The 57,671-nt window shown below is 35.7% G+C and carries 63 protein-coding genes and 2 pseudogenes (2 of these 65 only partly in view); 35 read left to right on the forward strand and 30 right to left on the reverse strand.

The window, feature by feature from the left end:
- Positions 1-318, forward strand: the end of a protein-coding gene (locus UZ34_01645) for a hypothetical protein (protein ID AKO64167.1). Its footprint begins 411 nt before the window's first position; 318 of the gene's 729 nt are visible here — the last part of the coding sequence; its start codon lies beyond the left edge, outside the window; its stop codon occupies positions 316-318.
- Here the strand turns inward: UZ34_01645 and UZ34_01650 are convergent.
- From UZ34_01650 to sucC, 5 genes are read right to left on the reverse strand one after another with little or no spacing between them, the layout of a single operon-like run.
- Positions 315-653 (reverse strand): nitrogen regulatory protein P-II 1, encoded by a 339-nt coding sequence (locus UZ34_01650; protein ID AKO64168.1) that lies wholly within the window; start codon positions 651-653, stop codon positions 315-317. The genes UZ34_01645 and UZ34_01650 overlap by 4 nt on opposite strands.
- Before the next feature lie 4 nt (positions 654-657).
- Entirely contained in the window at positions 658-2,232 is a 1,575-nt protein-coding gene (locus UZ34_01655; GenBank protein ID AKO64169.1) for a hypothetical protein, read from the reverse strand.
- Positions 2,232-3,167 carry an ankyrin gene (locus UZ34_01660; GenBank protein AKO64170.1) on the reverse strand — a complete coding sequence of 312 codons (936 nt, stop codon included), beginning with the start codon at positions 3,165-3,167 and terminating at the stop codon, positions 2,232-2,234. Before UZ34_01660 ends, UZ34_01655 begins: the two co-directional genes overlap by 1 nt.
- A complete protein-coding gene (locus UZ34_01665) occupies positions 3,160-4,035 on the reverse strand; it encodes a succinyl-CoA synthetase subunit alpha (GenBank protein AKO64171.1) in 876 nt (291 codons plus the stop codon). The genes UZ34_01660 and UZ34_01665 overlap by 8 nt, the downstream gene beginning before the upstream one ends.
- Positions 4,035-5,201, reverse strand: coding sequence for a succinyl-CoA synthetase subunit beta (gene sucC, locus UZ34_01670; GenBank protein ID AKO64172.1), 1,167 nt, complete (start codon positions 5,199-5,201; stop codon positions 4,035-4,037). Before sucC ends, UZ34_01665 begins: the two co-directional genes overlap by 1 nt.
- A gap of 254 nt (positions 5,202-5,455) precedes the next feature.
- Between sucC and UZ34_01675 the strand changes: the two are divergent.
- Positions 5,456-6,106: pseudogene (locus tag UZ34_01675) on the forward strand (hypothetical protein).
- Between the two features lie 49 nt (positions 6,107-6,155).
- Here the strand turns inward: UZ34_01675 and UZ34_01680 are convergent.
- The 4 genes from UZ34_01680 to UZ34_01695 all read right to left on the reverse strand — a co-directional run bounded on the left by UZ34_01680 (position 6,156) and on the right by UZ34_01695 (position 12,524).
- Complete coding sequence (locus tag UZ34_01680) at positions 6,156-6,632, reverse strand: ankyrin (GenBank protein ID AKO64173.1); 477 nt, start codon at positions 6,630-6,632, stop codon at positions 6,156-6,158.
- Between the two features lie 7 nt (positions 6,633-6,639).
- A complete protein-coding gene (locus UZ34_01685) occupies positions 6,640-10,488 on the reverse strand; it encodes a phosphoribosylformylglycinamidine synthase (GenBank protein AKO64174.1) in 3,849 nt (1,282 codons plus the stop codon).
- A gap of 75 nt (positions 10,489-10,563) precedes the next feature.
- Complete coding sequence (locus UZ34_01690; protein AKO64175.1) at positions 10,564-12,288, reverse strand: iron transporter FeoB; 1,725 nt, start codon at positions 12,286-12,288, stop codon at positions 10,564-10,566.
- Positions 12,285-12,524 (reverse strand): hypothetical protein, encoded by a 240-nt coding sequence (locus UZ34_01695; GenBank protein ID AKO64176.1) that lies wholly within the window; start codon positions 12,522-12,524, stop codon positions 12,285-12,287. Before UZ34_01695 ends, UZ34_01690 begins: the two co-directional genes overlap by 4 nt.
- A 176-nt stretch (positions 12,525-12,700) precedes the next feature.
- Between UZ34_01695 and UZ34_01700 the strand changes: the two genes are divergently transcribed.
- Positions 12,701-12,928 (forward strand): hypothetical protein, encoded by a 228-nt coding sequence (locus UZ34_01700; GenBank protein AKO64177.1) that lies wholly within the window; start codon positions 12,701-12,703, stop codon positions 12,926-12,928.
- Between the two features lie 346 nt (positions 12,929-13,274).
- Here the strand turns inward: UZ34_01700 and UZ34_01705 are convergent, their stop codons facing one another.
- Genes UZ34_01705 through UZ34_01715 form a run of 3 tightly spaced genes read right to left on the reverse strand, consistent with a single transcriptional unit; the run spans position 13,275 to position 14,343 of the window.
- The gene (locus UZ34_01705) at positions 13,275-13,517 is read right to left on the reverse strand and encodes a BolA (protein AKO64178.1); all 243 of its coding nucleotides are present in this window, start codon (positions 13,515-13,517) and stop codon (positions 13,275-13,277) included.
- Positions 13,518-13,519: 2 nt separating this feature from the next.
- Entirely contained in the window at positions 13,520-13,819 is a 300-nt protein-coding gene (locus tag UZ34_01710) for a BolA family transcriptional regulator (GenBank protein AKO64179.1), read from the reverse strand.
- The gene (locus UZ34_01715; GenBank protein AKO64180.1) at positions 13,819-14,343 is read right to left on the reverse strand and encodes a septation protein A; all 525 of its coding nucleotides are present in this window, start codon (positions 14,341-14,343) and stop codon (positions 13,819-13,821) included. Before UZ34_01715 ends, UZ34_01710 begins: the two co-directional genes overlap by 1 nt.
- A 46-nt stretch (positions 14,344-14,389) precedes the next feature.
- Between UZ34_01715 and UZ34_01720 the strand changes: the two genes are divergently transcribed.
- The 6 genes and pseudogenes from UZ34_01720 to UZ34_01745 all read left to right on the forward strand — a co-directional run bounded on the left by UZ34_01720 (position 14,390) and on the right by UZ34_01745 (position 19,258).
- On the forward strand, positions 14,390-15,229 hold the full coding sequence (locus tag UZ34_01720) for a phosphoesterase (GenBank protein AKO64181.1): 840 nt from the start codon (positions 14,390-14,392) through the stop codon (positions 15,227-15,229).
- A 14-nt stretch (positions 15,230-15,243) separates the two neighbouring features.
- The gene (locus tag UZ34_01725) at positions 15,244-15,885 is read left to right on the forward strand and encodes a peptidase M50 (protein ID AKO64182.1); all 642 of its coding nucleotides are present in this window, start codon (positions 15,244-15,246) and stop codon (positions 15,883-15,885) included.
- A gap of 24 nt (positions 15,886-15,909) precedes the next feature.
- Positions 15,910-17,109, forward strand: a complete 1,200-nt coding sequence (locus UZ34_01730) for a tryptophan--tRNA ligase (protein AKO64183.1) — start codon at positions 15,910-15,912, stop codon at positions 17,107-17,109.
- Positions 17,109-17,903 (forward strand): segregation and condensation protein A, encoded by a 795-nt coding sequence (locus tag UZ34_01735; protein AKO64184.1) that lies wholly within the window; start codon positions 17,109-17,111, stop codon positions 17,901-17,903. The genes UZ34_01730 and UZ34_01735 overlap by 1 nt, the downstream gene beginning before the upstream one ends.
- Position 17,904: 1 nt before the next feature.
- Positions 17,905-18,516: a chromosome segregation protein ScpB gene (locus UZ34_01740; GenBank protein ID AKO64185.1), complete on the forward strand. Its 612-nt coding sequence runs from the start codon at positions 17,905-17,907 to the stop codon at positions 18,514-18,516.
- A 55-nt stretch (positions 18,517-18,571) separates the two neighbouring features.
- Positions 18,572-19,258, forward strand: a pseudogene (locus tag UZ34_01745) (pseudouridine synthase).
- Positions 19,259-19,295: 37 nt separating this feature from the next.
- Here UZ34_01745 and UZ34_01750 read toward each other — a convergent pair.
- From UZ34_01750 to UZ34_01775, 6 genes are all read right to left on the reverse strand, one after another.
- On the reverse strand, positions 19,296-20,426 hold the full coding sequence (locus tag UZ34_01750) for a succinyl-diaminopimelate desuccinylase (protein AKO64186.1): 1,131 nt from the start codon (positions 20,424-20,426) through the stop codon (positions 19,296-19,298).
- On the reverse strand, positions 20,423-20,779 hold the full coding sequence (locus tag UZ34_01755; GenBank protein ID AKO65131.1) for a hypothetical protein: 357 nt from the start codon (positions 20,777-20,779) through the stop codon (positions 20,423-20,425). Before UZ34_01755 ends, UZ34_01750 begins: the two co-directional genes overlap by 4 nt.
- A gap of 5 nt (positions 20,780-20,784) precedes the next feature.
- A complete protein-coding gene (locus UZ34_01760) occupies positions 20,785-21,612 on the reverse strand; it encodes a 2,3,4,5-tetrahydropyridine-2,6-carboxylate N-succinyltransferase (protein ID AKO64187.1) in 828 nt (275 codons plus the stop codon).
- A gap of 67 nt (positions 21,613-21,679) precedes the next feature.
- On the reverse strand, positions 21,680-22,501 hold the full coding sequence (locus tag UZ34_01765; protein ID AKO64188.1) for a peptidase M48: 822 nt from the start codon (positions 22,499-22,501) through the stop codon (positions 21,680-21,682).
- Between the two features lies 1 nt (position 22,502).
- The gene (trkD, locus tag UZ34_01770; GenBank protein ID AKO64189.1) at positions 22,503-24,380 is read right to left on the reverse strand and encodes a potassium transport protein Kup; all 1,878 of its coding nucleotides are present in this window, start codon (positions 24,378-24,380) and stop codon (positions 22,503-22,505) included.
- Positions 24,377-25,702, reverse strand: coding sequence for a hypothetical protein (locus UZ34_01775; GenBank protein ID AKO65132.1), 1,326 nt, complete (start codon positions 25,700-25,702; stop codon positions 24,377-24,379). The genes trkD and UZ34_01775 overlap by 4 nt, the downstream gene beginning before the upstream one ends.
- 90 nt (positions 25,703-25,792) lie before the next feature.
- On the opposite strand from UZ34_01775, the gene UZ34_01780 reads away from it, so the two are divergent.
- The 11 genes from UZ34_01780 (at position 25,793) to UZ34_01830 (ending at position 35,306) form a co-directional block, all read left to right on the forward strand.
- Entirely contained in the window at positions 25,793-26,269 is a 477-nt protein-coding gene (locus UZ34_01780) for a disulfide bond formation protein DsbB (GenBank protein ID AKO64190.1), read from the forward strand.
- 16 nt (positions 26,270-26,285) lie between these two features.
- Complete coding sequence (locus tag UZ34_01785; GenBank protein AKO65133.1) at positions 26,286-27,170, forward strand: cysteine synthase; 885 nt, start codon at positions 26,286-26,288, stop codon at positions 27,168-27,170.
- Positions 27,167-27,958 carry a 3'-5' exonuclease gene (locus UZ34_01790; GenBank protein AKO64191.1) on the forward strand — a complete coding sequence of 264 codons (792 nt, stop codon included), beginning with the start codon at positions 27,167-27,169 and terminating at the stop codon, positions 27,956-27,958. Before UZ34_01785 ends, UZ34_01790 begins: the two co-directional genes overlap by 4 nt.
- Positions 27,948-29,261, forward strand: a complete 1,314-nt coding sequence (locus UZ34_01795) for a 23S rRNA methyltransferase (protein ID AKO64192.1) — start codon at positions 27,948-27,950, stop codon at positions 29,259-29,261. Before UZ34_01790 ends, UZ34_01795 begins: the two co-directional genes overlap by 11 nt.
- A gap of 40 nt (positions 29,262-29,301) precedes the next feature.
- Positions 29,302-30,684: a hypothetical protein gene (locus UZ34_01800; protein AKO65134.1), complete on the forward strand. Its 1,383-nt coding sequence runs from the start codon at positions 29,302-29,304 to the stop codon at positions 30,682-30,684.
- Positions 30,677-31,144 (forward strand): peptidase, encoded by a 468-nt coding sequence (locus UZ34_01805; GenBank protein AKO64193.1) that lies wholly within the window; start codon positions 30,677-30,679, stop codon positions 31,142-31,144. Before UZ34_01800 ends, UZ34_01805 begins: the two co-directional genes overlap by 8 nt.
- A 7-nt stretch (positions 31,145-31,151) precedes the next feature.
- Complete coding sequence (locus tag UZ34_01810; GenBank protein ID AKO65135.1) at positions 31,152-32,051, forward strand: hypothetical protein; 900 nt, start codon at positions 31,152-31,154, stop codon at positions 32,049-32,051.
- Between the two features lie 5 nt (positions 32,052-32,056).
- Positions 32,057-32,836, forward strand: a complete 780-nt coding sequence (locus UZ34_01815) for a hypothetical protein (protein ID AKO65136.1) — start codon at positions 32,057-32,059, stop codon at positions 32,834-32,836.
- A complete protein-coding gene (locus tag UZ34_01820) occupies positions 32,823-33,536 on the forward strand; it encodes a membrane protein (protein AKO64194.1) in 714 nt (237 codons plus the stop codon). The genes UZ34_01815 and UZ34_01820 overlap by 14 nt, the downstream gene beginning before the upstream one ends.
- Positions 33,537-34,556 (forward strand): hypothetical protein, encoded by a 1,020-nt coding sequence (locus tag UZ34_01825; protein AKO64195.1) that lies wholly within the window; start codon positions 33,537-33,539, stop codon positions 34,554-34,556. It abuts the gene before it with no gap.
- A gap of 66 nt (positions 34,557-34,622) precedes the next feature.
- On the forward strand, positions 34,623-35,306 hold the full coding sequence (locus tag UZ34_01830) for a membrane protein (GenBank protein ID AKO64196.1): 684 nt from the start codon (positions 34,623-34,625) through the stop codon (positions 35,304-35,306).
- A gap of 49 nt (positions 35,307-35,355) precedes the next feature.
- Here the strand turns inward: UZ34_01830 and UZ34_01835 are convergent, their stop codons facing one another.
- The 10 genes from UZ34_01835 to UZ34_01880 form a co-directional block, all read right to left on the reverse strand.
- Complete coding sequence (locus tag UZ34_01835) at positions 35,356-35,688, reverse strand: 2Fe-2S ferredoxin (GenBank protein AKO64197.1); 333 nt, start codon at positions 35,686-35,688, stop codon at positions 35,356-35,358.
- Positions 35,689-35,693: 5 nt separating this feature from the next.
- Positions 35,694-37,526, reverse strand: coding sequence for a hypothetical protein (locus UZ34_01840; GenBank protein AKO64198.1), 1,833 nt, complete (start codon positions 37,524-37,526; stop codon positions 35,694-35,696).
- Entirely contained in the window at positions 37,526-38,017 is a 492-nt protein-coding gene (locus UZ34_01845; GenBank protein AKO64199.1) for a hypothetical protein, read from the reverse strand. The genes UZ34_01840 and UZ34_01845 overlap by 1 nt, the downstream gene beginning before the upstream one ends.
- A complete protein-coding gene (iscA, locus tag UZ34_01850) occupies positions 38,017-38,340 on the reverse strand; it encodes an iron-sulfur cluster assembly protein (protein ID AKO64200.1) in 324 nt (107 codons plus the stop codon). Before iscA ends, UZ34_01845 begins: the two co-directional genes overlap by 1 nt.
- Entirely contained in the window at positions 38,341-38,718 is a 378-nt protein-coding gene (locus tag UZ34_01855; GenBank protein ID AKO64201.1) for a scaffolding protein, read from the reverse strand. It lies immediately after the preceding gene.
- 21 nt (positions 38,719-38,739) lie between these two features.
- Positions 38,740-39,951, reverse strand: a complete 1,212-nt coding sequence (locus UZ34_01860; protein AKO64202.1) for a cysteine desulfurase — start codon at positions 39,949-39,951, stop codon at positions 38,740-38,742.
- Between the two features lie 14 nt (positions 39,952-39,965).
- Positions 39,966-41,105, reverse strand: coding sequence for a hypothetical protein (locus UZ34_01865; GenBank protein ID AKO64203.1), 1,140 nt, complete (start codon positions 41,103-41,105; stop codon positions 39,966-39,968).
- A complete protein-coding gene (locus UZ34_01870; protein ID AKO64204.1) occupies positions 41,102-41,581 on the reverse strand; it encodes a DNA-binding protein in 480 nt (159 codons plus the stop codon). Before UZ34_01870 ends, UZ34_01865 begins: the two co-directional genes overlap by 4 nt.
- A 58-nt stretch (positions 41,582-41,639) precedes the next feature.
- A complete protein-coding gene (locus UZ34_01875; GenBank protein ID AKO64205.1) occupies positions 41,640-42,287 on the reverse strand; it encodes a serine acetyltransferase in 648 nt (215 codons plus the stop codon).
- A gap of 73 nt (positions 42,288-42,360) precedes the next feature.
- Positions 42,361-43,098: an RNA methyltransferase gene (locus tag UZ34_01880; protein ID AKO64206.1), complete on the reverse strand. Its 738-nt coding sequence runs from the start codon at positions 43,096-43,098 to the stop codon at positions 42,361-42,363.
- A 51-nt stretch (positions 43,099-43,149) separates the two neighbouring features.
- On the opposite strand from UZ34_01880, the gene UZ34_01885 reads away from it, so the two are divergent.
- Positions 43,150-43,953 (forward strand): inositol monophosphatase, encoded by an 804-nt coding sequence (locus tag UZ34_01885; GenBank protein AKO64207.1) that lies wholly within the window; start codon positions 43,150-43,152, stop codon positions 43,951-43,953.
- Here UZ34_01885 and UZ34_01890 read toward each other — a convergent pair.
- Together UZ34_01890 and UZ34_01895 are read right to left on the reverse strand one after the other, a co-directional pair.
- On the reverse strand, positions 43,947-44,429 hold the full coding sequence (locus UZ34_01890; GenBank protein AKO64208.1) for a peptidylprolyl isomerase: 483 nt from the start codon (positions 44,427-44,429) through the stop codon (positions 43,947-43,949). The genes UZ34_01885 and UZ34_01890 overlap by 7 nt on opposite strands.
- A gap of 18 nt (positions 44,430-44,447) precedes the next feature.
- The gene (locus tag UZ34_01895; GenBank protein ID AKO64209.1) at positions 44,448-46,031 is read right to left on the reverse strand and encodes an L-aspartate oxidase; all 1,584 of its coding nucleotides are present in this window, start codon (positions 46,029-46,031) and stop codon (positions 44,448-44,450) included.
- 126 nt (positions 46,032-46,157) lie between these two features.
- Here UZ34_01895 and UZ34_01900 point away from each other — a divergent pair, with 126 nt between their 5' ends.
- From UZ34_01900 to UZ34_01965, 14 genes are all read left to right on the forward strand, one after another.
- Entirely contained in the window at positions 46,158-46,772 is a 615-nt protein-coding gene (locus tag UZ34_01900; protein ID AKO65137.1) for an RNA polymerase sigma factor RpoE, read from the forward strand.
- A 27-nt stretch (positions 46,773-46,799) separates the two neighbouring features.
- Positions 46,800-47,267 (forward strand): hypothetical protein, encoded by a 468-nt coding sequence (locus UZ34_01905; protein ID AKO64210.1) that lies wholly within the window; start codon positions 46,800-46,802, stop codon positions 47,265-47,267.
- 3 nt (positions 47,268-47,270) lie between these two features.
- Complete coding sequence (locus tag UZ34_01910; GenBank protein ID AKO64211.1) at positions 47,271-48,215, forward strand: hypothetical protein; 945 nt, start codon at positions 47,271-47,273, stop codon at positions 48,213-48,215.
- Entirely contained in the window at positions 48,215-48,634 is a 420-nt protein-coding gene (locus UZ34_01915) for a hypothetical protein (GenBank protein AKO64212.1), read from the forward strand. The genes UZ34_01910 and UZ34_01915 overlap by 1 nt, the downstream gene beginning before the upstream one ends.
- 26 nt (positions 48,635-48,660) lie before the next feature.
- Positions 48,661-50,067 carry a protease Do gene (locus tag UZ34_01920; protein ID AKO64213.1) on the forward strand — a complete coding sequence of 469 codons (1,407 nt, stop codon included), beginning with the start codon at positions 48,661-48,663 and terminating at the stop codon, positions 50,065-50,067.
- 73 nt (positions 50,068-50,140) lie between these two features.
- Positions 50,141-51,937 (forward strand): elongation factor 4, encoded by a 1,797-nt coding sequence (locus UZ34_01925; protein ID AKO64214.1) that lies wholly within the window; start codon positions 50,141-50,143, stop codon positions 51,935-51,937.
- Positions 51,934-52,677 carry a signal peptidase gene (locus UZ34_01930; protein ID AKO64215.1) on the forward strand — a complete coding sequence of 248 codons (744 nt, stop codon included), beginning with the start codon at positions 51,934-51,936 and terminating at the stop codon, positions 52,675-52,677. Before UZ34_01925 ends, UZ34_01930 begins: the two co-directional genes overlap by 4 nt.
- On the forward strand, positions 52,677-53,363 hold the full coding sequence (locus tag UZ34_01935) for a ribonuclease III (GenBank protein ID AKO64216.1): 687 nt from the start codon (positions 52,677-52,679) through the stop codon (positions 53,361-53,363). The genes UZ34_01930 and UZ34_01935 overlap by 1 nt, the downstream gene beginning before the upstream one ends.
- Entirely contained in the window at positions 53,360-54,241 is an 882-nt protein-coding gene (locus tag UZ34_01940) for a GTPase Era (GenBank protein AKO64217.1), read from the forward strand. Before UZ34_01935 ends, UZ34_01940 begins: the two co-directional genes overlap by 4 nt.
- Position 54,242: 1 nt before the next feature.
- On the forward strand, positions 54,243-54,947 hold the full coding sequence (locus tag UZ34_01945) for a DNA recombination protein RecO (protein AKO64218.1): 705 nt from the start codon (positions 54,243-54,245) through the stop codon (positions 54,945-54,947).
- Between the two features lie 4 nt (positions 54,948-54,951).
- Positions 54,952-55,668, forward strand: a complete 717-nt coding sequence (locus UZ34_01950) for a pyridoxine 5'-phosphate synthase (GenBank protein AKO64219.1) — start codon at positions 54,952-54,954, stop codon at positions 55,666-55,668.
- Positions 55,665-56,042 carry a 4'-phosphopantetheinyl transferase gene (locus UZ34_01955; protein AKO64220.1) on the forward strand — a complete coding sequence of 126 codons (378 nt, stop codon included), beginning with the start codon at positions 55,665-55,667 and terminating at the stop codon, positions 56,040-56,042. The genes UZ34_01950 and UZ34_01955 overlap by 4 nt, the downstream gene beginning before the upstream one ends.
- Before the next feature lie 2 nt (positions 56,043-56,044).
- Entirely contained in the window at positions 56,045-56,773 is a 729-nt protein-coding gene (locus tag UZ34_01960) for a heme biosynthesis protein HemY (GenBank protein AKO64221.1), read from the forward strand.
- Between the two features lie 56 nt (positions 56,774-56,829).
- On the forward strand, positions 56,830-57,671 hold the beginning of the coding sequence (locus UZ34_01965; GenBank protein ID AKO64222.1) for a heat shock protein 90. The gene runs 1,027 nt beyond the window's last position; 842 of the gene's 1,869 nt are visible here — the first part of the coding sequence; its start codon is at positions 56,830-56,832; its stop codon lies beyond the right edge, outside the window.

Consider the following 57,671-nt stretch of genomic DNA (forward strand, 5'->3'; position numbering starts at 1 on the left):
AAAAATAATGTAAAAGTAGCTCTGAATATGAACAATGAGGCAATAACTTTTTCAAGAAGCATGATTGGTAATTTAAATGATAAAAATTTTATTGATGATCTAATTTATCATCATCTTGGTATCTATGCTTATACAGTGAAACAGATTAATGATTTTTGTCAGATAGATAGCCCTAAAATTGAAAAAGTTGAAAAACTAGAACAAATGAGAGCAATTTTTAATGACATTCCAATTAAAATGATCAGGTATCATGGTGAAGAAATGATAGGAGTAGATACGATCGAAGATTTTAATAAAGTAAAAACTTTACTTGGTTAAATTGCATCGTCATCAGTTTCACTGGTTCTAATTCTAATAGCTTTCTCAACAGGGGATACGAAAATTTTTCCATCACCAATTTTTCCAGTGTGAGAAGTGTTTTTAATAGTTTCAATAACTTTATCTACCATTTTATCTGATACAACAATCTCAAGTTTCATCTTAGGTAAGAAGTCAATTACATATTCAGCACCACGATAGAGTTCGGTATGACCCTTTTGTCTTCCAAAACCTTTAACTTCAGTCACCGTTAAGCCTTCAATACCGACTTCGGCTAGAGCTTCACGAACTTCATCTAATTTAAATGGTTTTATGATTGCATCAATTTTCTTCATATTCTTATCCTAAAAAGTTATTAGTGATTGGAAAACGCCTTTCTCTTCCAAATGCCTTACTTGTTATTTTTGGTCCAGGGGGGCTTTGCCTTCTTTTAAACTCACTCCTTAATATTAATTTTACAATTTTTTTCACTGTTTGTGCCTTAAAGCCCATACTTATAATCTCATCTACCGATTGCCCTTCGTCAATAAAAAACTCAATGATTTTATCTAGCTCCTCATAATCTGGTAATGAGTCTTGATCTGTTTGATTTGGTTTCAATTCTGCAGATGGAGCACGAGTGATAATTCTTTCAGGAATAATTTTTTCATTTGCATTAATAAATTTACTTATCTTGTAAATTAATGTTTTTGGGATATCTTTAATAGGAGCATATGCACCCACCATGTCTCCGTAGAGTGTTGAGTATCCAACTGCAGACTCACTTTTGTTAGATGTTGACAATACGACCCCATTTTTTTTATTCGCCAAAGCCATAAGAATAAGTCCTCGACTTCTTGCTTGAATATTTTCCTCCGTTATATCTTGCTTGAGATTTTTAAAATCGTCCTTTAAATTTAGATTGATTTGATTAATCAATGAGGATAAATTTTTATCAATAAAATTTACTCCAAGATTTTTCGCAAGTTTTTTTGCATCATCAATACTGATTTTAGAAGTGTATTTTGACCGCATCATAATGCAATTTATGTTTTCTTTATTTATTGCTTTTGATGCAATATAAGCAACCAGAGCAGAATCAATTCCACCAGATAAGCCAATGAAAATATTTTTTATTTTATTTTTTTTAATATAATCTTTGGTGCCTAAAATACAGGCATTCAATACACTTTCTTCAATTGATAATGACTGAGGTACTTTTTCTGGTGAGAATTCTTTAACTAATTTTGTCTGGCATTTAAAATGATCTAACTGAGTGCAAATATTATTATTTTTATTTAATGTAAATGATCCACCATCAAAGACTACATCATCTTGACCTCCTACCATATTTAAATAAATTAAATTTGATTTAATTTTTCTATTAATTTTTTTTGCCCTATTTATTCTAAGGTTTAGCTTATCAATCTCAAAAGGTGATGCATTAATGACAACGCAAAAATCAATTTGTTTATCTTGGTATTTTTTTTCTAAATCTTTATCCCAAAAGTCCTCGCAAATAAGGATTAAAATTTTCTTATTTTTATATGTAACTATTTTTTGATGATCACCTGGTGAGAAATATCTTTTTTCATCAAACACTCCATAATTAGGCAGGCATTGTTTGTGTTGATGTTTTATATTATTTTGAGAAATGATAAAGGCTGAATTAAATATCTTATTCTTTTTTACAAGAACTCCACCAATTATTAACAGTTTATTCTTTAAATGTAGTTGAAATTCATTAAAGGCTCGTTCTTGTTTCTTAATAAATTCTTTATCATATAATAAGTCATCAGGCGGATAGCCAATCAGGGCTAGCTCGGGTGCGATGAAGATATCTGCATCATTTGAAATAATCTGCTTTTTAATCCAATTAAAATTATTTTTGATATCCCCCATTACTGGGTTTGATTGAATTAGACAGACTTTCATTAATAAGTCCCACCATTATCTTTGATAATTTCAACAATTTTTTTATTTTTTTCTTTCAAAGCATAGACATAAGGAGTAAGCCCATATTGATCTCGTGCTTTTAATTTAACGTTGTATTCAATTAACAATTTAACTGATTCATAATCATTATTAAATACAGCAAAATGAATCAAGGGTGTTTTTTGATCATCTTTATGATTGGGGTCTGCACCTCGTTCAAGAAGAATATTTGCAATTTTTGGGTATTTCTTTTCAATAGACCAAGTTAACGCGGTCCATTTAGATTTATCTTCTGTATGAATATCTGCACCTCGATTTAGGAGCATTTTTACAACATCAATATTTCCATTGGCACATGCAATCATTAAGGCTGTCTTCCCATTAGGATCTTTTAAAGTAAAGTTTGCTTTATTGTCTAGAAGACTTTTTACGACCGCCAAATTTCCTTTTTTTGCAGCAATCATTAAAATTGTCTGACCACTGTTATTCCTATTATTTGGGTCAATGCCTGCTTTGATTAACAAATCGATGGTTTCACTATGTCCAGCAGATGCAGCAAGACCAAAAGCGGACCATCCGTCTGGATCTGTAATTTTTGGATCGGCTTTTGCATTTAGCAACAAATTTATAGATTCAGTATAATTTTTTTTTGCTGCATACATTAATGCAGTCCACCCAGAAGCATCAGTATGGTTTACTTTAATCTTATTTTTAATTAGTAAATTAATAATCTCCGAATTATTTTTTCTTGCCGCATACATTAAGGCATTAAGATTGTTGGAGTCGACTACGTTAACATCGGCGCCACTTTCTAGTATAGCTTTTACTGTCTCGATATCATCTTTTGCTGATGCAGTTAAGAGATAATTAACCTCTTCAGAGGAGGAATGTAAGGAAAAGAAAACAAATACAAGAATAAAAATAAGTTTATGCATTATTCATGGCTAGCAAAATAGCATCACCTATTTCTGCGGGGGAGTTAGCAATTACGGCACCTGCTTTTCTTAAGGCATTAATTTTATCAATGGCTTTTCCGCTGGTCTTTGAAATTATTGCCCCTGCATGTCCCATTCTTTTACCCTCTGGTGCTGTCATACCTGCAATGTATGACGCAACAGGTTTTGTAATTTTTTCTTTGATATAATCTGCAGCTTCTTCCTCATCACTACCACCAATCTCGCCAACAAGGATGATTCCGTGTGTATCCGGATCATTCTCAAAAAAATCTAGACACTCAATAAAATTTAGCCCTTTAATCGGATCCCCACCAATACCGATACATGTAGATTGACCTAATTTGTTGTTGGTTGTTTGATTGACAGCCTCATAAGTGAGGGTACCAGATCTTGAAACAATTCCGATCTTACCAGGAAGATGAATACTACCCGGCATAATTCCTATTTTACATTCCCCTGGTGTAATTATTCCTGGGCAGTTAGGACCTATTAAGATTGAGCGATTACTATTAATGATTGATTTAACTTTGAGCATGTCAAAAGTAGGGATACCTTCAGTAATACAGACAATAATCTCTATTCCAGCCTCGCTAGCCTCAATGATAGAATCTGCAGCAAATGCTGGTGGAACATAGATCATGGTTGCATTCGCCTGTGTTTGATTCACAGCCTCTTTCACCGTATTAAAAACTGGTAAATTAAGATGTTTGCCTCCACCTTTACCTGGCGTGACACCACCCACTAAATTAGTCCCATAGTTTAAACATTGTTCAGAGTGGAAAGTGCCTTGTTTTCCAGTGAATCCTTGACAAATTAAACGAGTTTTTGAATCAACTAGGACAGTCATTATTTTTGATCCTTGGCATATGTCACAGCAATTTTTGCCGCATCAGTTAAATTATCTGCTGAATGTATATTAAGGTTACTCTCTTTAAGTAATTTTTTACCATCATCGACATTAGTTCCCTCAAGTCTGACAACAATCGGTATCGAAACACCAACATCTTTCGCAGAATTTATAATACCTTCAGCAATAACATCACATCTCATGATTCCGCCAAAGATATTAACCAAAACAACTTTTACATTTTTATCGGAAAGTAAAATTCTAAATGCTTTGGAAACTGTTTCTGCAGATGCACCACCACCAACATCTAAAAAGTTTGCAGGGGATCCTCCAGAATGTTGTATCAAATCCATAGTGGCCATTGCAAGCCCTGCACCATTAACCATACAACCAATATCACCATTTAAGGCAATATAATTTAATCCAGCATGATGAGCTTCGGCTTCCTTTGAATCATCCTGTGACCAGTCGCGAAGTTCACTTAATTTTTTTTGTTTATAGAGGGCGTTATCATCGATACTAATCTTGCAATCAAGGGCTACAAAATCATTAGCATCATTAATAACTAATGGATTAATTTCTAAAAGTGATAAATTATTTTCTGTAAAAAGTTTATATGCCGACTTAGCAAATTTATTGAATTTCCCTGCTAAATCAGCACTAAATTTTAATGAGTTTGCCAGCTCTCTTGTTTGATAGTCCATTAAGCCAGTTATAGGGTTACAAAATTCTTTAAGTATTAAATCAGGACTTTTTTTACTGATCTCTTCTATTTCCATACCGCCTGCACTTGAAACAACAAGGCAAACTTTCTCTTCTTCACGATCAATTAGGATAGAAAAATAAAGCTCATTGATAATAATTTCTGTTTCTTCAAACAAAATTTTATGAACGGGTTGTCCGGATGGTTGATTTTGATAAGTAACTAAATTTTTTCCCAGAAGCTTAGAAGAAAATTCGAGCGCTTCTTCTTTAGACTTTACAACTTTAACGCCTCCAGACTTTCCTCTTCCTCCAGCATGGATTTGGGCCTTTAAAACGACAGGATTTTTTATATCTTTTGCTAAAGCATTTACTTCATTTAAAGTCTCAGCAACTTGGCCATAAGGGGTTTGAATCTCATATTTCCGAAGTAGTTCTTTTGCTTGATATTCGTGTAAATTCATCGTCGTTAACCAGTTAAAACATAATGATATCAGATTGGTAAGAGTTGTATAATGTGTGCATGGAAAATTACTTGATTTGTAATGAGGATCTTCATCGATTTATTGATGAACATAAAATTAGTCTTTTTGAGGATGATGTAAAAAAACTTGACAATCAATTTAGCACTTTTGAAAGTAACTCTAATTTTTTTAAAAAGAATAAGAGGAAACTGATTTCATCTGAGACTCAATTTTTTCTCAACATAAAAAAAACAATTAAAGATTTTAAACTTCTTGTTTGTGATATGGATTCCACACTCATTCAAAATGAGTGTATTGATGAAATAGCCGAACTTCTTAATTTAAAAAAAGAAATATCTGAAATCACTGAGTTAACCATGCAGGGGCAATTATGTTTCGATGAAAGTATAAAGAGAAGGGTAGAGTTATTAAAAGGAATTAATGTTACATCTTTTGAAAAAATTATTAATGAAAAAATAAAATTTCAGCCTCATGTCAATGAATGGATAAATTATGCCAAATCAAATCATTTAATTACTGTTGTTGTTTCTGGCGGCTTTACTTATTTTGTTGATTATGTAAAAAAATATTTATCTATGGACTATGCTTTTTCTAATACCTTTGAGGTTCTAAATAACGAGCTAACTGGAAAACTGGTTGGTGGTATAGTCAATGCTGAGAAAAAAGCTGAACTGACCCTAAAAATTGCAAATCAATACGGTATTAAGAAAGACCAAATCATGGCAATAGGTGATGGTGCGAACGATATTAATATGTTTAATGAATCTGGCTTAAGCATATCTATGCATGGAAAACCAGTATTGGATAATCTTGTTACTTGGTCGGTAAAAAAAGGTTATTACAAAACTCTTTTGGATCTATTCAAGTTTATGGAAAGACAATAAAAAAAGCATCTCATTGAGATGCTTTTTAAAAAAAACTAATGTCTATGAATTAAAAGCATTTGCCTTCACAGCCTTCTTCGCTTACTCCCAATGTTATAAGAAATTTAGCCATATCTTCCTTACCATCATCTTTAAGTGCCCTTACTATAGAAACATCGCCTTTAAGCTTCTTATTAATGTCAATACCTTTTTCCGCAAGGTATTTTGCCATTTCTTTGTTACCATTAAATGCGGCATGATGAAAACCAGTCATCCTAGTCACAGGGTGAATGTAATTAATGTCAGCACCTTTTTCGGTTAAATATTTTAGGATTTCAAATTGATTTTTTGCAGCAGTAATTAAGAATGGAGTCCATGCAAAATATTTGTCTTCTAATGGGACAGCTTTTTCTTCAACATACATCTTGACTGTTTTTAAGTCACCATCATTTAGCGCACCGGTAAATTCCAATTCTTCAGGATCGGTTAATCCTGCGAATGTATTAAGACTTAAAATTAACAAAAATAAACTAAATAACTTTTTCATAACATTCCTAACTGTTCTTTAAATAATAATATGCATTAGTAAACATTTTAAACCAAGGTCCGTATTCGTTACTTTTATCTCTAGACCAAGTATTTTGATCTGACCTAAACACACGCTCCGGATGAGGCATCATGATATTAAAACGTCCATCATCATTAGTAAAACCTGTTACACCATCAACTGAACCATTTGGATTTGATGGGTAATTAGTTGTTACCTCACATGAGTTTGTGACATATTGTAATGTAATTTGTTCCTTTTGACTCATTTCTTTATGATCATTTGGATTATAGAAGAAAGCTCTTCCTTCGCCGTGGGCAGTAATCACAGGAATAGAGGAGTTTTCCATTTCATTAAAAAAGATAGAATTATTTTTTGGTATTTTTACCATAACCACTCTTGATTCAAACTGATCAGATAAATTTTTCACAAATTTTGGCCATTTGTCTGCACCCGGGATGATAGATTTAAGGTTTGACATCATCTGACATCCATTACAAACCCCCAAGGCTATTGAATTTGACTGATTGAAAAAGGACGTAAACTGATCCCGCAGCATAGGATTGTTGAGGATCACTTTAGACCAACCTTCTCCTGCGCCTAAGACATCACCATATGAAAAACCACCGCAAGCAACAAAAGCTCTAAAATCTGTAATGGCATAATTACCGTCCATTAGATCTTGCATATGAACATCGATAGCATCGAATCCGGCGTAATGGAATGCAGCTGCCATCTCATAATGACCATTAACCCCTTGTTCACGAAGGATTGCTATTTGTGGTTTTATGGTGCCCGCAATAGATGGAAAATTTAACTCAAACTTTATATTTGCTTGAATTCCAGGATCATTGTTGTCATCTACAAGGCTTAATTCTTGTGCTGCTAATTTGGCATTGTCACGAATTGATTGAATGTGATAACTATTTAGCGACCATATTTTTTCAAGCTCAGACCTTTGTTCCCGAATACAATCTGAACCGTGTTTAATATTAATTTGATTTAAATGATTTATTTTTCCTACATTAAAGATATGCTGAATATTTTTTTCTCGAAATAAATTAACGATTTCCTCTTCATTTTTTTTGTCTACTTGTATGACCGCACCAAGCTCTTCCGAGAATAAAATATTTGGAAATTCTGCATTAATCTGAGATAAATCGATATCAATTCCACAACGAGAGGCAAATGTCATTTCAGACAAGGTTGCAAATAAGCCACCATCGGATCGGTCATGATAAGCATAAATTAGATTTTTATTTATGAGTTGTTGAATAACATCACAGAAGCCAACTAATAATTTTGGATCATCAATGTCAGGACATTCTGATGACATGGTGTTACTCACCTGCTCAGCAATCGATCCACCGATTCTATATTGATTTAAACCTAAATCAATATATAAGAAGATGTAATCATCTTGCCTAATGAATTCAGGAGTACATGTTTTTTGAGTATTTTCACATTCAGAAAATGCTGTAACAATTAGCGAAAGAGGGGAGGTGACGACCTTGTCATCCCATTTTGTCGTCATGGACATGGAATCTTTGCCGACAGGAATTGATATACCTAACTGTGGGCAAAGCTCCTCACCGACAGCGTGTACCGCAGCAAAGAGATTGTTATCTTCATCATCATCACCGCTTGCTGCCATCCAGTTGGCTGATAATTTAATATTAGCAATATTTCCTATATTAGAGGCAACTATATTGGTGACAGCTTCCGCAACAGCCATGCGAGCAGATCTTTTTGCATTGGATATGGCTAATGGGGTTCTTTCTCCTATAGCAAAAGCCTCGCCTGTGACATCTTCAAAAGAAACTTTTGTCACAGCAACATTTGATACCGGGGTTTGCCATGGGCCCACCATTTGATCTTGAGCAACCAGCCCAGTAACAGATCTATCTCCAATCGTTATTAAAAACTTCTTGGAAGCTACTGAAGGGTGTGAAATAACTTTTTTATGTAAATCTTTGTCATTTATCTTGGATGATTTTGGAATATCCTTTTCTATTTTTTTTGGAATTTTTTTTAATAATTTTGGTGGTTTTCCAAGCAGAACATCAAGCTCCATATTAACAACATCTTGATTGAGTAAATTATCTTTAACATGAAGATGACGATTTTTCTTTGCTTTACCTATGACTCTGAAAGGACAACGTTCTCTATCACAGATTTTTTTAAATAAATCTAGCGATTGTTGATCAATAGCCAATACGTATCTTTCCTGAGATTCGTTACACCACAACTCATGAGGCGCCATGCCTTTCTCTTCGGTATCAATATTCCTAATATCAAAATCTGCACCGACCTCGCCATCATTAATAAGCTCTGGAAAGGCATTAGAGAGCCCTCCAGCACCAACGTCATGGATACTTAAAATAGGATTATCTTCTTGTAACTGCCAACATCGATCAATAACCTCTTGAGCTCTTCTTTGAATTTCAGGATTACCTCTTTGTACCGATGCATAATCTAAACTTTCGTCATTAGATCCGCTATTCATTGAGGATGCAGCTCCTCCTCCCAGCCCAATCAACATGCCAGGACCACCAAGTTGAATTAATAATACATTTTCATCAAGCAGCTTCTTGTGAGTATGGTTATCACTGATGTTACCTACGCCGCCAGCCAGCATAATGGGCTTATGGTATCCATAGTTTTTTCCATCAACCTTTTGCTCAAACACCCTAAAGTAACCTGCAATATTGGGTCGTCCAAATTCATTATTATATGATGCGCCCCCTATCGGACCATCAATCATAATATCTAATGGCGAGGATATGTGATCTGGTTTTTCAGGAGCTGTTTCCCATGGAAGAGGGTAGTCGGGTATGTTTAAATTCGATACGGAGAATCCAGTTAGTCCTGCTTTTGGCTTTGAGCCTCGTCCAGTCGCTCCTTCATCTCTTATTTCACCACCCGAACCTGTAGCCGCTCCAGGAAAAGGCGAGATTGCTGTTGGATGATTATGGGTTTCAACCTTCATAAGATAATGCGTCTTTTCCGAATGAGGTTTAAATTTATTATCCTTTCCTGGATAAAAACGATTAATTTTTTTACCCTCTATGATTGAGGAATTATCAGAGTAAGCAACGATAGTTTTTTTTGGATTTTTATTATGCGTATTTCTGATCATTCGGAATAAAGATTTTTCTTGATCTTGTCCATCAATATTCCATGAAGCATTAAAGATTTTATGACGGCAATGTTCCGAATTGGCTTGTGCAAACATCATCAGTTCAGCATCAGTAGGGTTTTTGTTAATTTTTAAAAAGTTTTGATATAGGTACTGCACTTCATCCTCTGATAAAGCTAAACCATTTTTAATATTGTAATCATGAAGAATATTGATTCCATTATTCAGGATATCTACTGATTGAAGGAGTTTGGGATCCTCTTGAATAAAAAGTTTATGCCCATCAAGTTGGTCATATATTACAGTTTCAGTCATACGGTCAAAGCAGTTTCGTGAAATGTCTTCAATTTCTTTTTGAGTCAAATCTTTTTCTGCAATTAAGTTGATTAATAGTCCACGCTCAATTTTTGTTATGTTTAAATCACATCGCTTGGCAATGTCGGTTGCTTTTGAGGCCCATGGGGATAAGGTTCCGAATCTTGGAATAATAATAAATTTATGTTTTGATGTTGAGCCTATTTCTCTTGGTTCACCATAGATAAGGAGATTTTCAAGAGTTTTAATATCATCCGAGGATGGCTCATCAATAAATTCAGCATAATGAATATATTGAGTATGGAGATTTACAATCTGACTATGCGATGAGCTAATCTTTTTTAGTAGCTTTTCTTCTTGATTTTTGGAAAGCGCCGTCAGGCTAAAATGATAATGAATCACTTGATGATATATATTAAAAAAAAGAATATTTTAACAGATAGCATGCTTTTTTTCTGTGACAATCTTGCTTAATTATCAATATAAAAATAATAAACTTTGATAGCTTACAAAGCTAATAACCCATGCCAATAATAAAGACCATATAAGCGACGTCAGGACTAATTTTTTACTTTTTGATTGATTCTTAATGACCGCAATGGTTGACAGGCAGGGAGTATAAATTAGAGTAAAAATCATAAAGCTTATGGCTTGTTGCCAAGTTATGTAATTGAACAGTAAGTCTGGAAGAGTGCTGTCATTCCCAGAAAAAATAACTGCAAGAGCTCCAATCACAATCTCTTTCGCAATGAAACCAAAAATCAGAGCAATAATTAGCTTGTCATTAATCCCGATTGGATCAAAAATTGGGTTGAGTGCTTTTCCAATAGAATCAGCAACACTTAATTCTGGTGAAATATAGGTGTTCGTTAGAAGCCAAACGACAATAACCCCTCCTAAAATAAATTTTGATGCTCTTGTTAAAAAATGTTTGACCTCATGAGTGGCTGTTAGGATATTTTGTCTGAGGGTTGGTAATTGATAGGCTGGCATTTCGATAAGAACTGATTCATTATCCGCCTGGTTTTTTTTAAAAATTATTGCTGTGAGAAGGATCAGTAAAAAGCTGATGATATACATTAAGAACAATACCAATCCCCCAATTCTTGGTTCAAAAAAAATCGCTGTAAAAAATAAAAAGACTTGCAGTCGTGCAGAGCACAATGAAAATGGAATAATAAGCATGGAAAGATAGCGAATGGATTTAGAACTCATTATTTTTGTTCCCATCAAAGCTGGCACATTACATCCAAAACCAAAGAGAATCATCACAAAACTGCGACCATCCAGACCCATTTTTTCCATCATGCGATCCATCACAAATGCAGCCCTTGAAAGATAGCCGCTATTTTCTATAAATGACATCATTAGAAAGAAAATAATGATTACGGGCACAAAAGTAAGCACAGTTGTGATTCCAAGATATATTCCATCATATATAAAAGAGGACAGTAGATTAGGCAACCATGGATTTAAATTTGATTGTAATAAGTCACCAAAATAATCAAATACACCTCCAAGGAAATCTTGAATTGGTTCTGCTACACCATAAATTATTTGAAACAGAAAAAAAAGTGTAATAAAGAAAATGGGTAACCCTAAGTAAGGATGAAGAAAAAATTTATCCAGTTTCTCAGTGGTTGAGGTATCCAACGTCTTAGGAAAAGATACGTAATTTTTAATTTCACTTTCTGAGAATTTTTTTGGCTTTTCTTTTGTTTTTTTCAATTCTTGTTTTTTTGATAAAAATTCATACCCCTCTTTAAATTTTGCGCTAATCGGATGAATCGGCACTTGAAGCCTGTTTTGCAATTTTTCAAAATGTATCTTTATTCCATTTTTTTTCGCATCGTCATGCATATTGCATAAAATTCGAAGGTTGAATCCCATATTTAATAATTCGGTAGCTAAAACAATTTGTCGGTCAATTTGAGTTGAATTCAGAATAAAAAATATTTCATCAATTTGATTATTTTTTAAGAATTCGTGGACAACAACTTCATCATCAGATCCAGAATGTAACGAGTAAATACCGGGAAGGTCGATAAGCTCTACTATTTCGCCAAATATAAATGTTCTAACGCTTTCAATATCTACCGTCACTCCAGACCAATTTGCAATTCTTGCCGATGCCCCACTGATTGAATTAAAGAAGGTAGACTTTCCTGAGTTAGGCATTCCTATGAGAGCAATTTTTTTCATTGAGGAATGACCTTAATTTTTGCTGCATCTACAGCACGAATCATAAAAGATGATGTATTCACTTTGATGCATATTGGACCGTTATTGGATATATGAAGCACGCTTACTGTCTTATTAATTTTTAATCCTAATGCGGCGGCTTTTAATGTAAATGAGGGTTGGTGATCAATTTCAACAACAGTTGCAAAAGAATTTTGAGAAAGTTCGGATAATAATCTAATTCGAGATTTCTGCATTTTGTTTCAATTCTTTAATGTGATTTTTTAATTTTCTTTTTTTTAAGTCATCTTCCAAGCGTTTTTTTATTTCATTCAACTCTGGAGGTGTGAGTGGTTTTTTGTCAGTTAATTTAAAAACATGCCAACCGAACTGAGTTTGGAAGGCTCCGCTTAGTTCATTTATTTGAAGATTCTTGATTTCATTAGCAAAAGATTCAACCATATCCTCCAATCTAAACCAATCAAGATCTCCACCTTTTTCAGCTGAGGCTTTGTCGATAGAAAAGTTTTTAGCCAGCTCTGAAAAATCATTTCCTTTTTCAATTTTACCAATTAAAGATTCGGCTTCGTTTTTAGTTTTTACTAAAATATGTTGCCCTTTGTATTCTTGTTCATTAAATTGCTTTGTAAAATTTTTATAAGCTAAGTCAATATCTTCATTTGAAATGGGATGTTCTTTAATGTATTTTTTTAAGTATTCTGTATAGGCCATCTCCATATAAGTGAGCTCAACTTTTGAGATAAATTTTGTATCACTAGTAATGCCCTCTCTTGTGGCTGCATCGGTTAGTAGCTCTAGTTCAATTAGTCTATCAATAATATTTTTCTTCATTTCCTCGTCGACGTCTCTTCCTTGGGCTTTTAGTTCATCAGAAATATAATCAATTAAGTTAGGGTTTAATGTCTGAGAATTAACTGTTATTACAACCTCAGCAAAAACAGAAGGACAGATAAAATACAGAAATATGATTAGATTAAATTGATATTTCATTTTTCAACTTTAATTTGTAACGCATGAATTTTTTGAGGAATTAGGTCATCAAGCAAATCATAAATTTGTCTGTGTGATTGAATGCGATTTTGTTTTTCTAATAAATCACTTTTGATGATGATGGTGTAATGGCCACCTCCTGAGTTTCCAGCATGCCCCTCATGCAAATGTGAATCATCAATAATTTCGAGTCTCACAGGATTAAGTGATTTGAGTCTTTTTTTTATTTCGTCAATCATGATTAAGGAAAAACTTTCTTGAACGGCTGAACGGTAAAAGAATGATATATCCCGTTAATAACATAGGGATCATTTTGAGCCCATTCTTTTGCATCCTCTAGAGAGTCAAATTCAGCAATAACTAGACTACCTTCATATCCATTTGGTCCTGGATCCTCATTATCAATTGCAGGTAAGGGGCCTGCAACCATCAGCCTTCCTTGATTTAATAGAGATTTAAGGCGCTCAATATGATCAGGCCTTGCATTTAATCTTTTTTCAAGTGAGTTCGGATTGTCTTGGCTGTGAATCACATACCACATTATTTATTTTCCTTAGAAATATATAGTGCGAGGTAAATCATAAAAATAAATAGTAAAAAGGTAATGCCAAATAATTTAAAATTTACCCAGGTATTCTCATCGAAATTAAATGCGACATAAAGATTTAAAACACCTATGCCAATCATAAAAATAATGACGTTCATGCTTATATGATTCCAGGCATGGTCTTGTAGCGAAACTTGTTTTCCTAACATTTGCTTCATTAAGTTTTTCTTGAAGAAAAGTTGACTGACAATTAAGACTAATGCAAATAACCAATAGATCGCAGTCGGCTTCCACATTATAAAAGTATTATCTTTTAATAATATGGTTAGGCCTCCCAGGATAGAAATGAGTAGGGTGTTGATGAGTACCATCTTTTCAATCTTTTTCTTGATTAAATAAGTGGTGATTGCTAGGAAGATGCTAGCTATGATTGCACTAAAAGTGGCATAAAAAATATCTGTGTATTTGTACACGACAAAAAATATAATTACTGGTAAGAGGTCTATAAAAAATTTCATAATAAATCACTGACATGTTGTTGAAACTATAGTACATTTAAATTAAATGTATATAGTTGATCTTCATTCTCATTCTAACGTATCTGATGGTATTTTGAATCCCGATGAGTTAATAACCTACGCTGCAGAAAAAAAAGTTAATATGCTTGCCCTAACAGATCATGATGATATTGCGGGCTTGGAAATTGCCAAAAAAAAATCTGAGGAATTGGGGATCCAATTTATTAATGGTGTTGAGATTTCCGTTTCATGGCGAAATCGAACCATCCATATGGTTGGCCTTGATTTTGATCATAAAAATAAAGATCTAGCTCAGGGTTTAGAGAAAATTCGAAAGGGAAGAATCGATAGAGCAAAAAAAATTGCATACGGATTAGCGATGGTAGGTATCCCAAACGCCTATGATGAAGCCAAAAAGTTTGCTAGTCACCAGGTAATAGGTCGTGTCCATTTCGCACAGTTTTTAGTATCTAAGGGCTTTAGTAAAAACGTCAAAACGGTTTTTAATAAATACATGACTAAAGGCAAGCCAGGTTATGTTGATCATCAATGGGCTAGCCTTGAAGATGCGGTTAATTGGATTAACAATGCAGGAGGTAAAGCAGTGATAGCCCATCCAGGACGCTATGACATGGGGAATAAATTGTACCCACAATTTTTCCAAGAATTTAGAGAGCTTGGCGGGGCAGGAATAGAAGTTATTTCTGGTAGCCAAAGTCTTAATCAAATTGATTATTTTGCTGACTACGCAGAACGGTATGAGCTATATGGTTCAGTTGGATCAGATTTTCACGGGTATGGGGTCTCCCACAGAGATCTTGGCCCAACTTACCAGCTTCCGGATAAAGTAAAACCGATATGGTCTCAATTCTTAACCACAAATTGATATAATTCTTAACTATGGAACTTAGCCCAATTCAATATTTTACTATTTCAATCATTCCAGTCTTATTAGCCATTACAGTTCATGAGGCAGCTCACGGATATGCGGCGAAACACTTCGGGGATAAGACGGCTTATTTTCTTGGACGCATTACATTAAATCCCATAAAACACATTGATCCTGTTGGGACAGTGGTTATTCCTGGGATGCTACTTTTATTGAGCGCTCCTTTTCTTTTTGGATGGGCTAAACCTGTACCTGTGAATTTCTCCAATTTAAATAACCCAAAAAAGGACATGATGTGGGTGGCACTTGCTGGACCAGCCTCCAACCTCGTTATGGCAATTATTTGGGCCATCACTTTAGGCCTATTTAAGTCATCTGGCGCCAGTTATGCATTATTTATTATTGGAATGGCTCAGGTAGGAATCATGATCAATTTAGTTTTAATGTTGCTCAATTTATTACCCATTCCCCCATTAGATGGGGGGCGAATGGCAGTAAGCTTACTGCCTGCACCTTGGTCATATAAGCTAGCATCAATTGAGCGTTATGGAATGTTTATATTAATTTTTTTAATTGTAAGTGGATTGCTATCAGCGATTCTATTGCCATTACTAAGATTTTTCCAAGGGACGTTGATTGGAATTTTTGTTTAATTTATAAGGATAGTTCAAAAAAATATGGCGATTGAAAGAATTGTCTCCGGAATGAGACCAACCGGAAATTTACATTTGGGTCATTACAACGGCGTATTAAAAAATTGGATACAACTTCAACATGAAAGTGATTGTTTCTTTTTCGTAGCTGATTGGCATGCATTGACCACCCATTATGACTCTCCTGAGGTGATAGAGCAAAATGTATGGGAGATGGTGATTGATTGGTTGGCTGCTGGAATTGATCCCGCTCACGCTACTGTTTTTATTCAGTCAAAAGTTCCTGAGCATGCCGAGCTCCATACGCTGTTAAGTATGATTACCCCATTAGGATGGCTAGAGCGTGTCCCCACTTACAAAGACCAACAAGAAAAACTGAGTGCAAAGGATTTATCAACTTATGGTTTTTTAGGTTATCCCTTATTGCAAAGTGCAGACATTTTAATTTACAAGGCCACTCAGGTTCCAGTGGGAGAGGATCAAGTACCCCATGTTGAATTTACTCGTGAGGTTGCCCGACGCTTTAACCATCTTTATGGAAAGGAACCAGGCTATGAAGAAAAAGCACAACTAGCCATAAAAAAACTCGGCTCAAAAAAGGGAAAGCTTTATCATGAATTAAAGGATGCCTATCAGGAAGAAGGGGATGATCAAGCCTTAGAGGCTGGACAATCATTAATCGAAGAGCATCAAAGTTTAAGCATTGGTGACAAGGAGAGATTGTTAGGTTACCTAGAAGGTGGAGGAAAGATTATCCTGCTTGAACCTGAATACAAACTGGCACCTGCTTCAAAAATGATTGGTTTAGATGGACAGAAGATGTCGAAATCTTATAACAACACTGTTGCCCTGAGAGAATCAGTTGAAGATGTTCAGAAAAAAATTAAAACCATGCCTACAGACCCTGCAAGAGTTAGAAGAACAGATCCTGGTGATCCAAATAAATGTCCAGTATGGCAACTACATCAGGTTTACTCAAAAGATGATGTTCAAGATTGGGTTCGCAAAGGGTGTTCTTCAGCAGGAATAGGTTGTATTGAGTGTAAACAACCTATTATAGATGCCATTACTAAAGAACTTAAACCTATGCAAGAAAGAGCAATCCATTACGTTGAAAACCCTGATTTGGTTAAGAGTGTAGTTGCTGAAGGTTGTGAAAAAGCAGGTAAATTAGCACGGGAAACTATGCGTGAAGTTCGTGAAGCTATGGGCCTTGATTTTTAATGGAAACGATAGATAACTTCATCAACCCAAATCTACAAGCTAAAATTCATGGCGAATTAATTGCTGAATTTCCTCAAGACTTGTACATTCCTCCGGATGCCCTAGAAGTTTATCTTGAGTCTTTTGAAGGTCCGCTCGACCTACTTTTATACCTCATTAAAAAAAATAATTTAGATATTCTAAACATCCCAATGCTCAACCTCACAAAACAGTACATGGCTTATGTTGAAAAAATGAAAGAGATTAAATTGGAGCTTGCTGCAGATTATCTTTTAATGACCGCCATGTTAATTGAAATTAAGTCCAGAATGCTTGTCCCAAAACCAGAATCTATTGAGGATGATGAGGAAGACCCAAGATCAGAGCTAGTAAGAAGATTGATTGAGTATGAACTTGTAAAAGAAGCGGCAGTTAATTTGAATACCATCCCCCAATTAGGTCACGATAGGCTACCACCTGAGGTTTATTATCAAAGAGAAATTAAGAATCATTTTCCTGACGTCTCTATTCAAGACCTTTTTGAAGCTTGGCAGAACGTTGTTAAGAGGGCGAAGCAGTTAAAGAATCATACCATTGATCGCTCCGAATTGTCTGTTAGGGAACACATGAGTGAAATCTTGAGAATGTTTGATGATATTGAAAAGATTGATTTTGATGATTTATTTTTAAAAGAGGACCAGCCATTGCAAAAGATGGTAGTCTGTTTTCTTGCAATTTTAGAGTTAGCAAAAGAGTCTCTGATAAAAATTTTTCAGCAAGGTAATTATTCAAAAATATATCTGATGAGGGCATAGTATGGAAATAAATTCGAAATTAAAAGATGTCCTTGAGGTCGCTCTTCTAACCACACAAAAACCGCTGTCGATTGATGATATGCAAAAACTTTTTGATGAAAAAATCGAGCGTTCCACATTACGCATGCTCCTGGACGAGCTAAAAAATGATTGGGATAAAAAAACACTCAATTTAATAGAGGTATCCTCAGGTTATAGATTTGAAGCAAAACAACAGTTTGTTGAAAATTTAATGAGAATGAACCCCGACAGGGCTCCAAAATACTCAAGAGCGGTGATGGAGGTGTTAGCAATCATTGCGTACCGACAGCCGGTAACAAGGGGTGATATTGAGTCAATCAGAGGAGTAGCCCTAAACCCCAATGCCATAAGACAGTTAGTTGAAAGAGAATGGATAGATATTGTTGGTGTCAAGGAGACTCCGGGAAGACCAGGACTGTATGGAACTACAAAACATTTTTTAAATGACTTTGGTTTGACTAATCTTTCAGACTTACCAGATATTGAAAAATTTGAGGAACAGCTCAATTTAGATTTAGTTGGAAATCAAAAACTCGAGCAAAATGATTCGCAAGCCTCAATCACGAATGAGTCATCAGATGGCCAAGAATAGCCCTGTCGAAGATTTGGAGAATAAAAAGGAAAGGATTCAAAAATTTCTTGCCAACATGGGCATGGGCTCAAGAAGGTCTATCGAGGAGCTCATTAAACAGAAAAAGATCACTGTGAATCAAAAAACAATTGATTTAGGACACATGGTTTACGGCAATGAAATCATTCACATTAATGGCAGAAGAATATACTTTAAGAATTCCGAAAAAAGAGAATCTCGTTTAATTATTTATCATAAGCCTGAGGGTGAAATCGTCTCTCATTCTGACCCTAAACATCAAAAAACGGTTTTTCAAAAATTACCTAAAGTTAAAAATGGTAAGTGGATATCTATTGGTCGGCTCGATATTAATACCTCCGGACTGTTGCTAATTACCAATGATGGAAAATTGGCAAATCACATGATGCATCCCAGCCAACAAATCGATAGGGAGTACTCGGTAAGAATTTTGGGAGAAGTGACTGAGGAGATAATTAACAACATCAGAAAAGGGGTTAAGCTAGATGACGGCATTGCACATGTAGAAACCTTTGAACATACCGGTGGTGAAGGAGCTAATCAATGGTTTAGAATTATTTTAAAAGAGGGGAGGAATAGAGAAATAAGGCGGTTAGTTGAGTCACAGAATTTAAAAGTCAGTCGATTGATCCGAACACGATATGGACCGTTAAATCTTCCATCTCATTTAAAGCGAGGTCAGTTCATGGAGCTTGAAAAGAAAAATCTTGAAAAGATTTTTAAAATGCTCGGGATGAGTTGATTGGAATTAAACTTAAGAATTAACTACACAAAATTTTGATCAACGATAGCTTGTAAATTTCTTTGAGCTTTTCAATGTCATCTATATTTACGTGTTCATTTATCTTGTGGATTGAGGCATTGATTGGGCCGAACTCAACAACCTGCTTACAAATTTTTGCTATAAAACGACCATCTGATGTCCCACCTGTTGTAGAGACTTCTGGCGTTACACCAGTGACATCAGATATGGCAGAGGTTAATACATCTGTTAGGATCCCTTTTTCAGTCAAATAAGGCTCGCTCGGGATTTCCCAATTTAGTTCATATTCATCGGCATATTTTTTGACGACCATCTCCACCTCATTTTTCAGTTGATCGGGAGTGCATTCGGTTGAATGACGGAAATTAAATTTTATTGTTACGTCACCAGGAACAACATTTGTGGCACCTGTTCCAGCATTTATATTAGACACTTGCCACGATGTCTTTGGAAAATATTCATTTCCGTTATCCCAGGATATTTTTTTAAGTTCATCAATGATTGAGGCAGATCGATGGATCGGATTATCAATTAAATGGGGGTATGCAATGTGCCCCTGTATCCCTTTTACTATTAATGTAGCGGAGAGTGAGCCACGTCTGCCATTTTTAATTGTGTCTCCAAATTTTTCTGCACTGGTTGGTTCTCCCACAATACAGTAGTCAATGTCTTGGTTATTGTGAATAAAATGTTCAACAATCTTTTTAGTCCCATCAGTAGCAACACCCTCTTCATCAGAGGTAATAAATAGACCTATCGATCCCTTATGTTCGGGATATTCAGCTGTGAACTCATTAATTGCAACGATAAAGGCGGCAATAGATGATTTCATATCAGCAGAGCCTCTTCCATAGAGTAACCCGTCTTTTTCTGTTGGAGTAAAAGGGTCGCTATGCCACTTGTCTAATGGTCCTGTTGGTACGACATCAACATGGCCTGCAAAAATAACAGAAGGGTTTGATTCTCCTCTTTTGGCATAAAGGTTTGATACCCCATTGCTATCAATGCTTTGGTATTCAAAATTTAAATTTTTTAACTCAGACTTGATTATATCAATGCAGCCATTATCATTGGGAGTAATGGAGTCAATCTCGATTAAACGCTTAGCAATATCTAAAGTTTTTGTCATGTAAATTCTTTTTGGTATTTTTCTTCATCATATCCTAAAAGCACCACATTTTTATTACCCACCAGGACTGGTCTTTTCATCAGCGATGGCTTTTGGAGAATTAACTCGATTATTCCTTTGTTTGAATTTATAAGCTGCTTGTCACTATCAGCTAAATTTCTCCAGGTGATCCCTCTTTGATTGACAAACATCAAAGGATTTAAATCGCTTGGTAAGTTTTGAAACCATTGATTTAGATGTTCAGAGGTTAAGTCTTTTTTGACATCAATAAAATTAAAATCAATCTTATTAAGTTTGAGCCAATCCTGAGCTTTTTTTACCGTGTTGCAATTTTTAATGCCAAAAAGCTCTATCAATTTTAAACACCTCGAAGTAATTCATTGATACCTACTTTACCCAATGTTTTTTCATCAACTTTTTTCACAATAACGGCACAATAGAGGCTGTAGGTTCCATCTTTAGAAGGTAAGTTTCCTGAGACCACTACTGAACCTTTTGGTATGCGTCCAAAGGTAATTTCACCTGTTTCACGATCCAAAATTTTTGTAGATTGACCGATATAAACCCCCATGGATATAACGACGTTATCTTCAACAACAACTCCTTCTACAACTTCACTTCTCGCCCCAATGAAACAATTGTCACCAATAATCGTTGGACCTGCTTGAATTGGTTCAAGAACTCCACCAATCCCAACGCCGCCTGATAAGTGAACATTTTTACCTATTTGAGCACAAGACCCGACTGTTGCCCAAGTATCCACCATTGTTCCTTCATCAACATAGGCACCAATATTTACATATGAAGGCATTAGTACTGCATTTTTACCAATAAAGCTTCCATGACGAGCAATCGCATTTGGTACAACTCTGTACCCACCATTTTTAAAATCTTGTTCTGTAAAGTGACGAAATTTTGAATCCACTTTGTCAAAATAACTAGTGGAGCCACCAGGCATTAATTCATTATCTTTAAGTCTGAAAGACAATAATACTGCTTTTTTTATCCATTGGTGAGTTTCCCAATCTTGACTGTCTCCGATGCGACTGGCTACTCTCAACTCTCCAGAGTTTAATTTATTTAGCACTTCAGAAACAGCATCAACTATTTCTTTTGGTGCGTTTGATGGGTTTATGTCAGATCTGTTTTCAAAACCTTGTTCAATAATATCTTGTAAATTACTCATTCTTGACTTTCTATTAATGTGTGTGATTTTTTGAAGGGTTTATTTTACATAAAAAAACTTAATAGTTTTAGTTAAAACGAATTTTGTTTTCTTCATACAAATGCATAATTTTCTCTGAGTGTTTTTGAATGTCTTCGATACGATTTTCATTAGAAGGGTGAGTGCTGAGGATTTCAGGAGGTTCTACCTCTTTCAGTTCATCCATCTTTCTCCATAAACTGACAGCTGCAAGCGGGTTGTACCCAGCTCGGGCTGCAAGCTCCAAACCAATCTTATCTGCTTCACGCTCCTGCTCTCTGCTGTTTGGTAGTGCAAAAAATAATGTCGTACCGAGAGCGACACCTTGGACAGCTAAATTTTTCAATTGCCTATTTTGTGAGGAGTCGCTGATAAAGATCGCAAACCCTAAAATTCCTACCTGTTGTATCAAGGCGGTAGACATTCTTTCTCGACCATGTTCACGTAGGGCATGAGCAATTTCATGACCTATTACCGCAGCAATTTCATCATTGGTTTTAGCTGCTTTATCAAGCAATCCGGTATAGACCATAATTTTTCCGCCCGGCATGCAGTACGCATTAATTTGATCACTCGTTTGTAAATTTATTTCCCAATTCCATGACGTTGCATCATCTCTAAAATATCTCACTTCATCAATGAGTCGATAACTAATTTTTCTGATCTCGTTGAGCATGTATGTATCTTTATTTAACTCATCATTTTCTTGCGCTTTTTGTTTAGCCTCTTGGTAACCTTGATTAGCCATTGACAAGGCCATAAACTCTGGAAGAATAACAAGCTGCTTGCGGGTAACATCAGAATCTGTTTTTAACGTTGTGGAGGTGCATCCAGATATCAAAACAAAAAAAACTAAAATTAGTTTATTCATTTTAAAAGTTATTTTGACTTCCTAGTTCAACGACTCGATTAACAGGAAGTTTAAATTGGTTTGTAATCTCTTCTGAGCTATTAAATAAAAATGAAAATATTCTTTTTCTAATCACACCCATATTTTGATCTTTTGTAATCACTAAACTCTCTTTTCCTACGAAGTAAGAAGTCGCCATTGGTTCAAATTTCAACCCTCTAATTGTTGATTTAGCCAATTCTCGTGGGATATTTGGCTCATCACTAAAACCATAATTCACGGTAGCCTGGTAGAAGTTATTCGGTAGTTTGACAATATTCAACATATTTTTCTGTTTTACATGGGGAATGTCTAAAAATTTTACGGTCAAAATGACAACCTTTTCATGCATCACTTTATTATGTTTTAAGTTATGAAGAAGGGCGTGAGGCACGCCATTAGAATTTGGAGTCATAAACACAGAAATTCCTTTTACTCTGGCAATAGAGCTTCGTTTAAATGATTTTATAAAATCATCAATATGCATCGATTCATTTTTTAACTTGTTATACAAAATGGATCGACCTTTGCTCCATGTGGTCATTAAGATCAATAGAATTATACCGATGAGCAATGGGAACCATCCTCCATTAGGAACCTTAATTATGTTTGCTGCAAAGAAAACAAGATCTATTGCCAGAAAAATTGAAAAAACAATGACTGTCTTAGTCCATGTTTTCCAAATCTCTGCAAATACAATAATGGATAGGAGCGATGCAATGACCATATCCATAGTGATGGCAACCCCATAAGCGGCTGCTAGACTTGATGATTTTTGAAAAATTAGAACAACAGCAATCACGCCAACCATCAGTAAAAAATTAACCCGAGGAAGATATATTTGACCCTCTTGATTTTCGGATGTGTGATCAACTCTCATTCGGGGAATAAAGCCCAATTGTAACGCTTGCCTTGATACTGAAAAAGCTCCGGTAATACATGCTTGAGAAGCAATAATGGTGGCGATTGTGGCTAGAAAAATAAGGGGGACTGTAAACCACTCTGGGGACATCAAATAAAATGGATTAATGATATTTTCAGGGTTTTGAAGTATTAGCGCACCTTGTCCATAATAGTTTAGGGTAAGAGCAGGAAAAACAAAACTAAACCACGTAATTCGTATGGGCGCTCTTCCAAAGTGCCCCATGTCCGCATAAAGTGATTCGGCTCCTGTGACACAAAGAATGATGGCCCCCATAGTAATAAAGGCTATTGCAAAATTATTATGAAGATATAAATAAGCATAATAGGGATTTAGGGCCTTAAGGACCGACGGCTCATTTATGATATTGATGACTCCCAAAATAGCTAGGGTCGAGAACCAAACCAGCATCACTGGACCAAATAAAAAACCAACAGATGCGGTTCCTTTGCTTTGAAACCAAAATAAAAAGAATATGATAATTAGCGTGATGGGGATAACAAAATCGTGAAAACCAGGCAATGCAATCTCAATGCCTTCAACCGCTGAGAGGACTGAGATGGCTGGGGTAATCATCCCGTCAGCATAAAACATACATGCTCCCATGATGCCAATCATTGCTATCAACATTCGCTTCCTTTTAGTTTTGGCATTCCTGTGAGCAAGGGCTAATAGAGCCATGATGCCTCCCTCACCGTTATTGTTGGCACGCATTATGAAGGTTATGTACTTGATTGAAACAACAGCAATGAGTGACCAAAAAATCATGGATAACACGCCAAGCATGTTCAAGATATTTAGCTCAAGAATATTATCTCCAATTGAAAAGATTTCTCGAATTGAATACAGGGGGCTGGTTCCAATATCTCCAAAAACGACCCCAAGGGCAGCTAAAGATAGAGCAGCAGTTTGTTTTTTTGTTGGTTTGTGTGGGCTCAATGTTTCTTGTTATTCTTTACTTGAACAAGCAAAGTTCCTGAATGTAATTGAATATCGAGAGTGTCATTTAAATCTACTTTATTAGAGTCTTTTACAACATCAAATCCATTATAAACAATTGAATACCCCTTAGCTAAAATATTTCTCGGATTAAGAATATTTAATTTTTCATCGATAAAATTTATTTTTGATTGTTCTTCATTGATACTTCTTAAAGCAGTTAAGTATAAATCTTTTTTAGCATTTTTAATTCTGTCTTCTGCCTGTTTAATTTTTTCCTGAGGCGCTAATAGTCTTTTACGAAGTACATTGATTTCTTTTTCGGCGTTAAAAAATTGATTTTTTAATATGGTGGTAAATTGTTTTCTTAGACTATCAATAAATTCTTGAGAACGTTTAAGTTTGTCTTTTGGCGAGACCATTCTTTTTTCGAGAAAGTCTAGCTCTTGATTTTTATTTTTTAATAAATTAGAGATATTTTTTTGAAGATTAGATAGGTAATATTCAAAATATTCATCAAGTTTGTTGAGGCTCTCATGGATCACTGATGCAGCAGCTGTGGGAGTCGGTGCGCGCATATCAGCAACAAAATCAGTCAGGGTAAAATCTGTTTCGTGACCAACTCCGGATATTATGGGAAGTGTAGATTGAGCAATTGCATGAACTACTTTTTCTTCATTAAAGGACCAAAGGTCTTCAATTGAGCCGCCCCCTCTGCACAGTATTAATACATCAACCATTTTTTGTGTGTTTGCAATGCTAATAGCGCTACATATTTCATCGGCAGCTTCTTTCCCTTGTACAGATGAAGGATAAATAACTATTTGATTGTAATTTTGTTGTTTATTTAATACTGATAAGACATCTCTTAATGCTGCTCCTGATGCTGAAGTGATGATACCAATGTTCTTTGGATAAGCCGGAATAGGTAACTTATTTTCCTCATTAAATAAACCAAGTTTTTCTAATTTATCTTTTAATTGGAGAAACTTTTCAAAAAGATTACCAGTTCCTTTTTCTCGAACTTGTTCAATATTAATTTGATAATCACCCCTGGCCTCATACAATGAAATGGCACCAAACGCCTCGATCTGATCCCCATTTTTTGGCGTAATCGAAGAGAGATGGTTGTACCCTTTGAACATGGTGCATCTAATTTGAGCGGATGAATCTTTCAGTGAAAAATACCAATGACCCGAACTGGCTTCAACAAAATTAGATACTTCACCCCCTATCCAAACTTTTTCAAGATGGCTCAACAGGATATTTTTTACAATTCGATTAATTTCTGAAATTTCAAAAACTTTTTCAGCGTCAACCAGATTTCTATGATTATTTGAAGACACAATTTTTTTATTATTGAATGGTTTATCGTAGAATACACTTATACAAATTATAATGCATTATTGTCTATGAAGAACTTTACCCAACATATAAAACTTGTTTCAGGCGTTACTGCTCTCCTATTGGTAGTATTCAGTGTTGCAATTCAACATTTATATCAACTTGAACCCTGTCCACTCTGCATAACACAACGAGTTATTTTTCTAATCTCGGGTTTGGTTTTCTTATTTTTTGCTTTTAAGCCTCTGAATAAAGTCATAGAGCTGATAACTCTTCTATCAATAAATATTGTTGGTATTGTTTTTGCGATAAGGCATGTGTTAATACAAAAAAAAATTATTGAAATTCCATCTGAATGTGGCATTGATCTTGAATATATGTTTGATAATTTTCCTCTGCAGCAAGTTTTCGAGTTAGTATTTCGAGGAACTGGTGACTGCTCTGAGATCGATTGGACTCTTTTATATTTGACGATACCTGAATGGTCTGCCATATGGTTTTTGATCTTCGCAATTTTATCAATATTTAACTTTAGGAAAAATTAACATGTCTTTAAATGATATGTATGTAGAGAATTATGTAGGTAATACGCCCTTGGTTAAGCTTAAAAGAATGGTTTCATCTTCGGATGGTAATGTTTTTTTAAAGCTTGAAGGTAATAATCCGGCAGGTTCGGTAAAAGATAGGCCGGCTCTCTCAATGATTAAGAGAGCTCAAGAAAAAGGAAAAATTAAACCCGGTGACACACTTATTGAGGCAACTTCAGGAAATACCGGTATAGCTCTTGCAATGGCGTCAGCAGTTATGGGTTATAAAATGATTCTTGTGATGCCTGAAAATCAATCTGTAGAGCGTCGTCAAACGATGCAAGCCTACGGGGCAAAACTAGTGCTTACAAGCCAGGAGGGCAGTATGGAATTGGCTAGAGATACTGCTGAAAAAATGCAAAGTGAAGGCAAGGGAATTATTCTTGATCAATTTGCTAATCCTGACAACCCTTTGGCACATTATGAGGGAACAGGGCCAGAAATATGGAATGCAACTCAGAAAAAAATCACCCACTTTGTTTCCAGCATGGGAACTACAGGGACGATTGTTGGGACCTCTAGATATTTAAAAGAGCAAAATCAGGGTATTCAAATTATCGGCGTACAGCCTGAGGAAGGTTCGCAAATCCCCGGAATACGAAAATGGCCAATAGAGTATGTTCCAAAAATCTTTTCTAATGAAAATATCGATGAAATTAGATACGTTAGTCAACAAGAAGCAGAAGAAACTGCGAGAGATTTGGCGAAAATTGAGGGTGTTTTTTCCGGCGCATCTACTGGAGGTGCTTTGTTTGTTGCGATGAAGTTAGCAAAAGAAAATCCTGATGCTAACATCGTCTCTATCGCATGCGATCGTGGCGACCGATATCTATCTACTGGTTTATTCCCTAGCGAATGATTTTGCCCACCACTCTTGTTTTCGATACAGAAACAATTCCTGACGTTGATGGATTAAGGAGAACCTTGAACATTTCCGATCACTATAGTGATTTAGATGCAGTTTCTATTGCAAATTATTATTACAGGCAAAAAAAAGGATCTGATTTTCTACCACTACAATTTCAAAAAATTGTCGCTATTTCATGTGTCTTAAAAAGAGGTGACGAGCTTGAGATCTGGTCTATTGGAAATTCTGATAGCGGTGAGAAGGAGTTAATACAACGTTTTATGGATGGTGTTAATAAATTTATTCCCACATTGGTTAGCTGGAATGGATCAGGTTTTGATCTACCCGTTATTAATTATCGTGCATTAGCTCACCAAATCAATGGCGGTGTTTATATGGACCAGGGAGATAATAATCATGACTTTAAGTACAATAATTTCATTAGCCGATATCATTCGAGACACACAGATGTGATGGATTTTTTAGCACTCTATGGCGGGCGTGCTAACGCTTCGCTGAACGATATTGCTAAGTTATGCGGCTTTCCTGGGAAGCTGGATATGGATGGCGGTGATGTGTATCAAAATTTTCAAGACGGTAAAATTGAAGCAATAAGGAATTATTGTGAAACTGATGTTTTGAATACTTACCTTGTTTATCTTCGACTAATTTATCTAAAAAATCAGCTCACTGATGAAGAGTATGATGCGGAAATATTAAAAGTTAAGTGTAAGTTATCTTCATCGAGTTTAATGCACTGGACTGAATTCTTAACGGCATGGGAAAAATATGAGCAATGATTTACTTCATATTGTTGATATTGATCACGAAGGAAGAGGTGTAGCAAAAAAGGAAGAAAAAACTTTTTTTATTCACAATGCCCTGATTGATGAAAAAGTTGAGTACAAAATTTTAAAAAAAAAGAAAAATATCTTTTTTGGGATTGCAACTCATATTGAAAATCCATCCCCAGTCCGAGCTGATCCAAGCTGCCCTCATTACAATGTATGTGGCGGCTGCTCAATGCAACATTTTAAACATTCATCGCAAATTGAATTTAAAAATAATGCTTTTTTTCAAACATTAAAGCATATTGGAAAAGTTGTTCCGGAGAGTCAAATAGAGCCTATCTTCCTTGAATTTTCTGAGTATCGGCACAAAGCAAGATTAAGAGCTAAATATGTTGATAAGAAGGATAAGGTGTTAGTAGGATTTAATGAACGATTAACTCATTTTTTAACAGACATGGATTCTTGTGAGGTGTTGCCAGGCAGAATTTCATCCTGCCTAGGAGAGATCAAATCCTTGATTAAAAATTTGAGTATTTATAACAGAATGCCTCAAATAGAATACGCATCCAATGGTGATAGGGATATTTTTATCTTTCGAATATTAGACCCGCTCTCTATTGAGGATGTAAAAAAATTAAGTGACTTTTCAAATGCAAGAAATATCGAGATATGGACGCAAAGCAAAGGACCGGAGACAGTGAAGCCTTTATTTCCAGAAAGGGATTCTGAAACAATCTCATACCCAATTGCTAAGTATGAACTAAATCTAGAGTTTAATCCTTCTGGGTTCATTCAAATAAATCCATACATTAATCAGCTCATGATTGACAAAGCACTAGAATTGCTAAACCTAAATCCTCAAGATGAGGTTGTAGATTTTTTCTCGGGCCTTGGGAACTTTACTCTACCAATAGCTAAATACGCTCACTCTGTAATCGGTATTGAGGGAAGTGAAGATCTTGTCAATTTAGGTCAGAAAAATGCTGACTTAAATAATCTAAATAATGTCTCATTTCAATATAGTAATTTATTTGAAGTCGATGTTGATTTTGTTAACTCTCTCAAAAATAAAAATAAATGGCTGTTGGACCCCCCTCGAGATGGAGCAATGCAATTATTAGAGTTAATATCAAAAGATAAAGTGCCCCCAGAAACGATTGTTTATGTTTCATGTAATCCTACAACTCTAGCCAGGGATGCAAATATCCTTGTGAATGATAAAGGCTATAAGTATCAATCTGCAGGTATACTAAATATGTTTCCCCATACTTCTCATATTGAATCAATTTCATTATTCACATATGAAGATTAAGTTATTCAAATTTATCTTAATCATCATTTTCTTAGGCCCAATATCAGTTTTTTCAAAAGAGATTATTTTTGGAATTTCACAAAACCCACAAAATATTAATCCTCTATATGCGAGAGATGCTGCATCAGAGAAAATTACTGATTTAGTTTATGAAAAAATTTTTAATTACAATGAGCAATATAAGTTAACTTCAAAATTTGTATCTTGGAAAAGTATTAATGATCTTGACTTTGTTTTTACTGCAAAGTCTTACTCAAGCAATTTCTCAAACGGACGAGAGGTTGTGCTGAAAGATTTATATTTTTCTATCAAAAAAAATCATCATGACCCGTTATCGAAGTATTTTGAAGATTTAAAAGACATTCAACACATCTCTCTTGATGGTTCAATTATTAAAATCAAACTGAAGAAGCCTGACCCTCTCTTTATTGAAAAATTAAGTTTACCAATCCTTCCTTATGATTTAGATGATTTGAATATTGACTTATCGAAGTCATCACTAGGATCAAATAAATTTCAAATAATTTCTAATAAACCATTGATTTTATTAAGAAAAGATGGGCAGAGGATAAAGTTTGCAGAGGTCAAAGACCCATCAGTAAGAGCCTTAAAATTAATTAACAAAGAAATTGATCTTCTTCAGAATGATTTGTCACTTCCAATTATTAATTATTTAGAAAGACATCATCAACTCAAGACGCTCTCATCACCCGGTACCAACGTCTCCTATATTGGATTTAATCATCAACATGAACTGCTCAAAGACCCTGTAGTGAGAAAAGCAATAGCACATGCTATAAATCGTGAAGAGATTATCAAATTCTTTTTTAATCAGGACACTCAAGCTGCGTCACAAATTTTAAGTCAGAAACATTGGTCTTCTTCAAACCTAAGCCCCCACGAATATAATCCTCCCTTAAGTAAAAATTTATTAATCGATGCCGGTTATAAACTTCCTTTAAAACTTGAGTATAAAACTTCTACTGACACCTTTAGAATAAAAATTGCAACAATCCTTAAAGCACAACTTGAAGCCATTGGTATTAATTTAAAGATAATAAGTTTAGACTGGGGAACCTTTTTTAAAGATATTCAGAACGGAGATTTTCAACTGTATTCACTGACTTGGGTTGGCCTTAAATCTCCTGATATTTACAAAAAAATATTTCATTCCAGCATGATTCCTCCATTTGGTTTAAACAGGGGATTATTGCAAGATGAAATGATCGATAATTTAATAAAAGAAAGTTATGATAAAAAAAATTGGGATGGTGCATTAGAGTACATCCATCAAAATGTGCTTATTTACCCATTATGGTATGAAGGAAATTTTATGGCTTCTCTTAACAATATTTGTGATTATCAATTAACAGAAGATGGCAGCTGGCTAGGTCTTTATGAAGTTAGGTTATGCCATGATTGAGGTGTCAATTAAAACACAAACATTAACTCTTCTTAGAGACAAAGAAATCGTTTCGAGATACCCGATTTCCTCAGCAAAAAAGGGTGTTGGTCAGGTAAAAAATAGCAATTGCACTCCGATTGGTAGCCATATCATTCGAGCAAAAATCGGAGCAGGTTATCCAATGCATGCCATTTTTCAAGCACGACGATGGAAGGGAGAGTTATGGGATCCTGATGCCAAAATAGACTCTGAGGACCTCATTCTTTCAAGAATTTTATGGCTATCAGGGACAGAGATTGGTTTTAATCGTCTTGAAAATGTGGATACGATGCAAAGATTTATCTATATTCACGGCACTCATGATGAGGAAAATATAGGCCATCCTGTATCTCATGGATGCATTAGAATGAAAAATAAAGACGTCATCAACTTATTTGATTTAGTGAATGTTGGAGAAGAAGTCATTATCAATGAATAATTATTTTATAAAAAAAACGATTCATTTTTTTCTTTTGGTTTTGTCTGTTTACTTATTATCTTTTTTCTTAGTTAGATTGATTCCCGGTGATCCAGTCGATATTTTAGCTGGTATTGGGAATTCATCAGTTGATGTTACTTTAATTAAACAGCAACTCGGCTTAGAGCAAAGCTTTTTTAGTCAGTTAAAAATAGCAATTAAAAATCTTGTTTTGTTCGATTTTGGTTTGTCGATCCATCAAGGACTATCAGTTAATGACATCATAAAACCAGCGCTATTAAACACATACACACTCGCTGTTACTGCAGTCATTATCAGTATACTGATTGGTATCCCCTTAGGCTTATTTGTTTCTTTAACTGAAAAAAATGAAATCATAAATATAGTAAAAAAAATATGTAATATTATTATTGCCATACCATCATTTATCTTAGCTCCCATTCTCATTCTTGTTTTTTCAATGCAATTAAATTGGTTTCCTGTCAGTGGCATGGACAGTTATTTATCCATTGTTTTACCATCACTAACCCTTGCCTTGGGTTTGTTATGTTACCTAGCTAACATGACCCTAGAATGTGCTAACGACCTTAAAGAGAATGCCATTATCACGACTGCAAGATCGAAAGGACTTAGAGTTGAAAAAATTTACTTTGTCCATATTTTGAGATTGATTAGCCTTCCATTGGTCACTGCAATTGGCATGCAGCTAGGGGGTTTGCTATCAGGCGCCATCATTACTGAGATGATCTTTAGTTGGGACGGGGTTGGTAAAATTTTGATTGATTCTATTCATCAAAGAGACTACCCAATCACCCAAGCAGCCATTTTTTTTATTGCAATAACTTTTGTGGCTATAAATTTTATTCTTGAGTTTATTTATCGTAAGTTAGACCCAAGAATCAGATGATCCAAATGATTAAAATTAGTTTATTTTTTCCAGCTATCTTTTTAATCCTTGTGGTATTAAATTTTTCCTTTAACTGGGATCCTTACCTCATGAATTTTGAGTTAATTCTTGAAACGCCACAATGGAATGCACCGTTCGGATACGATGACTTTGGAAGAGATATCTTTATTCGCTTAATTAATGGGTTCGTGTCATCTTTTCAAATTGTAATTTTGGCCACCTTGATCACTTTTACTCTTGGAACATTTTTGGGCTGCTTAGCCGGATTTTATGGCGGATATTTGGATAGATTTTTATTGAGTGTAATTACAATTATCCAGGCATTCCCTGGAATTTTACTAGTAATTGCTGTTGCTGCTTTTTTAGAAACAAGCTTCTTAAGTATTTTGTTTGCATTAACAGTTTCATCATGGATCGGTTTTGCAAGGATTGCAAGAAGCCAGACTTTGTCTTTGAAGGAGGCTGACTTTGTAAAAGCAGCAGTCTCTATGGGATCCAGTAAATTAAGAATTATAAAAAAACATATTTTTCCTAATATACTTAATGCTATTTTCGTAGAGCTGAATTTTACTATTGCCAATTTAATTATTGCTGAAGCAGGACTTTCATTTTTAGGTTTAGGAGTTTCAGCTCCATTTCCATCATGGGGCTCCATGCTGAGGGATAGTGTAGATTACTTATTAGTTGCTCCCCATTATGCGGTATTTGTGTCATTCTGTATTATAAGTATGATCTTATCTTTTAATGCGATTGGTGCAGGGCTTTTAAATAATGAAAATAAGTAATCCAACCCCAAATTATAAATATTATGATTTGGTCATGGCTGCATTTGTGACAGTTTTAATAACTGCTAATATCATTGGGCCAGCTAAAATATCCCAACTCGAGCTTCCAATGATTGGGACAATCACGTTTGGGGCAGGCGTGTTATTTTTCCCAATATCCTTTATTTTTGGCGATATCTTAACTGAGGTTTATGGCTATGCAGCATCTCGAAGAGTCATTTGGACTGGATTTGCTGGATTAGCTTTTGCATCATTAATGGCATGGGTGATTGTAGCTTTGCCACCAGCCCCTTTTTGGGATAACCAAGAGGTGTATGAAATTGCCTTTGGATCAGCGTGGAGGGTGGCATTGGCTGGATTAATAGCATTTGCTGCGGGTGAATTTATTAATTCATGGGTGATGGCAAAAATGAAGATATGGTCTCAGGGAAAACATTTATGGTTTAGAACAATTTCTTCAACAATTGCTGGCGAGGGGGTTGATTCAATATTATTTTACCCTTTAGCTTTTTATAATTCAGGCGTTATTCCAAACGACAAAATATGGCTCGTTGTTGTTGCTCAGTTTTTTGCAAAAACCATGGTAGAAGTCGCTTTCACTCCATTTATCTACAAGATAATTAATTTTTTAAAAAGAAAAGAGAATATTGACTATTATGATCACCAGACAAACTTTAACCCATTTAAACTAAAAATATAAATGCTGACCGGCTCAATCATTATTGATATTGAAGGGAAAGTAATTACCCAGAGAGATATTCAAAGGCTGTCTCATCCTATGGTTTGTGGAGTTATTTTATTTACACGTAATTTTGAAAATAAAAATCAAATTCAAGATTTAATTTCATCAATCAAGTCAGTTCGTGACGACCTTTTAATCACTGTGGATCATGAGGGTGGTCGTGTGCAACGATTTAGAGAAAATTTTTATGCCATGCCCTCGATGAGTGAATTGGGTGATTTGTATGCTCATGATTCTGAACAAGGCTTAAGGCTTGCAAAATATGCTGGGTGGTTAATTGCTAGCGAGTTAGGTGAATTACATATCGACTTGAATTATTCTCCTGTACTTGACATCAATTATGGCAAGAGCAGCGTGATTGGAAACCGCTCATTCTCTGATAACCCAAAAGCCATTATCGAATTAGCTAAGGCATTTATTGACGGCCAACAGCATGCCGGAATGACCTCAGTGGGAAAACATTTTCCTGGACATGGATTTATTCATGAAGATTCTCATGAAGAAATCTCAATAGATAACAGAAGTTTAGCTGAAATGGAAAACGATATTGATTGTTTTAAATCTCTAGTTAATCATCGACTAGGTGCGGTTATGCCCGGCCATGTAATATACAAAAAGGCAGATAATAATCCTGCTAGCCTATCTTCGTTTTGGTTAAAAGATTTCTTAAGGAAAAGGTTAGATTTTAAGGGTATCATCATTTCTGATGATTTAAGCATGAAGGGGGTGGCTGATTATATTCCCGATATATCTGAAAGGGTGTCACAAGCTTTGACTGCAGGTTGCGATGTGGTATTGATTTGCAATAAACCCGAGGACGTAGATAAATTTTTAGATCGAACTGATCATGATAATTTCACTGCTCCTGATTTAAGCCAATTAAGAATAAAAAATGATCAAAACTCTGCTATCGATGGTTTGCATGTTGAGGATGTTAAAAATCTCATGAAAAATATGAATTTTATCCACACACCTTGAAACTTTTTGAGTTATTTATTAATCTATACTTTTAGTTTTACTAATCAACTACAAAGGAAAATTTTTATGCAAGATAACTTTAATATTGCTTCATCTGCGTCGGCGGTACAAAGTAATAAAGTTTTAAGAAGCACTTATGCTTTACTGGGCTTCTCGCTAATACCAACTGTGATAGGTGCCTTACTTGGAATGAGTATGAGTTTTGGCTTTGCTGCACAAAGTCCTATCATGTTTACTCTGCTTATGTTTGCTGGAATTTTTGGTTTATTTTTTCTAATATCTGCAAATAGAAATAGTAGTCTAGGAATTGTTTTTCTTCTTGCCTTAACATTTTTTCTGGGAGTGATGTTAGGCCCTATTTTGCAATTCGCCTTTAGCCTGAGCAATGGTGGTCAAATTGTCACACTTGCTGCAGGTGGGACTGCAACGATTTTTCTAGTTCTCTCAGGGATTGCTACTACATCAAAAAGAGATTTTAGCTTTATGGGTAAATTTTTAGTCATTGGTTTGGTTTTATTGATACTCGCCTCAATTGCTAATTTATTTTTTCAGGTTCCTGCTGCATCGCTAGCAATATCAGCGATTGCCGTCTTAATTTTCTCAGGTTTTATTTTGTATGATGTTAATAGAATTGTGAGAGGTGGTGAGACTAATTACATCATGGCAACATTAGCTTTATATATGAATATTTACAATCTATTTGTAAATCTTCTTCATCTACTCCTAGCTTTCATGGGAAATCGCGACTAAGAATATATTGTTGAGCTTGAAAAAAAAAGGCTGCAAAAGGTGCAGCCTTTTATTCTTTAGCTAAATTGATGGTGTATTTTGGTATCTCAATTGTAATATCATCGTTTTGGATAATTGACTGACATGACAGCCTTGATTTAGGCGACAAACCCCATGCTTTATCTAACATATCATCTTCTAGGTCATCAGATGGGGGGAGGGTGTCAAATCCCTCTCTGACAATGACATGGCATGTTGTGCAAGCACAAACCTTATCACATGCATGCTCGATATCAATATGATTTTTAAGCAAAGTATCACATATGCTATCTCCAATTTTGGCTTCAATAACGTCACCATCTGGACACAATTCTTGATGAGGTAATACGATTAATTTAGGCATAATATTTACTTATTAATTTCGTTAATATTCTTTCCTGTCAATGATGAATGTATGGAATTATCCATTCTTTTCTGAGCAAAGCTCATACTGACATCATTCAATTCATCCATTGCTATTTTAATTTTACTAGGATTTTTTTTAGTGATTTCAGATTTTAAATTATTCATGCATCTTTCAATAGAGCTTTTTTCGGAATCTGACAAAAGCTGTATATCATCTTGAATCGCCTTCTCGGTTAACTCTAAAATCTGGTTTGCATCCACAATTACTTCTGCCAAGCCTCTAAACTTTTTATCGATCTCGGCATTGGTAAATGAATCTTCAAGTATTTTTCTTATCTCAGATTCTTCAATACCATAAGATGGTTTAATTTCTATTGAAGTTTTTATTCCAGTTGTCTGTTCTTCAGCTGAAACGGTAAGTAAGCTGTCGGCATCAACCTGAAATGTAACTTTTATTTTTGCTGCACCTGCAGGCATTGGGGGAATGTCTTTTACAATAAATTCTCCAAGAGAACGATTCTCTGATACTTTTTCACGCTCACCTTGTACCACATGAATTTTCATCATGGTTTGACCATCCTTGTAGGTGGTGAATTCTTGGGCCTTGGCAATGGGAATAGTTGAGTTTCTAGGGATAATTCTTTCCACTAAATCTCCCATGGTTTCAATCCCTAAAGATAGAGGAGTAACGTCCAGCAGTAAGGTATCATCATTCGCTTGTCCAGACAAAACAGAGGCTTGACGTGCGGCACCAATTGCCACAACTTCATCTGGATTCAGATCATTTAATAAGTCTTGATTAAAAAATTTTTTAATATGGTTTTGAATTGTTGGCATCCTTGTCGAACCGCCGACCATAATGATTCCGTCAATCTCATCGGTACTTAAATCAGCATCATTCAAGGTATTTTTCACACACTGGATTGTTTTGTCTACAAGGGGTATAAATAACTCTTCAATTTCACCAAGAGATATATCTATCTGATAATTCTGGTTATTTAATCTTATAGTTTCATTGAATGTCTCTTGTGAACTTAGTTTCTCTTTAATGTCTTTTGCAATTAAATTTAAATTAGCTTGATCCTCAAGGCTTTGAGAATTAAATTTATATTTATTAACTATATAGTTTTTGATAATTTGATCAAAATCATCACCACCTAGTGAAGAGTTGCCATTAGTCGCAATCACTTCAAAGACCCCCTCATTAAACTGTAGTAAGGAGACATCAAAAGTCCCGCCACCAAGATCATAAACAACAAATACCCCCTCTTTTTTTGTATCGAGACCATATGCATATGCAGCCGCTGTCGGCTCATTAATTAACCTGAGGACATTGATTTCAGCTAATTTTGCTGCCTCTTTTGTCGCCTGTCTTTGGCCCTCGTTAAAATAAGCTGGTACAGTAATTACTGCTCCATAAATCTCATCTCCAAAATAATCTGAGGCAATTTTTTTTAATTTTTTTAAGATATCCGAGGAGACCTGAATAGGGGATTTATAACCTTGTGAAGTTTGAATAAAAATTTCATTACTATCTGCAAGTTCTAGGGCAATATTGTCTGCGTCGATATCATCTTTTTTCTTGCCAATTAATCTTTTAACACTACTTACGGTGAGAGCATGGTTGGGGATATCGTTACCCACTAATACCTGACCCTGTTCATATAAGACCCTGGATGGTATCAAGCGATAATTATTGTCTTCAAGTATTTTTGCTTCACCACTAATGACTGAGGCAACCAGTGAGTTGGTTGTTCCTAAATCTATGCCAATCGTTAATTTACGATTATGTGGATCGGTACTTTTCCCTGGTTCTGATATTTGTAGTAATGCCATTAGTCCAATTGATTTATTTTTTCTTTAATTTTTAAATGTAATTTATCAATAAAAATGAATTCATTAATTAGCTTTGATGCCCGTTCAAAATCTTTTTTATTGAAATTAGCTTCAAGATTGATTTTATATTGTCCTAATTCCTCTTGTAATTCTTTTTGTATACTTGCTAGCTCACTTTTATTATGGCTTTGATCTTCAATTTTTTCTTCGTATTCCATTTGTTTGATTAGAAATTCAGGATTAGTGTGATTTGTTATTTCAATCTCATTGCATTCAAGTAAATATTTTGCTCTTTTGATGTCGTCCTTTAAAACTTGGTAAGCATCATTGATGAGGGAGGAATTAATTAAAGCAGCTTTTTGTTGTTCATTGTTTGAATGTGCAAAACGATCGGGATGAAATTTTTTTTGTAGCACTAAATACTTTTTCTTTAATTCACTCTCAGAGATAGAAAATGAGGGTTCTATTTCATAAATATCAAAAAATTCCATTAAACGGTGAAACTTTCTCCACAACCACATTCGTCTTTCACATTTGGGTTATTAAATTTAAACCCCTCATTCAAACCCTCTCTAGCGAAATCCAGCTCTGTCCCATCAATGTAAACAAGACTTTTTGGGTCAACGAAAATTTTTATATCAAAACTCTCAAATATTTGATCTTCCGGATTGGGTTCATCCAAGAATTCTAGGGTATAAGCCATGCCAGAACAGCCTGTTGTTTTAACCCCTAGCCTGAGCCCAATGCCTTTACCACGGCTGGCTAAATATCTTTCTACTCGGTCTGCAGCTTTTTTTGTTAAAGTGATAGCCATTTATTTTTTATTTTTTAGATCTTCAATTGCCGCTTTAATCGCATCTTCGGCAAGAACAGAACAATGAATTTTGACTGGAGGTAATGCCAACTCTTCTGCAATAGCAGAATTTTTGATTGATTCCGCTTCATCTATTGTCTTACCCTTCAACATTTCAGTTACAAGGCTACTTGAAGCTATTGCAGATCCACAACCATATGTTTTGAATTTTGCATCTTCAATTATTCCGTTTTCACCAAGCTTAATTTGCAATTTCATTACATCACCACAAGCAGGCGCACCAACCATGCCGGTTCCAACATTTGGATCATCTTTATCTAAAGACCCGACATTTCTTGGGTTTTCATAATGATCTAAAACTTTATCACTGTAAGCCATTATTTTTCTCCTAAAAATTTATTAATGAGCTGCCCATTCCACTTTACTGAGGTCAACTCCCTCCTTAAACATTTCCCATAAAGGGGAGAGTTCTCTTAATTTTCCAATTTTTTGTTTTAATACATCTATCGCATGATCAATATCCTGTTCAGTTGTGTAACGTCCAATGGAAAAACGAATTGAGCTATGAGCTAGCTCATCAGAACGACCAAGAGCTCTGAGCACATAACTAGGCTCTAAGCTTGCAGACGTACATGCAGAACCACTCGAAACAGCAATATCTTTGATCGCCATGATAAGAGATTCACCCTCAACATAATTAAAACTAATATTTAAGTTATGAGGAACGCGACGTTCAAGGTCTCCATTCACATACACTTCCTCTATTTCCGTAAGACCGTTAAGAAGCCTTTCGTGCAGTGTTTTAATTCTTTTATTTTCTGCATGCATTTCTTCTTTAGCGATTCGGAAAGCCTCACCCATGCCAACAATTTGGTGTGTTGCTAATGTACCGGAACGCATCCCTCTTTCATGGCCACCGCCATGCATTTGAGCTTGGAGTCGAATTCTTGGTTTGCGACGCACGTAAAGTGCACCAATACCTTTTGGACCATAAGTTTTATGCGCTGAGAAGCTCATTGCATCAACAGGAAGTTCAGCCAGATCGATATCTACTTTACCAGTTGCCTGAGCTGCATCAACATGGAAGTAAACATTATGTTCCCTACAGATATTGCCAATTGAGGTTATATCTTGAATAACACCAATCTCATTATTAACAAGCATGACTGAAACTAAAACAGTTTCAGGCCGAATAGCTGCTTTGAGTTTTTCAAGGTCAACCAACCCATTCGCCTCAGGCTCCAGATAGGTTGCCTCGTATCCAAGTCTCTCAAGCTCTCTAAATGCATCAATCACAGCTTTGTGTTCTGTTGCGCAAGTAATGATGTGTTTTCCTTTATCTTTACTGTAGAATTCCGCAATGCCTTTGATCGCCAAGTTGTTTGATTCTGTTGCACCACTGGTCCATACGATTTCTTTTGGATCAGCATTTACCAAGCTTGCAACATTTCTTCTTGCTTCTTCTACGGCATGTTCAGCAGTCCACCCATAAGCATGGCTTCTTGAAGCAGGATTGCCAAAATCTTCAGTAATAAATGGGATCATTTTTTCAGCGACTCTTTTGTCAACTGGCGTTGTTGCGGAATAATCCATGTAAATAGGTAATTTCATTTAAATATCCTCTATCAGTTAAGTATGGAAGCGAAACTGGTAAGCCGTTTCACCTCATATTTTATTTTGTCTATTAAATATAAAACATCGTCTTGTGTATTTAGCGTTGATAAACTCAATCGCACAGCGCTTTGTGCAGTCATGGGGTCCATCCCCATCTCAATCAAGACGTGGCTCGGTTCCTTATTATTTGATGAGCATGCTGAACCGCTAGCAATTCCGATACCGTATTTATCAAGTGCTGTAATAAGAGTTGCTCCATCAATTGAGGGGAAGCCAAAAAATGATGTGTTTTTTATTCGTGGTTCTGATTGTGCAAAAATGACAGCACCTAATTCAGAAATTTTTGATTCAAACAAATCCCTGAGAGCACCTTGTCTGGAAGAATCCTGAAGCTTTTCACTATTCAATTCACAAGCTTTGGCAAATCCAGTAATAGCAGCAATATTTTCTGTACCACTTCTCATACCTGACTCTTGACCGCCGCCTAAGATGAATGGATCGATATCGATACCATTTTTTATGATCAAAGCAGCAATTCCCTGAGGACCATTAATTTTATGACTTGAGATAGTCATAAAATCTATCCCCAGGTCATGGAAATTAACGTGAATTTTACCGAGGGCTTGCACTGCATCACTATGAATGATTGCCTTATCACCCACTAATTTTCTAATTTTTTTTAGATCGGTAATGGCACCTGTCTCATTATTCACATGCATGAGGCTAATGATATTGATTTGATCGGTATTAATTGACTCTAAAAGACTAAAATCTATACCACCCCGAGGAAGGCAAGGAATTTTTTTTACCTGCATGCCGCTATTTTTTAATTTCTGCATTGGTTTGAGAATGCAAGGGTGCTCGGTTGCGCCATAGTAAAAGTTTGCATCCGGATAGACTGCACTAATCCCAGAAACAAACCAGTTGTTGCTTTCTGTGCCGCTTGAAGTAAAGAAAATTTCTTGGGGCAGAGCTCCGATAGATTGTGCAATTTTATCTCTCGATTCCTCAACTATTTCATGAGCTTTGCGCCCAAAAGAATGATTACTGGAAGGATTACCAAACTGAGTCTTTAAACAATCAAGCATTACCCCATGAACCTCGCCATGAAGCGGGGTCGTGGCATTATTATCAAAGTAGAGTGAACTCAAACCCTCACTCCATTTTTCTGATGATTGTTTTCAAAAAAATCAATTCTATGATTTTGGTTTCCACTCTCAGTAAGCTGATGATTGTCATATAAATCTTGAAGTGAAAGGCTATCCAAATAGCTTAAGATTTTCCTATTTACAGAGATCCATAAGTCATGGGTGCTGCAGCGATTACCATCGTGACAGTTTTCTGTCCCACCGCATTGCGTTGCATCAATTTTTTCATCCACCGCTGCAATAATTTGTCTGACCGTGATGTCTGTGTAGGCTTTTTTAATTCGATAACCTCCACCTGGACCACGGATACTGGTTACTATCTCACCTTTTCTCAATTTACTGAACAATTGCTCAAGATAAGATAGAGAAATACCTTGCCTTTCAGATACTGCTAACAGAGTTACCGGACCATTTTTTTGATTAAGCGCTATATCAAGAATTGCTGAAACAGCAAATCTTCCTTTTGTTGTTAATTTCATAGTGTGTATTATATAAAAAGTTGACTATTTTGATCAAGTATCAACACTAACAGTTCAATTATTTTTTCTTTAACGCCTTAATTTCTTTCTGTTGGTTTTCCAGTATTTTGAGAATTTCATCAATCGATTGTAAAACAGGATCTTGACTATTTTTCTCAACTGCATAAGCACTGAATTTTTTCACTTTCTCACCGGACTCAATAATCTTTGCAGGGATACCTACTGCTGTAGAGTCATTTGGAATATCGTTAACCACGACGGCGTTTGAGCCAACCTTTGAGTTATTACCAAGCGTTATCGGGCCTAACACTTTTGCCCCAGCGCCGATGACCACATTATTTTTTAGGGTTGGATGGCGTTTACCTTTTTTCCAAGTTGTACCACCGAGGGTAACGCCATGATATAGAGTACAATCATCGCCTATGATTGCTGTTTCTCCGATCACTACACCCATTCCATGATCAATAAAAAATCTTCTACCGATTTGTGCTCCCGGGTGGATTTCAATACCTGTTAAGATTCTTGCTAAATGAGAAAATATTCTAGCTATTAATTTTAATTTGATTGACCATAAAAAATGAGCAAGCCTATGAAGTATGAGCGCATGTACGCCCGGGTAGGTGGTTAAAATTTCAAAATAATTTCGGGCGGCCGGATCTCTTTGAAACACCACAGATAAATCTTCACGAAATTTTCCTAGAATCATATTATTAGATCATGCATTATTAAATAAGACTGTGCATACTATCATAAATAATAACTGATAAAAATACTTGGTTTTAATCAATCTTTTTACTAATTTGGTTCAATATTCCTCTTAAGATATTTACTTCATCTTCATCCATCTGAATTCTATTAAACATCAGACGAAGTCTGTGCATTAACCTTTTGCCTTGAATTTTCTCAAGAAATCCAAGGTCATTTAGAGTTGATTCGAGATGTTCGTAGAAACCATTTTGTTCCTCAAAGGTAGCCAGCTTTTTCTCTTTAATCGCTACATCAAATTCTTTCTCATTAAAATTTTTTCTCAACTCATACGCTGTGACTTGAACTGCCTGAGATAGGTTAAGAGAGGAGTATTGCTTATTAGCGTCTATGTATGCTAAATAATGACAGTGTTGTATTTCTTCATTTTTCAATCCAGATGTCTCATTGCCAAAAAGAAGGGCAAATTTATTATTGTTTAATTCAATAATTTTCTGAGCAATTTCTTCAATGGAGAGGTGCTCTTGGGTGAGCTCTCTTTTACGAGCTGTGAAACCAATTAAAACATTACAATCAGCTGTAACCTCTTCAAGGCTGCTAGCAACTTGTGCATGTTGCAGCAAATCCTTCGCACCTGATGCAAGTGCATCCGCATCTTTATGTGGAAACTTCTCGGGATTTATTAAGGATAATTGGGCAAACCCCATTGTCTTTATTGCTCTTGCTGATGACCCGATATTTCCTGGATGACTTGTGTGTGACAAGACAAATTTAATATTTTTAAAAATATCATTTTTTGAATTCATGGAAATCCTTTAAAATGGCACAAGTTTGAACAATTTAATTAAATAAACGGTAAATCAATGCACCCTATGCTCAATACTGCTGTTAAGGCAGCACGCCAGGCAGGCTCTATTATATTACGGGCGGCCGAAGATATCGACCAGCTAACTATAAAAAATAAATCTGCCAATGATTTTGTTTCTGAAGTTGATGTTGCCTCTGAGGAAGCAATTATTAACATCCTAAAGTCGGCTTATCCAACCCATGGCTTTTTAGGTGAGGAATCTGGATTTTCAGATAAAGATGCTGATTATATTTGGATAATCGATCCACTAGATGGAACCACTAACTTTTTACATCAGTTTCCACAATATTGTATATCCATTGCGTTAATGCACAAGGGCGACATAACCCATGCAGTAATCTATGATCCAAATCGTAATGATTTATTTACTGCAACTAATGGAGCAGGTGCCTATTTGAATGATAAGCGTATCCGTGTTTCAAAAAAAGCAAAGTTAAAAGAATCTATTATAGGTACCGGTTTTCCATTCAGAGACTTTGCTCACTTGCCTTGCTATTTAAAAATGTTTGAAGAGATGATTACTAATACATCTGGTTTGAGACGACCAGGTTCAGCTGCCCTTGATTTAGCTTATGTTGCGGCAGGATGGTTTGATGGTTTCTGGGAAATTGGTCTATCTAAATGGGACATTGCTGCAGGGGCCTTGCTGGTAAAAGAAGCTGGAGGAATTGTCTCAGATTTTAATGAAAAACAAGCCTGGATGAAGACCGGAAATATTATTGCTGCTAACGCAAAGATCTACGGAGACTTTATTAAAATTATTCAAAAAAATATGAGTGAAGAATTAAAAAATCAGTGATGGTGGTGTCCCCCAGGCCCATGCACATGTTTATGCGCAATCTCTTCTTGATTAGCTGATCTAACATCAATAACTGTGGCTTTAAACAAGACCCTCTGTCCTGCCCAGGGATGGTTTCCATCGACAACAACTTTACCATCAGCAACGTCAGTCACTGTAAAAACTATGACCTCACCCGATTCATCCTCTCCTTCAAATTGCATTCCAACCTTTACATTTTTTTCTGGAAATTTATCCGCTGATTCAATATTTACCAGGCTTTCATCATAATCACCAAAAGCATCTTTGGGTTCTAGTGAGACCTCAACAGTATCCCCTTTGTCCTTCCCATGTAATGATTCTTCAATTTTTGGGAAAATATTATCAAAACCTCCATGCAGATAAGAAATCGGTTGATTACTTTTTTCAAGAGTTTGACCATCGCTGTCTTTCAATTCAAAGTCAATTGTCACCACTGTGTTCATTGATATTTTCATAATATTTCCATTAATAATTTAATCTAATCTTAGCACTGTATCTTCTGCGCGATCTAATTTTTCAGGAAAATCTTTGCTGAAGTGTAACCCACGACTTTCTTTTCTTGATAACGCAGAAAGAATAATCAGTTCTGATACTTGCAGAAGATTTCTCAACTCCAACAAATCAGGGCTGATGATAAAGTTTTTGTAATAATGTTGAATTTCATCCTTTAATATTTCAATGCGATCAAAGGCTCTTTTCAATCTTTGATTGGTTCTGACAATGCCTACATAATTCCACATGAATCTTCTTAATTCATTCCACGTCTGTAAAATCATGACCGCTTCATCAGGGTTGCTAACCCGACTTTCGTCCCATGAAGGAAGTACTTCATTGTTTGATTCGTTGAGGCAATTTGAAATATGCGCTACTGCTGCAGATGAGAAAACGAGGCATTCGAGCAGTGAATTGCTTGCAAGACGATTCGCACCATGAAGTCCAGTACATGCAGTCTCACCAACCGCATACAATCCATCAATGGATGTTTTTGCGTGAAAGTCTGTTGTGACACCCCCACAAGTATAGTGGGCAGCAGGGACAACAGGAATTGCCTCTTGAGTAATGTCGATTCCAAGTTTGTAGCAATGGTCGTAAATATTAGGAAAGCGTTTTTTTATAAAATCAGCATCCAGCATGGTGATGTCAAGCAATACATATTCTAAACCGTGTTGCTTCATTTCATTATCAATAGCTCGAGCAACAATATCTCTGGGAGCCAAGTCGGCTAATGGGTGGTATTTATGCATAAATTTTTCTTTATTTGGCAGTTTTAATAACCCACCTTCGCCTCTTAAGGTCTCTGAAATCAAAAACGATCTTTCCATTGGATGGAATAAACAGGTGGGGTGAAATTGAATAAATTCCATATTTTTTATTTCACATCCAGCGCGCCAGGCCATCGCAATCCCATCCCCGGTGCTTACTGGTGGATTAGTAGTGTAAAGATAGGCTTTTGATGCTCCACCCGATGCTAACACTGTTTTTTTTGCTGATATAGAGATAACTTGGCCAGTTTGATTGTTAAGAATATATGCACCTAAACATTTATTGGTTGATTTTTTTTGATTAATTTTTTTATTTGTAATCAAATCGACAGCCGTATGATTTTCAAAAACGGTAATATTTTTTTTTGCATTAACCTGTTCAATTAATTTTTCTTGAATGGCCTTTCCGGTGAAGTCAGCAACATGGGCTATACGATTTAACGAGTGCCCACCTTCTTTGGTAAGATGAAGTGATTGATTATCCTTAGTTTTAGTGAACTCAATGCCTTGATCAATTAACCATTGGATAGACTGCTCACTATTTTCAACTACAAATTTAACGGCATTTTTATTACAGAGTCCAGCTCCTGCAACAAGGGTGTCTTGTTCATGAAGCTCCAATTTATCATTTTTATTAAGAACTCCAGCAACACCTCCTTGCGCCCAGTGACTAGAGCTGGTTGAGAAGTTTTTTTTAATGATTAGCGCTACCGTGACAGCCTTATCAAACTTTATTGCGGTGGCTAGGCCGGCAAGACCTCCACCTATTATTAATACGTCAAATTTCATTGAAATTGTTGAACCTTTTTTGCTCTTATCTATCCATAATTTAAAGGAAGGTTAAATATGCGTAATTTAAAAGTTGTTGAATCTACAAGAAGAGTGTACAGTGAAAAACCTGACACACAAAATAAAGAAAATATGAACTTTCCTCCGAAAAATCCGGAGCGTGAAATTGATCAAAAACTGGTTGAAAAGTCTCAAAAAGGGGATAAACAAGCTTTTGGTGTGCTCGTAGAAAAATACCACAAAAAATTATACCGATTATTATCTAGAATGGTTCGTGATCAATCCGAGATTGAAGACATCGTCCAGGACTCATTCATCAAAGCCTACCGAGCAATTAATAATTTTCGAGGCGATAGTGCCTTTTACACATGGCTCTACAGAATAGGTGTGAATACAGCGAAAAACCACCTAATGTCTCTTGGTCGACGTCCGAAAGCCATGAATGAGGTGGAGATAGAAGATATTGAAAATTTCGATGAAGCATCAGATTTAAGGTCATACGAGACACCTGAAAGCTCAATGATGACAAAAGAAATTGCCCAGACCGTTAATGAAACGATTGAGCATTTACCCGAAGAGTTAAGGTCTGCGATTACACTTCGAGAGATGGATGGGTTAAGTTACGAGGAAATCGCAGAGATCATGGACTGTCCTATAGGCACAGTACGATCAAGAATATTTAGGGCCCGCGAATCCATCGCGGAAAAATTAAAACCACTTATTGAAACATCTAATAAAAGATGGTAACAATATTTTTTTAGGAATTAGCTAGGTATGTCAGAAAACATTTCATCAATTATTGACAATGAATTAAAGGGTAAGGATCTTGATCATGGTCTGAATGAGCTCAAAAACTCATCGGCCTTGTCAAGTTACAGAACTTACCAAATGATTGGCGATGTTATTCGAAATGATTATTATGATGTTAATCCAGAGTTAACTGATAAAATCATGTCCAAAATTCATGACGAACCAACACAGTTTAACAATGGCTTTATCCATAATAATCAATCAACAGCAACGATTGATTATAGAAAATATTTATTAGTGTTTGTACTAGGTTTGATTGCTGCTTTTGCTATTACATGGGCAGTCAATAATTTCTCAAATACTGGATCATCAAGCTCCAGTGATTTTTTAGCAGCTGACTCGATTTCACAAGAGATTATTGAAGATCATTTTTCAACTACAACAAGAAATCCTAATTATTTTTTAGAAGCAGGCTACCAGCCTAATATTTAGATTATGTTTAGACTGCTGTTGCTAGTTTGCCTCTTCATATCAGGAGCGGCATCATCAAATGAGTTGTGGTTAAAAATTAGTGAAGCCTCAAAGGCTAGTCACGAGCTTAATTATTCTGGAATTATTAATACAACCGACTTAAATCAAGACATTCAATCAACGAAAATGATTCATGTGAACCACGAGGGTGAAGAATTTTTAAAAATTGAAAAGATTGATGGCGCAGACAATCTCCTTTTAATGCATGAAGCAGATGCAGTCATCTACGATAATGATCAAAATAAGATATTGATCAAAAAAAAGAAGGATGCTCATCTCTTTCCCAACATATTTCCATCTAATTTAGAGAAATTAAAAGACAGTTATTCAATTGGAGATGGAGGTGACTTTAGAGTCGCTGGTAGAGCAACACAAATGTTGGTGTTATCACCGATAGATGAAAACAGATATAACTATCATCTTTGGTTAGATAAAGAGTCCCATCTGCCTCTAAAGATGATGGTGATCGATAATAATAAAAAAGTGGTTGAAAATATCGCTTTTGCGAATATAGAGTTTCTTAAAAGTCAGGATATCAGCTGGTTCAGACCCAATATTGATAACGATAAAGCTTATAGCATCAACGAGAATAAAAATATTGAGGAGAGTGTAAGAAAGTTTTGGACAATTAATGATCTTCCCAGCGGCTTTGAAGAGGTTAGTTACAGTGCAAAAAGGTATGCAGGACTTAACGCGATAGCGCATCAGATCGTATATTCTGATGGCCTTTCTTACATTTCAATATTTATTCACCCTGTAGCGAAAAATCAAAAGCCTCAAATAGGGTCATCTAAAAGAGGTTCTAGTAATATTCATGCTGAATATAAAAAGGGTTATCAAATTTTAGCTGTTGGCGCAGTTCCTATGCAAACTCTTTCTTATATCACTAATAAAGTTAATTTGAATTAATGAGTGATAAAGGAATTGTCGTTGATGTGTCCATGAATAAAATATCGGTTGAGTCTTACCGTGATAAACCGTGCGGTCTTTGTGGGCAAACCCAAGGCTGTGGCAATTCGTTATGGGGTAAATTGCTCAACCATAAAAAAAATAAAATTCAGATCAATACGGAAGAAAAGTTTACAAAAGGCGATATTGTAGAAATGCATTATGATGAAAAAAAATTATTGAGAATTTCATTAATTATTTATTTCATTCCTTTGCTTTCGGTATTGATTTTTTTAGCATTAGCCCAATATATATTTGGTAATAACATTCCAGTTTCAATTTTTAGTTTGATTTTGGGATTTTTTGCTGGTCTTTTATTGAGTCGCTATTTTGTGCAATCAATGAATGCTGAATTAGATATTACTGTGAGTAAAATTTAATCAATTATTATGGAGTGTAGGTATTTATGCAATTAAATAAATTTATTGGTCTTTTATTTGTTACGTTTCTTATTCCGGCTTCCTTACTTGCTGTGACACTTCCTGATTTTACTGAGCTGGCTGAAACTCAAGGAAAAACTGTCGTCAATATTACATCGATAAAAAATGCGCCTACTCCATCAGGCAACACGCCGCCGTTTCCTTATGATGAACAGTTGCAAGAATTTTTTAAAAGATTTGGTATTCCGGGATTACCAGGTATGCCCCCTAACGGGAATGCACCTCGTGAAAAGCAAGTGATGGGAACCGGGTCCGGCTTTATTATTGACTCCAAAGGCATTGTTATTACAAATGCTCATGTGGTGAATGATGCTGACACTGTCATAGTTAAACTAAACGACCAAAAAGAAATTCAAGCAGAAGTTTTGGGTGTTGATAAAAGAACGGATGTTGCTGTTTTAAAAATCAAAGCAGATAATTTGCCACAGGTTAAAATCGGTGATCCAGGTAAATTGAAAGTTGGTGAATGGGTTGCTGCAATTGGGTCGCCTTTTGGTTTGGAAAGTACGATGACCGTTGGCGTGGTAAGTGCACTTGGTAGAAATCTTCCTCAAGAAAACTACGTACCATTTATCCAGACTGATGTGGCAATTAATCCAGGAAATTCTGGAGGACCATTATTCAATACTTCAGGAGAAGTGGTGGGTATAAACTCCCAAATATACTCCAGAACTGGTGGTTATATGGGCTTATCATTTGCGATTCCTATAGATGTTGCTATCAATGTGGCGGAACAGCTGGAGTCAGATGGTAAAGTATCTCGAGGTTGGTTAGGAATTGCCATTCAAGAAATCAGTAAAGAATTGTCAGAATCGTTTAATATGAAATCTACCCAGGGCGCGTTAGTTGCTGGCGTGGAAAAAGAATCTCCTGCAGATAAAGGTGGCTTAAAACCTGGAGATGTAATTTTAAAATTTGGTGAGAATGACATAAAAATTTCATCTGATTTGCCAAAATTTGTATCCTCTACAAAACCAGGGTCAAAAATTCCTGTAAATATTTTAAGGCAGGGCAAAGAAAAGCAGCTGGAGATTACCATTGGTGAAATGCCAACCGAAGAGATGGTGGTTGCCAGAAAAAATAATGAACAAACTCAAAAAAATAGAATTGGTTTAACTGTTAAAGACTTAACTCCTCAACAGAAGAAACAAATTAAAGAGAGTGCAGGGGTGCTTGTATTAGATGTCGCTGATGCTGCTTTAAACGCAGGTATAAGAAAAGGTGATGTGATATTAGGTTTAAATAATAATCCAGTAAGCTCCGTTCAATCTTTTAACCAAGACCTAAAGAAAGTTAAAAAAGGAAAAACAATTGCCTTATTGATATACAGAAATGGAGATACCCTGTATGTCCCAATAAAAATAACCAATTAAACTTGGATCAGGTAGAATCACGTTGGATGGAAGGCGCTTTGGCGCCTTTCTTTATTTAATGTAAGAGCCGTACATGCAAAAAAATATAAGAAATTTTTCAATAATCGCCCATATTGATCATGGCAAATCGACTTTAGCTGACCGATTAATTCAGTCATGTGGGGGTTTAGCTGATAGAGAAATGGATGATCAAGTTTTAGACTCTATGGATCTTGAGCGTGAGCGTGGCATTACGATCAAAGCCCAGACAGTTACATTAAAATATAAAGCAAAAGACAATCAAGAATATATCTTGAATTTAATCGACACCCCTGGACATGTTGACTTTACATATGAAGTTAGCCGCTCATTAGCTGCATGTGAGGGGGGTTTATTGGTTGTTGATGCCTCACAAGGAGTGGAGGCGCAGACAGTAGCCAATTGCTATACAGCCTTAGATCAAAATGTTGAGGTGTTTACCGTATTAAATAAAATTGATTTAGCTTCAGCTGATCAAGAGCGTGTTAAAACAGAAATTGAGGATGTTATTGGTATTGATGCGACTGACGCTATCCCTTGCTCTGCAAAAACAGGTTTAGGCATTCCTGATATATTAGAGGAGATTGTAAGTTTTGTCCCGGCTCCAAAGGGAGACCCAAACAACCCGCTGCAAGCATTAATTATTGACGCATGGTTTGATAATTATGTTGGCGTGGTCATGCTAGTTAGAATTGTGGAAGGCTCTCTGGCAACTAAAGACAAAGTTACCTTAATGTCGTCTGGAAGAAATTATGCTGCTGATCAGATTGGTATTTTTACCCCTAAACCTCTCATTCAAGACAAGTTAGTAGCGGGTGAAGTGGGGTTTGTTATTGCAGGCATAAAAGAATTAGCAACGGCAAAAGTAGGGGATACGATCACAGGGACTCAAAATCCAGCAAAAAAACCACTTCCTGGCTTTCGTGAGATTAAGCCGCAAGTATTTGCAGGTTTATATCCCGTAGAGTCAAATCAGTTTGAGGCTTTAAGAACTTCTCTTGAAAAATTAAGCTTAAACGATTCATCCTTAAATTTCGAGCCAGAAAACTCAAGCGCCCTTGGGTTTGGTTTTCGTTGTGGCTTTCTTGGGTTACTCCACATGGATATCATCCAGGAACGACTTGAGCGAGAATACGAGATGGAGCTCATTACTACTGCGCCAACAGTTGTGTACGAGCTGTTGTTAAAAAATGGCGAAGTTGAACAGATTGAAAATCCATCAAAACTTCCAGATTTATCGACCATTGAGGAAATTCGTGAACCCATTATTACTCTTAATGTTCTTCTGCCTCAGGACTATGTAGGGCCTGTTATGACTTTGGCAAATGAAAAAAGAGGTATTCAGAAAAATATGCAATATTTGGGTAGGCAAGTAATGCTCACATATGAAATACCTTTAAATGAAGTTGTCTTAGATTTTTTTGACAAACTCAAATCAGTTTCAAGAGGTTATGCATCCATGGATTATGATTTTCTTGAGTTCAGAGGTTCAGATTTAGTGAAGCTTGATATCTTGGTTAATGGTGAGCGGGTGGATGCCCTCTCAACGATTGTGCACCGCTTAAATAGTAAATTTCGTGGCCGTGATCTAGCTGCTAAAATGAGAGAATTGATACCACGCCAAATGTTTGATGTTGCTATTCAAGCTGCGATTGGTGCAAACATAATCTCGAGAGAGACGGTTAAAGCAATGCGAAAAAATGTCCTTGCTAAATGCTATGGCGGAGATGTTTCAAGAAAAAGAAAGTTGCTTGAAAAACAAAAAGAGGGGAAAAAGCGAATGAAGCAAGTCGGAAATGTAGAAATTCCTCAAGAAGCTTTTTTAGCAATTTTAAAGGTGGATGATAAATGATTTTTGCTCTAATTTTGATGATCTCAACTTTTTTCACAGGGTTAATTTACTTCTTTGATTTGTTTTTTAAATCCTCAAATCAACATAACAACAAAGCTCTTTCGAAGATCATAAAAGTAGCGAAAGAATTTTTCCCAATCCTTTTGCTTGTTTTTGTCATTCGAACATTTATTGTTGAACCATTTAAAATTCCTTCTGGGTCAATGATGCCAACTTTAATTGCTGGTGATTTTATTGCTGTTAATAAATTTTCTTACGGACTGAGATTGCCTGTGTTCAACAAGTTAATTTTTGAAACAGGATCTCCTCAGCGAGGTGATGTATTCGTGTTCCACTATCCAAAAGACCCCAGCATTGATTATATTAAGAGGGTGATCGGACTTCCTGGGGATAACATTAGGTATGAAAATAAGAAATTATTTGTTAATGATGTTGCAATTTCTCAGACATATACTAGTATCTACAAATACAGTTTAAAACAAGATTTAGAAGTATCTGCCAAGGAATTTGTAGAAGATCATGGAGAGTATAGCCATTCAATATTAATTCATGATATTCCTTCTGAGAGTGTTGAATTTGTTGTCCCAGATGGACATTATTTTGCCATGGGGGATAATAGAGATAATTCATCTGATAGTCGTGTCTGGGGTTTTGTCCCTGATGAACTATTGGTTGGAAAAGCTTTTGTGATCTGGTTAAACTTTTCTGAACCAAATCGAATTGGAAACTGGATAAATTAATGGATGATTTAATTGTTAAACAGCTTGAAGATTTGCTTCAGTATAAATTTAAAGATATTAATCTTCTTCAAAAATCACTGACACATCGAAGTTTCGACGGTGAAAATAATGAGCGCCTAGAATTCTTAGGCGATAGTATTCTGAATTTTACAATTGCAGAGTCATTGTTTAAAAAATTTCCAAACATCCCTGAGGGAGATTTAAGTCGACTCAGAGCGTCTCTAGTAAAATCGGGTACGCTTGCAGAAATTGCATCCAAAATTAAATTAGGCGACTTTATTTTTCTAGGTGAAGGAGAACTCAAAAGTGCAGGCTGGAGACGCCCTTCAATTTTGGCAGACACATTTGAGGCTATTATTGGCGCTCTTTATTTGGATGGCGGTCTAGGGCCAGCTCAAACATTCATCCATCAACATTTTCAAAACTGGTTAAACGAAATTAATCCAGCAAAAATTGATAAAGACCCCAAAACATCATTGCAGGAATTATTACAATCTAAAAAATTAATGCTTCCCAAATATGAAGTGGCAGACATCAAAGGTGAGGCTCATGCACAAGAATTTGTAGTGAAATGCAATATTGCGCAATTGTCTATAGTAACCGAGGCCCTAGGCTCTTCAAGACGTGCTGCTGAGCAAGAGGCGGCCACTATAGCTCTGCCTTTAGTCAAAGAAAAAGTTTTATGACCAAAAAAAAATGCGGGAAGATTGCTATCATAGGCCAGCCCAATGTTGGTAAATCAACTTTGCTTAATTTTATCTTAGGTCAAAAATTATCAATTACATCAAGAAAAGCACAGACCACAAGAAATCAAATTTTAGGCATTCATTCCGAAAAAAATATTCAATTCATTTTTGTTGACACACCAGGATACCAACAAAAATTTTTGAATCAAATGAACAAAAGAATGAATAAGTCTGTGACTTCAGTTTTCCATGATGTGGATGTTGTCATTTTTATGTCTGAACCAAAGACATTAAATGAGATTGAAATTGAGTTAGTAAAGATGATCCCTAATGACACTCCTGTTGTAAATTTAATAAATAAAATTGATCGAGTCAAAAATAAAAATAAAATCCTTGAATTAATTAACATTAACTCAGAATTACAAATTTTTAAAAAAATCATCCCCGCATCAATAAAATTGAAAGACAACCAAAAGATTATTTTGCAAGAAATTGCAGAATTTTTACCAGTACAAGATTTTATCTTTGATGTTGATGACATCACCGATAAGAATGAGAGATTTTTAGCTGCTGAAATTATTCGTGAGAAGATTTTTCGCTTAACTGGCGATGAGCTTCCATATTCTGTTGCAGTGGAGATTGAAAACTTCGAGCATAAAGATAATCTTCGCCGAATTTTCGGAACCATACTTGTTGATAAAGACAGCCAAAAACCTGTGGTTATCGGGAAAGATGGTGAAAAGTTAAAAAGAATCTCAACTGAGTCTAGGAGGGATATGGAAAAATTATTTCAGTCCAAAATTTGGTTAGAGATTTGGGTTAAGGTCCAAAAAAATTGGTATGACGATGCCAGGGCTTTGAAGTCTTTAGGGATTTAATGTGAAACGCGTTGAAGACCATAATATTTATATTCTTCATACCTATCCATTTAAAGAAACCAGTTTAATTGTTGAGGCTTTGTCTGAAAACTTTGGTCGAATATCGCTGCTGGCTAAAGGCGCTAGGCGACCAAGATCTTTACTAAGGGGTTATTTACAACCATTTCAGATGATTCAGGCGACTTGGTCGAATGTGAGTGAGCTAAAAACTTTATATAACGTTGAATGGAACTCTAAATATTTAGGACTTAAAAACCAAGCACTGATATGTGGTTTTTATATGAATGAGTTGATCATGAAACTCCTACCAAAAGATGAGTCTTCAAATAATTTTTTTCATTTCTATCATCAACAACTAGAAGAGCTTTCTTTAAATAATGGTTATGAAAGTTTACTGAGGGTATTTGAGCTAAAACTTCTTGAGGAGCTAGGCTATAAAGTAAAGCTCGATGAAGATGAAAATGGAAACCCAATTAATCCTAAGAAATTTTATTACTATGAAGCCGAGTATGGGGCATCACTGCCAGATGCATCTACCAACGGAGTAAAAATTATTGGTCAGACTCTGATGGATATGCATAATAATGACTATTCTCATTTGAATACTTTAAAGGAAAGTAAATTATTGATGAGGTACCTGATGCGCTTTTATACCGGGCATGATCTAGTAAAAAGCAAAGAACTTTTTTTAACAAATGATAGGTAATTGAATGAAATTAGGTGTGAACATAGACCATATAGCAACGATCCGGCAGGCCAGGGGAACATCGTATCCTGACATCGTCAAAGCAACACAGCTAGCCGAATTGGCTGGGGCAGACAGCATCACCCTTCATCTTCGAGAAGATCGACGTCATATGCAAGATCAAGACTTATTTAACCTGAGACCTGTAATTAAAACCAAAATGAATCTTGAAATGGCAGCAACGGACGAAATGTTAGAAATTGCATTACAGGTAATGCCTGAAGATATTTGCTTGGTTCCTGAGAGGCGTGAAGAGAGAACGACTGAGGGAGGGTTAAATCTCAATTCCAATTTTAATTATTTAAAAACTTTTATTGGTGAGTTAGCTAAAAACGGAATCCGCGTTTCTTTATTTATAGCGCCTGATAAAGATTCCATTGATCAAGCTTTAGAACTCCAAGCACCTGTAATTGAACTGCATACAGGACATTATGCAGACACGATTAATGAAGAGCAGGGTAATGAACTAATTAATATACAAAATATTGCATCCTATGCTTATAAACAGGGCTTAGTGGTCAATGCTGGCCATGGATTGAATTATGATAATGTATCCGCAATTGCAAAAATTAAAGAAATTAACGAGCTAAACATTGGACATGCTATCGTGGCAGAAGCTCTTTTTCTGGGATGGGAACAAGCCATCACTAAGATGAAATCCTTAATAAGGAAGCCATTATGATTTTTGGCATTGGAACCGACATTGTTGAAATACAGCGCATTGAAAAAATATTTAGCAAATTTAATAATCGGTTCGCAAAAAAAATCCTATCAAAAAAAGAGTATGAGGCTTTTCAGATAAGCAATGCCCCGGCTCATTTTTTGGCCAAAAGGTTTGCAGCTAAGGAGGCGGTTGCCAAAGCCTTGGGTTTAGGTTTTCGAGATCCCATTAGTTTTCATGGAATTGAGGTTGAACACAACGACCTAGGTGCTCCTTTTTTTAAATTTAATGCTGAGATATCAAAATTTCTAGATCAAAAAAAAATTAATAAATGCCACTTGAGCATTTCCGATGAAAAAAATATCGCCAGCGCTTTTGTTGTTCTAGAAGCCTGACAATGACCTCTGATACATTTTTAAGCCTTGAAAATCTAATTGGAAAGCACGGGCAAGAAAAACTAGCCAATAGCCATGCATGTTTAATTGGTCTTGGAGGGGTTGGATCTTGGGTTGCAGAAGCTTTGGTTAGAAGCGGAATAGGAAAATTAACCCTTATTGATATGGATCATATCGTCGCTTCTAATATTAACAGACAGATCCAAGCAACAGAAGAAAATATTGGCCAGTCCAAACTTCAAGCGTTGAGTGATCGAATTCAGAGCATTAATTCAAATTGCGAATTAATTCTAATTGACGATTTTTTATCTGTTGATAATTTATCTTCCTTGATACATGAAGAGCATAATGTCGTTGTTGACGCCATCGATCAAGTTAAAGTCAAATGCGCATTAGCAGAATATTGTTCAGAAAAAAAAATAAACCTGGTTATTTCTGGCTCTGCAGGCGGGAGGCTGAATCCAGAAAAAATCAAAGTCAAAGATTTATTAAATACTTATGGCGATCCGTTGCTTGCAAAAGTAAGAAAAGAGTTTAAGAAAAAACACACAGGTAAGAAAAAATCCAAGGTAATAGCGATCTTTTCAGATGAGCAGATTATAAAACCTCAGCAATGCGACAATGTTGAAAGCAATTTAAATTGTGCAGGCTATGGCTCATCAGTAATGGTGACCGCAACGATGGGTTTTTATTTAGCCTCAGAAGCTCAAAAAATTATCTTAAAAGCTTGAAATAATTCAACTTAACCCCATTTAATTTCTTTATAAACAATTATTATCAATAACTTATGGCTAAATCAGAAAAACTTAATTTTCAAACGGAAGTAAAACAATTATTAAATCTTATGATCCACTCTCTATACAGCAACAAGGAAATTGCGATTAGGGAGTTGATATCCAATGCCAGCGATGCTACTGATAAATTACGATTTGAGGCATTAGACAACGACAAGCTATACGAAGGAGATTCTGATCTCAAGGTTGTTGTTGATTTTGATTCGAAAGCAAACACATTAACTATCACAGATAATGGCATCGGTATGGATCGTGATGACTTGGTCAATAACTTAGGCACTATCGCTCGCTCAGGAACGAAAGAGTTTTTGGCGAACATGTCTGGGGATAACAAAAAAGATGCAAACTTAATTGGTCAGTTTGGAGTAGGTTTTTACTCTTCTTTTATTATTGCCAAAGAAGTGACTGTGCAAACGAGAAAAGCTGGAAACTCGCAAGCTTATAGCTGGTCATCGCAAGCGGATGGTGAATTTACGATTAAAGAAATAGAAAAAGAATCTAGAGGAACCTCGGTTGTTCTTAAACTAAAGGACGATGAGAAGGAGTTTACAGATGCGTGGCGACTGCAATCAATTATAAGAAAATACTCTGATCATATTTCCATTCCAATTCAGATGTACAAAGCTGACATGAAAAAAGATGAATTGGTGAAATTAGAAGAATTAGAAACTATCAATAACACGAATGCGATTTGGACAAGAGCCAAAAGCGAAATTAAACAAAAAGAGTATGAGGAGTTTTATAAATCTTTGTCTTATGACTCTGAGGAACCGTTGGCTTACTATCACAACCGTGTAGAAGGGAAAACAGAATACACTTCACTACTTTATCTCCC

This window comes from Methylophilales bacterium MBRSF5, from assembly GCA_001044335.1.
In the GTDB taxonomy this organism is placed as follows: domain Bacteria; phylum Pseudomonadota; class Gammaproteobacteria; order Burkholderiales; family Methylophilaceae; genus BACL14.

Coding starts and splice junctions, on each gene's coding strand:
- UZ34_01690 (AKO64175.1), bottom strand. CDS start 12,288: ATGAAAAAAATTGCTCTCATAGGAATGCCTAACTCAGGAAAGTCTACC.
- UZ34_01705 (AKO64178.1), bottom strand. CDS start 13,517: ATGATTGACGAAATAAAAAAAAGACTCAAATCACTTAATCCTGTGAGA.
- UZ34_01940 (AKO64217.1), top strand. CDS start 53,360: ATGACCAAAAAAAAATGCGGGAAGATTGCTATCATAGGCCAGCCCAAT.
- UZ34_01655 (AKO64169.1), bottom strand. CDS start 2,232: ATGAAAGTCTGTCTAATTCAATCAAACCCAGTAATGGGGGATATCAAA.
- UZ34_01750 (AKO64186.1), bottom strand. CDS start 20,426: ATGACAAAAACTTTAGATATTGCTAAGCGTTTAATCGAGATTGACTCC.
- UZ34_01930 (AKO64215.1), top strand. CDS start 51,934: ATGATTTTTGCTCTAATTTTGATGATCTCAACTTTTTTCACAGGGTTA.
- UZ34_01910 (AKO64211.1), top strand. CDS start 47,271: ATGTTTAGACTGCTGTTGCTAGTTTGCCTCTTCATATCAGGAGCGGCA.
- UZ34_01710 (AKO64179.1), bottom strand. CDS start 13,819: ATGTGGTATGTGATTCACAGCCAAGACAATCCGAACTCACTTGAAAAA.
- UZ34_01960 (AKO64221.1), top strand. CDS start 56,045: ATGACCTCTGATACATTTTTAAGCCTTGAAAATCTAATTGGAAAGCAC.
- UZ34_01900 (AKO65137.1), top strand. CDS start 46,158: ATGAACTTTCCTCCGAAAAATCCGGAGCGTGAAATTGATCAAAAACTG.
- UZ34_01765 (AKO64188.1), bottom strand. CDS start 22,501: ATGAATAAACTAATTTTAGTTTTTTTTGTTTTGATATCTGGATGCACC.
- UZ34_01920 (AKO64213.1), top strand. CDS start 48,661: ATGCAATTAAATAAATTTATTGGTCTTTTATTTGTTACGTTTCTTATT.
- UZ34_01680 (AKO64173.1), bottom strand. CDS start 6,632: ATGAAAAAGTTATTTAGTTTATTTTTGTTAATTTTAAGTCTTAATACA.
- UZ34_01860 (AKO64202.1), bottom strand. CDS start 39,951: ATGAAATTACCTATTTACATGGATTATTCCGCAACAACGCCAGTTGAC.
- UZ34_01780 (AKO64190.1), top strand. CDS start 25,793: ATGAAGAACTTTACCCAACATATAAAACTTGTTTCAGGCGTTACTGCT.
- UZ34_01925 (AKO64214.1), top strand. CDS start 50,141: ATGCAAAAAAATATAAGAAATTTTTCAATAATCGCCCATATTGATCAT.
- UZ34_01720 (AKO64181.1), top strand. CDS start 14,390: ATGTATATAGTTGATCTTCATTCTCATTCTAACGTATCTGATGGTATT.
- iscA (AKO64200.1), bottom strand. CDS start 38,340: ATGGCTATCACTTTAACAAAAAAAGCTGCAGACCGAGTAGAAAGATAT.
- UZ34_01805 (AKO64193.1), top strand. CDS start 30,677: ATGATTGAGGTGTCAATTAAAACACAAACATTAACTCTTCTTAGAGAC.
- UZ34_01695 (AKO64176.1), bottom strand. CDS start 12,524: ATGCAGAAATCTCGAATTAGATTATTATCCGAACTTTCTCAAAATTCT.
- UZ34_01835 (AKO64197.1), bottom strand. CDS start 35,688: ATGCCTAAATTAATCGTATTACCTCATCAAGAATTGTGTCCAGATGGT.
- UZ34_01840 (AKO64198.1), bottom strand. CDS start 37,526: ATGGCATTACTACAAATATCAGAACCAGGGAAAAGTACCGATCCACAT.
- UZ34_01875 (AKO64205.1), bottom strand. CDS start 42,287: ATGATTCTAGGAAAATTTCGTGAAGATTTATCTGTGGTGTTTCAAAGA.
- UZ34_01820 (AKO64194.1), top strand. CDS start 32,823: ATGAAAATAAGTAATCCAACCCCAAATTATAAATATTATGATTTGGTC.
- UZ34_01715 (AKO64180.1), bottom strand. CDS start 14,343: ATGAAATTTTTTATAGACCTCTTACCAGTAATTATATTTTTTGTCGTG.
- UZ34_01955 (AKO64220.1), top strand. CDS start 55,665: ATGATTTTTGGCATTGGAACCGACATTGTTGAAATACAGCGCATTGAA.
- UZ34_01815 (AKO65136.1), top strand. CDS start 32,057: ATGATTAAAATTAGTTTATTTTTTCCAGCTATCTTTTTAATCCTTGTG.
- UZ34_01735 (AKO64184.1), top strand. CDS start 17,109: ATGGAAACGATAGATAACTTCATCAACCCAAATCTACAAGCTAAAATT.
- UZ34_01830 (AKO64196.1), top strand. CDS start 34,623: ATGCAAGATAACTTTAATATTGCTTCATCTGCGTCGGCGGTACAAAGT.
- UZ34_01890 (AKO64208.1), bottom strand. CDS start 44,429: ATGAAAATATCAATGAACACAGTGGTGACAATTGACTTTGAATTGAAA.
- UZ34_01950 (AKO64219.1), top strand. CDS start 54,952: ATGAAATTAGGTGTGAACATAGACCATATAGCAACGATCCGGCAGGCC.
- UZ34_01785 (AKO65133.1), top strand. CDS start 26,286: ATGTATGTAGAGAATTATGTAGGTAATACGCCCTTGGTTAAGCTTAAA.
- UZ34_01825 (AKO64195.1), top strand. CDS start 33,537: ATGCTGACCGGCTCAATCATTATTGATATTGAAGGGAAAGTAATTACC.
- UZ34_01660 (AKO64170.1), bottom strand. CDS start 3,167: ATGCATAAACTTATTTTTATTCTTGTATTTGTTTTCTTTTCCTTACAT.
- UZ34_01730 (AKO64183.1), top strand. CDS start 15,910: ATGGCGATTGAAAGAATTGTCTCCGGAATGAGACCAACCGGAAATTTA.
- UZ34_01845 (AKO64199.1), bottom strand. CDS start 38,017: ATGGAATTTTTTGATATTTATGAAATAGAACCCTCATTTTCTATCTCT.
- UZ34_01795 (AKO64192.1), top strand. CDS start 27,948: ATGAGCAATGATTTACTTCATATTGTTGATATTGATCACGAAGGAAGA.
- UZ34_01665 (AKO64171.1), bottom strand. CDS start 4,035: ATGACTGTCCTAGTTGATTCAAAAACTCGTTTAATTTGTCAAGGATTC.
- UZ34_01740 (AKO64185.1), top strand. CDS start 17,905: ATGGAAATAAATTCGAAATTAAAAGATGTCCTTGAGGTCGCTCTTCTA.
- sucC (AKO64172.1), bottom strand. CDS start 5,201: ATGAATTTACACGAATATCAAGCAAAAGAACTACTTCGGAAATATGAG.
- UZ34_01905 (AKO64210.1), top strand. CDS start 46,800: ATGTCAGAAAACATTTCATCAATTATTGACAATGAATTAAAGGGTAAG.
- UZ34_01650 (AKO64168.1), bottom strand. CDS start 653: ATGAAGAAAATTGATGCAATCATAAAACCATTTAAATTAGATGAAGTT.
- UZ34_01855 (AKO64201.1), bottom strand. CDS start 38,718: ATGGCTTACAGTGATAAAGTTTTAGATCATTATGAAAACCCAAGAAAT.
- UZ34_01760 (AKO64187.1), bottom strand. CDS start 21,612: ATGAGTAATTTACAAGATATTATTGAACAAGGTTTTGAAAACAGATCT.
- UZ34_01725 (AKO64182.1), top strand. CDS start 15,244: ATGGAACTTAGCCCAATTCAATATTTTACTATTTCAATCATTCCAGTC.
- UZ34_01885 (AKO64207.1), top strand. CDS start 43,150: ATGCACCCTATGCTCAATACTGCTGTTAAGGCAGCACGCCAGGCAGGC.
- UZ34_01935 (AKO64216.1), top strand. CDS start 52,677: ATGGATGATTTAATTGTTAAACAGCTTGAAGATTTGCTTCAGTATAAA.
- UZ34_01790 (AKO64191.1), top strand. CDS start 27,167: ATGATTTTGCCCACCACTCTTGTTTTCGATACAGAAACAATTCCTGAC.
- UZ34_01870 (AKO64204.1), bottom strand. CDS start 41,581: ATGAAATTAACAACAAAAGGAAGATTTGCTGTTTCAGCAATTCTTGAT.
- UZ34_01915 (AKO64212.1), top strand. CDS start 48,215: ATGAGTGATAAAGGAATTGTCGTTGATGTGTCCATGAATAAAATATCG.